At 77.1% G+C, this 57,671-nt stretch carries 53 protein-coding genes and 4 tRNA genes (1 of these 57 running past the window's edge); 37 read left to right on the forward strand and 20 right to left on the reverse strand.

The annotated features are described in order from the left end of the window. Positions 1-198 precede the first annotated feature (198 nt). The 5 genes from ACRYMN_RS09580 to glgX form a co-directional block, all read right to left on the reverse strand. Entirely contained in the window at positions 199-762 is a 564-nt protein-coding gene (locus ACRYMN_RS09580; RefSeq protein WP_432494371.1) for a toxin-antitoxin system HicB family antitoxin, read from the reverse strand. Positions 763-826: 64 nt separating this feature from the next. Beyond that, the gene (locus tag ACRYMN_RS09585) at positions 827-1,513 is read right to left on the reverse strand and encodes an NUDIX hydrolase N-terminal domain-containing protein (protein ID WP_432494373.1); all 687 of its coding nucleotides are present in this window, start codon (positions 1,511-1,513) and stop codon (positions 827-829) included. Continuing rightward, positions 1,510-3,264: a malto-oligosyltrehalose trehalohydrolase gene (gene treZ, locus ACRYMN_RS09590; protein ID WP_432494375.1), complete on the reverse strand. Its 1,755-nt coding sequence runs from the start codon at positions 3,262-3,264 to the stop codon at positions 1,510-1,512. The genes ACRYMN_RS09585 and treZ overlap by 4 nt, the downstream gene beginning before the upstream one ends. A gap of 71 nt (positions 3,265-3,335) precedes the next feature. After that, on the reverse strand, positions 3,336-5,816 hold the full coding sequence (treY, locus tag ACRYMN_RS09595) for a malto-oligosyltrehalose synthase (protein ID WP_432494377.1): 2,481 nt from the start codon (positions 5,814-5,816) through the stop codon (positions 3,336-3,338). Further along, a complete protein-coding gene (gene glgX, locus ACRYMN_RS09600; RefSeq protein WP_432494379.1) occupies positions 5,813-7,954 on the reverse strand; it encodes a glycogen debranching protein GlgX in 2,142 nt (713 codons plus the stop codon). Before glgX ends, treY begins: the two co-directional genes overlap by 4 nt. Positions 7,955-8,099: 145 nt before the next feature. Here glgX and ACRYMN_RS09605 point away from each other — a divergent pair, with 145 nt between their 5' ends. After that, positions 8,100-9,110, forward strand: a complete 1,011-nt coding sequence (locus tag ACRYMN_RS09605) for a YihY/virulence factor BrkB family protein (RefSeq protein WP_432494381.1) — start codon at positions 8,100-8,102, stop codon at positions 9,108-9,110. 127 nt (positions 9,111-9,237) lie between these two features. On the opposite strand, the gene ACRYMN_RS09610 is transcribed toward ACRYMN_RS09605, so the two are convergent. Next, positions 9,238-10,254 (reverse strand): right-handed parallel beta-helix repeat-containing protein, encoded by a 1,017-nt coding sequence (locus tag ACRYMN_RS09610; protein WP_432494383.1) that lies wholly within the window; start codon positions 10,252-10,254, stop codon positions 9,238-9,240. A gap of 237 nt (positions 10,255-10,491) precedes the next feature. Between ACRYMN_RS09610 and ACRYMN_RS09615 the strand changes: the two genes are divergently transcribed. Then, the gene (locus tag ACRYMN_RS09615; protein ID WP_432494385.1) at positions 10,492-10,665 is read left to right on the forward strand and encodes a hypothetical protein; all 174 of its coding nucleotides are present in this window, start codon (positions 10,492-10,494) and stop codon (positions 10,663-10,665) included. Positions 10,666-10,715: 50 nt separating this feature from the next. Here the strand turns inward: ACRYMN_RS09615 and ACRYMN_RS09620 are convergent, their stop codons facing one another. Further along, on the reverse strand, positions 10,716-11,822 hold the full coding sequence (locus ACRYMN_RS09620; protein WP_432494387.1) for a calcium:cation antiporter: 1,107 nt from the start codon (positions 11,820-11,822) through the stop codon (positions 10,716-10,718). Positions 11,823-11,887: 65 nt separating this feature from the next. Between ACRYMN_RS09620 and ACRYMN_RS09625 the strand changes: the two genes are divergently transcribed. Further along, on the forward strand, positions 11,888-13,483 hold the full coding sequence (locus ACRYMN_RS09625) for a methyl-accepting chemotaxis protein (RefSeq protein ID WP_432494389.1): 1,596 nt from the start codon (positions 11,888-11,890) through the stop codon (positions 13,481-13,483). Between the two features lie 201 nt (positions 13,484-13,684). Here the strand turns inward: ACRYMN_RS09625 and ACRYMN_RS09630 are convergent. The 4 genes from ACRYMN_RS09630 to ACRYMN_RS09645 form a co-directional block, all read right to left on the reverse strand. After that, positions 13,685-13,756, reverse strand: a tRNA-Val gene (locus ACRYMN_RS09630). Positions 13,757-13,789: 33 nt separating this feature from the next. Beyond that, a tRNA-Cys gene (locus ACRYMN_RS09635) sits at positions 13,790-13,860 on the reverse strand. A 30-nt stretch (positions 13,861-13,890) separates the two neighbouring features. Beyond that, positions 13,891-13,963, reverse strand: a tRNA-Gly gene (locus ACRYMN_RS09640). A gap of 204 nt (positions 13,964-14,167) precedes the next feature. Continuing rightward, complete coding sequence (locus ACRYMN_RS09645; protein WP_432494391.1) at positions 14,168-14,596, reverse strand: SsgA family sporulation/cell division regulator; 429 nt, start codon at positions 14,594-14,596, stop codon at positions 14,168-14,170. A gap of 222 nt (positions 14,597-14,818) precedes the next feature. Between ACRYMN_RS09645 and ACRYMN_RS09650 the strand changes: the two genes are divergently transcribed. The 14 genes from ACRYMN_RS09650 (at position 14,819) to ruvC (ending at position 25,952) form a co-directional block, all read left to right on the forward strand. Then, positions 14,819-15,412: a TIGR02611 family protein gene (locus tag ACRYMN_RS09650; protein ID WP_432494393.1), complete on the forward strand. Its 594-nt coding sequence runs from the start codon at positions 14,819-14,821 to the stop codon at positions 15,410-15,412. A gap of 111 nt (positions 15,413-15,523) precedes the next feature. Continuing rightward, a tRNA-Val gene (locus ACRYMN_RS09655) sits at positions 15,524-15,595 on the forward strand. 23 nt (positions 15,596-15,618) lie between these two features. Then, positions 15,619-16,242, forward strand: coding sequence for an MOSC N-terminal beta barrel domain-containing protein (locus ACRYMN_RS09660; protein ID WP_432494395.1), 624 nt, complete (start codon positions 15,619-15,621; stop codon positions 16,240-16,242). Positions 16,243-16,303: 61 nt separating this feature from the next. Continuing rightward, entirely contained in the window at positions 16,304-18,298 is a 1,995-nt protein-coding gene (thrS, locus tag ACRYMN_RS09665) for a threonine--tRNA ligase (RefSeq protein WP_432494397.1), read from the forward strand. Next, positions 18,298-18,903, forward strand: a complete 606-nt coding sequence (locus tag ACRYMN_RS09670) for an HIT family protein (RefSeq protein WP_432494399.1) — start codon at positions 18,298-18,300, stop codon at positions 18,901-18,903. The genes thrS and ACRYMN_RS09670 overlap by 1 nt, the downstream gene beginning before the upstream one ends. A 3-nt stretch (positions 18,904-18,906) precedes the next feature. Then, on the forward strand, positions 18,907-19,536 hold the full coding sequence (gene pgsA, locus ACRYMN_RS09675) for a phosphatidylinositol phosphate synthase (protein WP_432494401.1): 630 nt from the start codon (positions 18,907-18,909) through the stop codon (positions 19,534-19,536). Further along, entirely contained in the window at positions 19,533-20,504 is a 972-nt protein-coding gene (locus ACRYMN_RS09680; RefSeq protein ID WP_432494403.1) for a phosphatidylinositol mannoside acyltransferase, read from the forward strand. The genes pgsA and ACRYMN_RS09680 overlap by 4 nt, the downstream gene beginning before the upstream one ends. After that, positions 20,501-21,646, forward strand: a complete 1,146-nt coding sequence (locus ACRYMN_RS09685; RefSeq protein ID WP_432494405.1) for a glycosyltransferase family 4 protein — start codon at positions 20,501-20,503, stop codon at positions 21,644-21,646. Before ACRYMN_RS09680 ends, ACRYMN_RS09685 begins: the two co-directional genes overlap by 4 nt. Then, the gene (locus tag ACRYMN_RS09690; protein ID WP_432494407.1) at positions 21,643-22,224 is read left to right on the forward strand and encodes a hypothetical protein; all 582 of its coding nucleotides are present in this window, start codon (positions 21,643-21,645) and stop codon (positions 22,222-22,224) included. Before ACRYMN_RS09685 ends, ACRYMN_RS09690 begins: the two co-directional genes overlap by 4 nt. A 73-nt stretch (positions 22,225-22,297) precedes the next feature. Further along, the gene (gene pdxS, locus ACRYMN_RS09695; RefSeq protein WP_432494499.1) at positions 22,298-23,245 is read left to right on the forward strand and encodes a pyridoxal 5'-phosphate synthase lyase subunit PdxS; all 948 of its coding nucleotides are present in this window, start codon (positions 22,298-22,300) and stop codon (positions 23,243-23,245) included. Positions 23,246-23,249: 4 nt separating this feature from the next. Next, positions 23,250-23,810, forward strand: coding sequence for an NUDIX hydrolase (locus ACRYMN_RS09700; protein WP_432494501.1), 561 nt, complete (start codon positions 23,250-23,252; stop codon positions 23,808-23,810). A 24-nt stretch (positions 23,811-23,834) separates the two neighbouring features. Next, a complete protein-coding gene (pdxT, locus tag ACRYMN_RS09705; protein WP_432494409.1) occupies positions 23,835-24,482 on the forward strand; it encodes a pyridoxal 5'-phosphate synthase glutaminase subunit PdxT in 648 nt (215 codons plus the stop codon). A 61-nt stretch (positions 24,483-24,543) separates the two neighbouring features. Next, positions 24,544-25,305, forward strand: coding sequence for a YebC/PmpR family DNA-binding transcriptional regulator (locus tag ACRYMN_RS09710; RefSeq protein ID WP_432494411.1), 762 nt, complete (start codon positions 24,544-24,546; stop codon positions 25,303-25,305). Positions 25,306-25,355: 50 nt separating this feature from the next. After that, entirely contained in the window at positions 25,356-25,952 is a 597-nt protein-coding gene (gene ruvC / locus ACRYMN_RS09715) for a crossover junction endodeoxyribonuclease RuvC (RefSeq protein WP_432494413.1), read from the forward strand. 30 nt (positions 25,953-25,982) lie between these two features. Here ruvC and ACRYMN_RS09720 read toward each other — a convergent pair whose 3' ends face one another. Both ACRYMN_RS09720 and ACRYMN_RS09725 read right to left on the reverse strand, forming a co-directional pair. Continuing rightward, a complete protein-coding gene (locus ACRYMN_RS09720; RefSeq protein ID WP_432494415.1) occupies positions 25,983-27,026 on the reverse strand; it encodes a hypothetical protein in 1,044 nt (347 codons plus the stop codon). Between the two features lie 67 nt (positions 27,027-27,093). Continuing rightward, complete coding sequence (locus ACRYMN_RS09725; RefSeq protein ID WP_432494417.1) at positions 27,094-27,798, reverse strand: dienelactone hydrolase family protein; 705 nt, start codon at positions 27,796-27,798, stop codon at positions 27,094-27,096. Between the two features lie 139 nt (positions 27,799-27,937). Between ACRYMN_RS09725 and ruvA the strand changes: the two genes are divergently transcribed. The 7 genes from ruvA (at position 27,938) to ACRYMN_RS09760 (ending at position 36,792) form a co-directional block, all read left to right on the forward strand. Then, entirely contained in the window at positions 27,938-28,543 is a 606-nt protein-coding gene (gene ruvA / locus ACRYMN_RS09730; protein ID WP_432494419.1) for a Holliday junction branch migration protein RuvA, read from the forward strand. 31 nt (positions 28,544-28,574) lie between these two features. Next, positions 28,575-29,657, forward strand: coding sequence for a Holliday junction branch migration DNA helicase RuvB (ruvB, locus tag ACRYMN_RS09735; protein WP_432494421.1), 1,083 nt, complete (start codon positions 28,575-28,577; stop codon positions 29,655-29,657). Positions 29,658-29,876: 219 nt separating this feature from the next. Continuing rightward, positions 29,877-30,260, forward strand: coding sequence for a preprotein translocase subunit YajC (yajC, locus tag ACRYMN_RS09740; RefSeq protein WP_432494423.1), 384 nt, complete (start codon positions 29,877-29,879; stop codon positions 30,258-30,260). Positions 30,261-30,458: 198 nt separating this feature from the next. Then, positions 30,459-32,528 (forward strand): protein translocase subunit SecD, encoded by a 2,070-nt coding sequence (gene secD / locus ACRYMN_RS09745; protein WP_432494425.1) that lies wholly within the window; start codon positions 30,459-30,461, stop codon positions 32,526-32,528. Beyond that, positions 32,528-33,577, forward strand: a complete 1,050-nt coding sequence (gene secF / locus ACRYMN_RS09750) for a protein translocase subunit SecF (RefSeq protein ID WP_432494427.1) — start codon at positions 32,528-32,530, stop codon at positions 33,575-33,577. The genes secD and secF overlap by 1 nt, the downstream gene beginning before the upstream one ends. Beyond that, positions 33,574-34,182, forward strand: coding sequence for an adenine phosphoribosyltransferase (locus tag ACRYMN_RS09755; protein ID WP_432494429.1), 609 nt, complete (start codon positions 33,574-33,576; stop codon positions 34,180-34,182). Before secF ends, ACRYMN_RS09755 begins: the two co-directional genes overlap by 4 nt. A gap of 123 nt (positions 34,183-34,305) precedes the next feature. Further along, on the forward strand, positions 34,306-36,792 hold the full coding sequence (locus tag ACRYMN_RS09760) for a RelA/SpoT family protein (RefSeq protein WP_432494431.1): 2,487 nt from the start codon (positions 34,306-34,308) through the stop codon (positions 36,790-36,792). Here ACRYMN_RS09760 and ACRYMN_RS09765 read toward each other — a convergent pair. Together ACRYMN_RS09765 and ACRYMN_RS09770 are read right to left on the reverse strand one after the other, a co-directional pair. Further along, on the reverse strand, positions 36,735-37,478 hold the full coding sequence (locus tag ACRYMN_RS09765; protein ID WP_432494433.1) for a hypothetical protein: 744 nt from the start codon (positions 37,476-37,478) through the stop codon (positions 36,735-36,737). The genes ACRYMN_RS09760 and ACRYMN_RS09765 overlap by 58 nt on opposite strands. A gap of 218 nt (positions 37,479-37,696) precedes the next feature. After that, on the reverse strand, positions 37,697-39,442 hold the full coding sequence (locus ACRYMN_RS09770; RefSeq protein WP_432494435.1) for a DUF349 domain-containing protein: 1,746 nt from the start codon (positions 39,440-39,442) through the stop codon (positions 37,697-37,699). A 125-nt stretch (positions 39,443-39,567) separates the two neighbouring features. Between ACRYMN_RS09770 and ACRYMN_RS09775 the strand changes: the two genes are divergently transcribed. Continuing rightward, entirely contained in the window at positions 39,568-40,239 is a 672-nt protein-coding gene (locus tag ACRYMN_RS09775; RefSeq protein ID WP_432494437.1) for an MBL fold metallo-hydrolase, read from the forward strand. Between the two features lie 41 nt (positions 40,240-40,280). Here the strand turns inward: ACRYMN_RS09775 and ACRYMN_RS09780 are convergent, their stop codons facing one another. From ACRYMN_RS09780 to ACRYMN_RS09795, 4 genes are read right to left on the reverse strand one after another with little or no spacing between them, the layout of a single operon-like run. Then, positions 40,281-40,964 carry a pentapeptide repeat-containing protein gene (locus tag ACRYMN_RS09780; RefSeq protein WP_432494439.1) on the reverse strand — a complete coding sequence of 228 codons (684 nt, stop codon included), beginning with the start codon at positions 40,962-40,964 and terminating at the stop codon, positions 40,281-40,283. Then, entirely contained in the window at positions 40,961-41,812 is an 852-nt protein-coding gene (locus tag ACRYMN_RS09785) for a glycosyltransferase (protein WP_432494441.1), read from the reverse strand. The genes ACRYMN_RS09780 and ACRYMN_RS09785 overlap by 4 nt, the downstream gene beginning before the upstream one ends. Further along, complete coding sequence (locus ACRYMN_RS09790; RefSeq protein ID WP_432494443.1) at positions 41,809-43,296, reverse strand: PIG-L family deacetylase; 1,488 nt, start codon at positions 43,294-43,296, stop codon at positions 41,809-41,811. The genes ACRYMN_RS09785 and ACRYMN_RS09790 overlap by 4 nt, the downstream gene beginning before the upstream one ends. Beyond that, entirely contained in the window at positions 43,293-44,348 is a 1,056-nt protein-coding gene (locus ACRYMN_RS09795) for an acyl-CoA dehydrogenase family protein (protein WP_432494445.1), read from the reverse strand. Before ACRYMN_RS09795 ends, ACRYMN_RS09790 begins: the two co-directional genes overlap by 4 nt. A 262-nt stretch (positions 44,349-44,610) precedes the next feature. Here ACRYMN_RS09795 and ACRYMN_RS09800 point away from each other — a divergent pair, with 262 nt between their 5' ends. The 5 genes from ACRYMN_RS09800 (at position 44,611) to ACRYMN_RS09820 (ending at position 48,857) form a co-directional block, all read left to right on the forward strand. Beyond that, complete coding sequence (locus tag ACRYMN_RS09800) at positions 44,611-44,979, forward strand: hypothetical protein (protein ID WP_432494447.1); 369 nt, start codon at positions 44,611-44,613, stop codon at positions 44,977-44,979. 143 nt (positions 44,980-45,122) lie between these two features. Beyond that, positions 45,123-45,722 (forward strand): GTP-binding protein, encoded by a 600-nt coding sequence (locus tag ACRYMN_RS09805; RefSeq protein ID WP_432494449.1) that lies wholly within the window; start codon positions 45,123-45,125, stop codon positions 45,720-45,722. Continuing rightward, positions 45,719-46,108, forward strand: a complete 390-nt coding sequence (locus ACRYMN_RS09810; RefSeq protein WP_432494451.1) for a roadblock/LC7 domain-containing protein — start codon at positions 45,719-45,721, stop codon at positions 46,106-46,108. Before ACRYMN_RS09805 ends, ACRYMN_RS09810 begins: the two co-directional genes overlap by 4 nt. A gap of 159 nt (positions 46,109-46,267) precedes the next feature. Continuing rightward, on the forward strand, positions 46,268-48,049 hold the full coding sequence (gene aspS, locus ACRYMN_RS09815; RefSeq protein WP_432494453.1) for an aspartate--tRNA ligase: 1,782 nt from the start codon (positions 46,268-46,270) through the stop codon (positions 48,047-48,049). A 205-nt stretch (positions 48,050-48,254) separates the two neighbouring features. Continuing rightward, positions 48,255-48,857, forward strand: a complete 603-nt coding sequence (locus ACRYMN_RS09820) for a phosphatase PAP2 family protein (RefSeq protein ID WP_432494455.1) — start codon at positions 48,255-48,257, stop codon at positions 48,855-48,857. Here the strand turns inward: ACRYMN_RS09820 and ACRYMN_RS09825 are convergent. Continuing rightward, positions 48,841-49,575 (reverse strand): response regulator transcription factor, encoded by a 735-nt coding sequence (locus tag ACRYMN_RS09825; protein WP_432494457.1) that lies wholly within the window; start codon positions 49,573-49,575, stop codon positions 48,841-48,843. The two genes, ACRYMN_RS09820 and ACRYMN_RS09825, sit on opposite strands and share 17 nt — an antisense overlap. A gap of 122 nt (positions 49,576-49,697) precedes the next feature. On the opposite strand from ACRYMN_RS09825, the gene ACRYMN_RS09830 reads away from it, so the two are divergent. The 7 genes from ACRYMN_RS09830 to ACRYMN_RS09860 form a co-directional block, all read left to right on the forward strand. Continuing rightward, positions 49,698-51,128 (forward strand): replication-associated recombination protein A, encoded by a 1,431-nt coding sequence (locus ACRYMN_RS09830; protein WP_432494459.1) that lies wholly within the window; start codon positions 49,698-49,700, stop codon positions 51,126-51,128. Positions 51,129-51,179: 51 nt separating this feature from the next. Further along, entirely contained in the window at positions 51,180-51,749 is a 570-nt protein-coding gene (locus ACRYMN_RS09835; RefSeq protein ID WP_432494461.1) for a type II toxin-antitoxin system PemK/MazF family toxin, read from the forward strand. Between the two features lie 147 nt (positions 51,750-51,896). Then, a complete protein-coding gene (alaS, locus tag ACRYMN_RS09840) occupies positions 51,897-54,578 on the forward strand; it encodes an alanine--tRNA ligase (RefSeq protein ID WP_432494463.1) in 2,682 nt (893 codons plus the stop codon). A gap of 29 nt (positions 54,579-54,607) precedes the next feature. After that, positions 54,608-55,174 carry a Holliday junction resolvase RuvX gene (gene ruvX / locus ACRYMN_RS09845; RefSeq protein WP_432494465.1) on the forward strand — a complete coding sequence of 189 codons (567 nt, stop codon included), beginning with the start codon at positions 54,608-54,610 and terminating at the stop codon, positions 55,172-55,174. An 8-nt stretch (positions 55,175-55,182) separates the two neighbouring features. Next, positions 55,183-56,277 (forward strand): endolytic transglycosylase MltG, encoded by a 1,095-nt coding sequence (mltG, locus tag ACRYMN_RS09850; protein ID WP_432494467.1) that lies wholly within the window; start codon positions 55,183-55,185, stop codon positions 56,275-56,277. Continuing rightward, positions 56,274-57,137 carry a shikimate dehydrogenase gene (locus ACRYMN_RS09855; RefSeq protein WP_432494469.1) on the forward strand — a complete coding sequence of 288 codons (864 nt, stop codon included), beginning with the start codon at positions 56,274-56,276 and terminating at the stop codon, positions 57,135-57,137. Before mltG ends, ACRYMN_RS09855 begins: the two co-directional genes overlap by 4 nt. A gap of 166 nt (positions 57,138-57,303) precedes the next feature. After that, positions 57,304-57,671 carry the 5' portion of a type IV pilus twitching motility protein PilT gene (locus ACRYMN_RS09860; protein WP_432494471.1) on the forward strand. The gene runs 1,012 nt beyond the window's last position, so the window shows 368 of its 1,380 coding nt (coding positions 1-368); it begins with the start codon at positions 57,304-57,306; the stop codon falls past the right edge of the window.

The following is a 57,671-nucleotide window of genomic DNA, read 5'->3' on the forward strand; positions in this document are numbered from 1 at the left end:
CGGGGCAGCACCGCCGGGGGGGGGGGGGGGGGCGGGGGGGGGGGGGGGGCCCGGGGGCGGGGGGGGGGGGGGGGGGGGGGGGGGGGGGGGGGGGGGGGGGGGGGGGGGGGGGGGGGGGGGGGGGGGGGGGGGGGGGGGGGGGGGGGGTGCGGGGTGGAGCGGGTGCGGGGTGCGGGGTGCGGTGCGGCTGGGCCCGGGTCAGCGCACCCAGCCGGTGACGCGCCCGGTGCCGCGCTGCGGGGAGCGGGCGGGGGCGGTGGGGGCGGCGGGGCGGCCCGTGGAGCCCTCCAGCGCGGCGGCGACCGCGCGCACGAGCCAGGTGTTGACCGAGACGCCGTCGCGTGCCGCGGCGACCTCGACCTGCGCCTTGAGGTGGTCCGGCAGGCGCAGGGTGGTGCGGGTGGTCGAGCCGCCCTCGCCCTCGCCGGCCGGCGGGCCGTCGGCGGGCGCGTCGGCGGGCGCGTCCGCGGCGCGGACGGCCGCGGACGGGTCGTGCGGGTCGTGCCGGTGGTGCGGGAGGGTCGCGGTGGTGACGACGAACTCCGGGGAGCCGTCGCGCAGGCGGACGTCCACCGAGCCGGGCGCGAGCTCGGCGGAGATCTCCCCGGCCGCGTCGGAGAGCGCGCCGAGCAGGACCAGGCGCGCGGCGGCGTCCAGCGGGGCGGTCAGGCGCCCGGCGAGCTCGCGCGCCTGCTCCCCCCCGGCACCGGCCGCCGTGGCCAGCTGCCGCTGGAGGTCGTCGACGTACTTCGCGAGGTCCACGACGTCAGTGTGGCACCACTCGTGGTGTCACATCAAGGGGTGTGGTGTCACGCGCGGGCCGGGGTCAGTCCCACTCCGTGGGCAGGGAGGGGTCGCGGTGGTGCGCGAGGACGCGCTCCAGCTCCTCGCGGGTCACCCGCGAGCCGGACAGCTCCGGCAGCTCGTCGAGCCCGAACCAGCCGACCTCGAGGGTCTCCAGGTCTTGCGCGGGCACGGGCTCACCGACCACCCGGCACAGGAAGAACAGGTGGAAGACGGACACCGGCAGCGGCGGCTGCTTGCCGCGCACGTCGCGCTCCCACACCGCCACCAGCTTGGTCACCTCGACGGGGTGGCCGGTCTCCTCCAGCACCTCGCGCACCGCCGCCTCCCCGGGCCGGTCGCCCGGGTCGACCCAGCCGCCCGGCAGCGACCACAGCCCGTCGCTGCGCTCGCGCAGCATCAGCAGGCGCTCGCGCTCGTCGACGACGCCGGCGCGCACGTCGACCTTGGGGGTGGCGTACCCGGCGTCGCGGCCCAGCACGAGCCGCAGCTCCTCCACCGGCGTGGCGGACACGGTGGCCAGCAGCTGCGCGGCCAGCTCGGCGACCTGCCGGTAGCGGGCGGTGTCGTAGTCCTTGGTGGCGTCGCCGACGGAGTACGCCAGGCCGTCCTGGGCCAGGGCGGCCAGCCGCACCGCGGCCCGCCGCACCCGCTCCGCCCGCTGCTCCGTGCCCTCCGTCCCCTGCGCCCCGGTGCCGGGCCCGCTCACGCCACGCGCACCACGGCGACGCCCTCGCCGAGCAGGCGCACGCCGCCGGCCAGTAGCTCCGGCGCCGGGCCGGAGGGGAAGGCCGCCAGCACCTCCACCGGCTCGCCGCCGACCTCGACGTCGCCGCCGCCGCCGAGGGCGACGACCACCCGGTGCGCGCCGCGGTGCAGCACCAGCGCACCACCGGCCACGTCCACGCGCACCGCGCCCAGGTCGGCGTCGCGCAGGTCGGGCACCTCGCGGCGCAGCCGGGTCAGGGTGCGGTACCACCGCAGGACCCGCGCGTGCGGCTCCTGCTCGACCTCGTCCCAGCGCAGCACGGAGCGCTGCTTCGTGGCCGGGTCCTGCGGGTCGGGCACGTCCTCCGCGCTCCAGCCGTGCTCGCCGAACTCCGAGCGCCGCCCGCGGCTGACCGCCTGGCCCAGCTCGGGGTCGGGGAAGGAGGTGAAGAACTGCCACGGCGTGGAGGCGTTCCACTCCTCGCCCATGAACAGCATCGGGGTGAAGGGCCCCAGCAGGTACAGCGCGGCGCCGGAGGCCAGGCGCGCCTCGCTGAGCAGGTGCCCGATGCGCTCGCCGACGGCGCGGTTGCCGACCTGGTCGTGCGTCTGCAGGTAGCCCAGGAACGCGCTGCCGGGCACGCGCGAGCGGTCGACCCGCTTGCCCCACACCTCGCCGCGGAAGCTGGAGAACCGCTCGGCGTGGAAGAACGCCTCCTCGAAGGTGGTCTTGAGGACCTCCGGGGAGCCGAAGTCGCCGTAGTAGCCCTGCCGCTCGCCGGTCAGCAGGGCGTGCAGCGCGTGGTGCACGTCGTCGTCCCACTGGGCGGTCATGCCGAACCCGCCCTGCGCGGTGGGGGTGACCATCGCGGCGTCGTTGAGGTCGGACTCGGCCACCAGCGACAGCGGCCGGCCCACCTCGGCGGACAGCGCGGCGACCTCGTCGGCGAGCTGGGCGAGCACGTGCACGGGGGAGTCGTCGACCAGGGCGTGCACCGCGTCCAGGCGCAGCGCGTCGACGTGGAAGTCGCGCAACCAGCGCAGCGCGTCGTCGCAGATCCAGCGGCGCACCTCCACCGAGCCGGTGTCGTCGAGGTTGACCGCCGCGCCCCACGGGGTGTCGTGCTTGTCGGTGAAGTACGGGCCGAACTCGCCCAGGTAGTTCCCGCTGGGACCGAGGTGGTTGTAGACGCAGTCCAGCGCGACCGCCAGCCCCTTGCCGTGGCAGGCGTCGACGAACGCGGCGAAGCCCTCCGGGCCGCCGTACTCGTGCTGCACCGCGTACGGGGCCACGCCGTCGTAGCCCCAGTTCCACGGCCCGTCCCACGCCGAGACGGGCAGGACCTCCACGACGTCCACGCCCAGTTCCACGAGGTGGTCCAGGTGCTGCGCGGCCGCCGCGAACGTGCCCTCGGGGGTGAAGGTGCCCACGTGCAGCTCGTAGAAGACCGCCCCGCGCGCCTCGCGCCCGCCCCAGGAGCCGTCGGTCCAGGTGAAGGTGGAGGGGTCGACCACGGCGCTGGCGCCGTGCACGCCCTCGGGCTGCCAGCCCGAGCGCGGGTCGGGGCGCGCGTCGCCGCCGTCGAGGGAGAAGGCGTAGCGGGTGCCGTGCCCGGCGCCGTCCACGTCCGCCGTCCACCAGCCCTCGCGCGGGCTGTCGCTGCGGCGCATGGCGTGCCGCTGCGCGTCCTCGCCCGCGCCCACCAGAAGGTCCACCCGCTGCGCCTGCGGCGCCCACACCCCGAACTCCATGGGGCAACCCTGTCGGAGACGGCGCGCTGCGGCGACTCGGCGCCCGCGGGGGCGCCGAGCCGCCGGGCGGCTCAGCCCTCGCGCACCAGCAGCGCCACGGGCAGCTCGCCGAGGACGTCGGCGATGCGCACCGCGCCGCCGGGCACGGTGGTGCCCGTGAACGCGTCGCGCCAGGTCCCCTCGGGCAGCGAGAGGGTGTGCTCGCCCCAGCCGCCGTGGCGCTGCAGCGAGACGGGCAGGCGGGTGGTCACCGCGATCGCGCCGGGCGCACCGGCCGGGCCGCGCCCGAACGCCAGCGCGTGGCCGGTGGTGGTGGGCACGGGGGAGTACCCGGCGTGCTCGCCGACGAACAGCTCGGGGTGGTCGCGGCGCGCGCGCAGGGTGCGCGAGACCACGAGCAGCTTCTCGTCGTGCAGGTCCGCCGGGGCGGAGCCGGCGTCCAGGGCCGCCAGGCGCCGGGCGCGGTCGGCGTAGTCCACGGGACGGCGGTTGTCGGGGTCGACCAGCGACAGCTCGACCAGCTCGGTGCCCTGGTAGACGTCCGGCACGCCGGGCATCGCCAGCTGCACGAACTTCTGCCCCAGCACCGCCACGCGCGCCACCGCGGCGGTCTCCTCGACGAACCCGCGCACCGCGGCCAGGACCGCCTCGTCGCCGAGCACGCCGGTGGCGAAGCGCTCCACGGCGGACTCGTACGCCTCGTCCGGGGAGGTCCACGTGGTGTGGTCCTTCGCCTCGCGGGTGGCCTTCTGCAGGTAGCCCAGCAGCCGCTCGGCGGAGATCGGGCCCTCGCCCCAGGTGCCGAAGAGCGTCTGCCACACCAGCAGCTCGGTGCGCGCGTCCAGCTCCCCGGCGCGGTGCTCGGCGGCCAGCTCGCGCCAGCGCGCCAGCGCCGCGCCCCACTCCTCGGTCAGCTCCGAGAGCACCGACAGGCGCGCGCGCACGTCCTCGCTGCGCTTGGTGTCGTGGGTGGACAGCGTCGTCATGGCCGCCGGCCAGTCGCGCGCCAGGGCCGCGCAGAAGGAGTGGAACTCCTCCGGGGAGGTGCCGAAGCGGGTGGGGTCGCCGCCCACCTCGTTGAGCGAGGACAGCCGGAACCAGCGGTAGAACGAGGTGTCCTCGATGCCCTTGGCCATCACCGGCCCGCACGTCTGCTGGAAGCGCACGACGAACTCGGCCGTGCGCGGGTCGTCCGGGCTGCCGGCGCGGCCCAGCGCCAGGTCCACCACGACCCGCAGGGTGTCGTGGCGCTCCTCGGGCAGGTGGGCGCGGGCGTGCTCGGCGGCGCCCTCGACCACGCGCACCGCCTCCGGCGGGGCGGGCTCGCCGGGCACGACGTAGGCGCGGTACTGGTGGAAGGCCACCAGCAGCTCCACGACGCACTCGTGCAGGCCGCGGCGGGTGTGGTCGCGCAGGTCGACGTCGTCGTGGCAGATGCCCGAGAGCAGCTCCACCAGGCGGTGCACCTCGGCGTACAGGCCGTGCTCGACGACCTCGCGCTTGGCGTTGTCCACGACGGCCTGGAAGGTGCCGGTCTCGCCGGTCAGGGCCGTGTACTGCTCGGTCAGCGGCTCGGCGCCGGCCGGGTCCAGGAACAGCCCGCCCACGCGCTGCAGGGCGTCGTAGCCGGTGGTGCCCGCGCACGCCCAGTCCGCCGGCAGCACCTCCTCGCCCTCGAGGATCTTCTCCACCACGACCCACGCGCTGCCGTCGCCGGTGGCCCCCGAGGTGGCCTCGGCCAGCCACCGCAGGTACCCGCGCGGGTCGGCCAGGCCGTCGGGGTGGTCGATGCGCAGGCCCTGCAGGTCGCCGCGGCCGACCAGCTCCAGCAGCAGCGCGTGCGAGGCGTCGAAGACCTCGCGGTCCTCCACGCGGATCGCCGCCAGGGTGTCCACGTCGAAGAAGCGCCGGTAGTTCAGCTCCTCGTCGGCCACCCGCCAGTGCGCCAGGCGGTACCACTGGCGGTCCACCAGCTGCGCCAGCGGCAGGTCCTCGGTGTCCGGGCGCACGGGGAAGACGTGGTCGTAGTAGCGCAGCACGCGCTCCTCGCCCTGCGGCGTGGAGCGGGTGTCCAGGCTGAGCTCGCCGTCGGCGAGGACCTGGCCGATGCGCTGCCCGAGCACCGCCATGAGGATGGCGCGGTCCTGCACGGACCAGTCCACGTCGAACCAGCGCGCGTACGGCGAGCGCGGGCCCTCCTTGAGCACCGACCACAGCTGGGCGTTGTCGTGCGCCGGGGTGGGTACCGCCATGTGGTTGGGCACCACGTCGGCCACCGCCGCCAGGCCGGCCCCGCGCAGCGCGGCCACGAGCCGGTCGAAGCCGGCGCGACCGCCGGCCTCCTCGTTGAGCCGGGAGTGGTCCACCACGTCGTAGCCGTGGGTGGAGCCGGCAGCGGGCTGCAGGACCGGCGAGAGGTACGCGTGCGAGACGCCCAGGCGCTGCAGGTGCTCGGCCTGGGCCGCGGCGTCGTCGAAGGTGAACGCCGGCTGCACCTGGAAGCGGTAGGTGCTCAGCGGCACGACGGCGGGGCGGTAGGTCGGGTCGCTCACTTCTCTCCCAGGGGTCCACGGGCCAGCACGAGCACGGAGCGGGCGGCCACGGGCAGCTTCGTGCCCGGCGAGAACGCCGTCTCCTCGGTGAAGATGGTCACCACGCCGACCTGGTCGTCGGCGGTGTCCAGGCGCGGGCGCCAGTCGTCGCCGTACGCCTTCTCGGGCAGGGTGAACTCCACCGCCTCGTGCCACGGGTTGAACATGATCAGGAACGAGTCGCCCACGATGCGCTCGCCGCGGCGGTCCGGCTCGGGGATGGCCTCGCCGTTGAGGAAGACCATCAGGGAGCGGTTGGCCGCGTCGGCCCAGTCCGCGTCCTGCATCTCCGTGCCGTCGGCGCCGAACCACTCGATGTCGCCGATCTCGCTCTCCCCGCCGTGGCGGGCGTCGCCGGCGAAGAAGCGGCGGCGCTGGAACACCGGCTCGGTGCGCCGCAGCTGCACCACCCGGCGGGCGAAGCTCAGCAGCTCGCGCTGCGCGCCGGAGAGCTCCCAGTCCACCCAGGCCAGCTCGTTGTCCTGGCAGTAGACGTTGTTGTTGCCGCGCTGCGTGCGGCCGAGCTCGTCGCCGTGCAGGATCATCGGCACGCCCTGGCTCAGCAGCAGCGTCGTCAGCAGGTTGCGGTGCTGGCGCGCGCGCAGCGCGACGATCCCGGGGTCGTCCGTCGGCCCCTCCACGCCGCAGTTCCACGAGCGGTTGTGGCTCTCGCCGTCCGCGCCGCCCTCGCCGTTGGCCTGGTTGTGCTTCTCGTTGTAGGAGACGAGGTCGCGCATGGTGAAGCCGTCGTGGGCGGTGACGAAGTTGATGCTGGCGATCGGCTTGCGCCCGGAGTGCTCGTACAGGTCGGAGGAGCCGGTGATGCGGCTGGCGAACTCCGCCAGGGTGCCCTGCTCGCCGCGCCAGAAGTCGCGCACCGTGTCGCGGTAGCGCCCGTTCCACTCCGTCCACAGCGGCGGGAAGCCGCCGACCTGGTAGCCGCCGTCGCCGACGTCCCACGGCTCGGCGATGAGCTTGACCTGGGAGACGACCGGGTCCTGCTGCACGAGGTCGAAGAACGCGCTGAGGCGGTCGACCTCGTGGAACTGGCGGGCCAGGGTGGCGGCGAGGTCGAAGCGAAAGCCGTCCACGTGCATGTCCGTCACCCAGTACCGCAGCGAGTCCATGATCAGCTGCAGGACGTGCGGGGAGCGCATGAGCAGGCTGTTGCCCGTGCCGGTGGTGTCGAAGTAGTGCTTCTGGTCGCCGTCGACCAGCCGGTAGTACGCCTGGTTGTCGATGCCGCGGAAGCACAGCGTCGGGCCCATGTGGTTGCCCTCGGCGGTGTGGTTGTAGACGACGTCGAGGATGACCTCGATGTTCGCCTCGTGCAGCGCCAGCACCATCGACTTGAACTCCTGCACCTGCTGGCCGCGCTGGCCCGTGGAGGAGTACGCGTTGTGCGGGGCGAAGAAGCCGATCGTGTTGTAGCCCCAGTAGTTGGACAGGCCCTTCTCGACCAGGTGCGTGTCCTGCACGAACTGGTGCACCGGCATGAGCTCGACGGCCGTGACCCCCAGCGAGGTCAGGTGCTCGATCATCGCCGGGTGCGCCATGCCGGCGTAGGTGCCGCGGATCTCCTCGGGGATGTCCGGGTGCAGCTGGGTCAGGCCCTTGACGTGCGCCTCGTAGATCACCGACTCGTGGTACTCGTGCGCCGGGCGGCGGTCGTTGCCCCAGTCGAAGAACGGGTTGACGACCACCGAGAGCATCGTGTGCCCCAGGCTGTCGTCGGTGTTGACCACGGAGTTGTCGTCGAAGCGGTAGGAGAAGAGCGACTCGTCCCCGTCGACCTGGCCCTCCACGGCCTTGGCGTACGGGTCCAGCAGCAGCTTCTCGGGCTGGCAGCGCGCCCCGCTCTCGGGGTGGAACGGGCCGTGCACCCGGTAGCCGTAGCGCTGGCCGGGCATGACGGAGGGCAGGTAGGCGTGCCAGACGAAGCCGTCGACCTCGGGCAGGTCGATGCGCTGCTCGCGGCCGGACTCGTCGATCAGGCACAGCTCCACCCGGTCCGCGACCTCGGAGAAGAGGGCGAAGTTCGTGCCCGCCCCGTCGTAAGTGGCGCCCAGGGGGTACGGGCGTCCGGGCCAGATCTGCATCGCGGGTCCTTCCACTGCCTAGCTCGTGCACGAAGCGTGCGCGGTCGAGCGTCATCATGGCCGCTCCCGGCACCGCGCACACCCCGGCCCGCGCGCGCCAGCGCGCCTGGCCGGGCGCCGGGCCCGGCGCGGCTAGCCTGCCGCGGTGCCCGACGACCTCAGCCCCGCCGGTGCGCACCCCCGCCCGGTCCCGGTCCCGCCCCCGCCCCCGGTCGCCGTCGTGCGGGGCGCGGACCCGGCGGTGCGCCGGGCCGCGGCCGCCGCGCGCGAGGTCACCGCGCGCACCGTGGAGTCGTGCCTGCGCTTCCGGGTGACCGGCCTGGCCGCCGAGGGGGGCTTCTTCGCCCTGCTCTCGCTGCCCCCGCTGGTCTTCGGGCTGGTCGCCAGCCTGGGCCACCTGGGGCGCTGGCTGGGCGCGGCGCGCGTGGCCGGCGCCCGCGAGGAGCTGACCGACCTCGCCGCGGCGTTCTTCACCCCCGAGGTGGTCGCCCAGGTGGTGCTGCCCACCTTCGACGCGGTGACCGCCACCGGCCGCGCGGACCTGTCGCTGCTGGCCCTGGCGCTGAGCGTGTGGTCCGGCTCGCGGGCGCTGAACGTCCACGTCGACACCATCTCGATCATGTACGGCCTCGGCGGGCACCGCGGCGTCGTGCGCACCCGGCTGCTGTCGCTGTCGACGTACCTGCTGGGCCTGCTCGTGGCGGTGGTCGTCGTGCCGCTGCTGCTGGTGGGCCCCCGGCTGGTGGCGCAGTGGCTGCCGGCGCAGCTGCGGGTGCTCTCGGGGGCGTACTGGCCGCTGGTGCTGGTGCTGCCGGTGCTGTGCCTGGCGGGGCTGTACCACCTGTCCACGCCGGTGCGCGGGCGCTGGTGGCGCGCCCTGCCCGGCGCCGCGCTGGCGCTGCTGCTGTGGCTGCTGGCGTCCTCGCTGCTGCGCCGGCTGCTGGCCCTCTCCGTCGGCGGCACCCCCACGTCCGTGTACGGCCCGCTGGCCGCCCCGATCGCGGTGCTCGTGTGGTTCTACGTGCTCACCCTCGCGGTGCTGGTGGGCGCGGCGCTGAACGCGGCGGTGGACCGGCGCTGGCCCGACCCGACCTGCGCCGCGGCGCGCGGGGCCGCCCGCGCCCGGGCGCAGCAGCGGCGCCGCTGGGTGCCCTGAGGCGGCGGGGGGGCGCCCCCCCCCCCCCCCCCCCCCCCCCCCCCCCCCCCCCCCCCCCCCCCCCCCCCCCCCCCCCCCCCCCCCCCCCCCCCCCCCCCCCCCCCCCCCCCCCCCCCCCCCCCGCGCCTCAGCGGCAGGCGGGCCCGACGCAGGCCGGGCTGAGCCCGGCGCCGCGCACGCGGTTGCGCCCGCCGGTGGCGACCGGGGCGTCGATGCCGCGCCCGGCCACGCCGCGCACGTCGTTGCGCTCGACCACGGCCGCGGCGGTGCCGTAGGTGGTGTCCGGCAGGTAGCGGATGCCGTCCCCGCCCGCGTCGCGCACGCGGTTGCGGCTGATGCTGAAGCTGCCCTCGGTCTCGGCGCCCTCGACCACCACGGCGGCGCCGGAGGTGCGCGAGACGTCGTTGAGGTCGATGCGCACGTCGCGGTGCCCGTAGCCGGTCACGGCCACGCCGTGCACGGAGTCGCTGATGCGGTTGGCGGTGACGTCGACGTCGGAGCCGAGGTAGGGCAGCGAGACGCCGGCCTCGGCGCCGCTGATCGTGTTGCCGGAGATCGTGCCGCGCTCGTCGGCGTTGGACTCCACCAGCTGCACGCCGTCGCGGCCCCCGGCGCGCACCGCGTTGCCCACCACCCGCGGCGCGATGGCCAGCAGGCTCACCGCGGGGCGGTCGGTGTCGTTCTCGATGCGGTTGCCCTGCACGAGCGGGCGCACGGCGTACTGCAGCGCCAGGCTGCCGCGGATGCGCGAGGCGCGCACCGAGGCGTCGTCGACGAGGTAGCCGTCCACGAGCCCGTCCACGTCCAGGCGGCTGAGGACCAGGCGGTCGGTCTCGTACACCGCCACGTCGCCGACGACCCGCCCGCGCCGGACCGTGACGTCCGCCAGGCCCTCGCCCTCCGCGGACGGCTGCACGAGCACCGCTGGGCCCTCGCCGGCGCGCAGCAGGTGCCCGTCCAGGTCCAGGACCACCCCGCTGGCGGCCACGGTCAGCCCCGCCCCCGCGCACACCAGGTCGCCCCGCAGCGTGGTGTCCTGCGTGATCGTGTCCCCGCACCGCACCGGTGCGGGGGCCGCAGCGGCGGCCGGCGTCGCGACCAGCGCCGTCGACGCCGCCACGGCAGCGGTGAGCAGCTTGCGCACGGTTCCCCCCCCGTCGTCAGCGGCCGGGCGGTGTTCGGCCCGGCTCGCACGCACGACGGTAGCGCCGCCCCCGAGCTTGCGGAGCGTAATCGGGATATCACCGCGTGGCGTCCCCCATTCGGGCCAGCCCGCTCGCGGACGGTCACGCCCGCGCCGGGCGGGAACGCGAGCGGCCCCGCCCGGCGTTGCACCGGTGCCGGGCAGCAGCCACCCACCTGCCACCCACCTGGAGGACCCTTGGTCACCGGACGACCCGCCGGCAGCCCGGCGGCCACGCTCACGTTCGCCACCCTCAGCGCCCGGGGGGGCGCGGTCGGCGCGGACGACGCCGGCGCCGACCGCTCCGACGCCCTGCGCGAGGACCGCGCACCGCACGTGCGCTCCGCCGCCGGGGGAGCCGGCGGCACCTGACGCCCCCGGGCCGCGGGGCCGCGGGGCCGTGGGCCCCCTGGCCCGACCGGTCAGGGGCTGGCGGCCAGGAAGAGGAAGGCCGCCAGCAGCACCAGGTGCACCCCGCCCTGCAGGCGGGTGGCGCGCCCGGGCACGACGGTGAGCACCCCGACGAGCACGGTCAGCGCCAGCAGGACCAGCTGGGTGGGGCCCAGCCCCAGCAACAGGGGGCCCTCCAGCCAGATCGAGGCCACGGCGATCGCCGGGATGGTCAGCCCGATGCTGGCCATGGCCGAGCCCAGCGCGAGGTTCAGGCTGATCTGGGTGCGCCCGCGGCGGGCGGCGTTGCCGGCGGCGATCGTCTCCGGCAGCAGGACCAGCAGGGCGATCACCACGCCCACGAAGGACTGCGGCAGGCCCAGGCCGGCCACGCCCGCCTCGATCGCGGGGGACTCCACCTTCGCCAGCCCCACCACGGCCACCAGCGCCAGCAGCAGCAGGACCAGGCTGACCGCGGTCGCGCGCGCGCTCGGCGGAGCGGCGTGCTCCTCCTCCCGCAGCGCGCCGCCGTCGGGGGCCACGGGCAGGAAGAAGTCGCGGTGGCGCACCGTCTGGGTGACCACGAACATCGCGTACAGCGCCAGGGACGCCACGGCGGCGAACACCAGCTGCGCCGGGGAGAACTGCGGCCCGGGGCGGGCGGTGGTGAAGGTGGGCAGCACCAGGCTCAGCGCGGCCAGGGTGGCCACCGTCGCCAGCGCGGCCCCGGTGCCCTCGGCGTTGAAGACGGTGGTGCCGAAGCGCCGCGCGCCCAGCAGCAGCGACAGGCCCAGGACGCCGTTGCAGGTGATCATCACGGCCGCGAAGACGGTGTCGCGCGCCAGCGAGGACGCCTCCGGCCCCCCCGCGGCCATCAGGGTGACGATGAGGGCCACCTCGATGACCGTGACGGCCACCGCCAGCACCAGGGAGCCGTACGGCTCGCCCACCCGGTGCGCGACCACCTCGGCGTGGTGCACCGCCGCCAGCACCGCCCCGGCCAGGACCACCGCCACCAGGGCGACCACCGGACCGCCCGGGTAGCTGCCCCACGTCAGGGCCAGCACCACCAGGGCCGCCACGGGGGCGATCGAGGTCCACGTGAGCCACGGCGGTGTCCGGGAGCGCGAAGAGGTCATGCCCCCAGCCTCACAGAGGCCCGGCGAGCCTCAACCCCGGCGCCGCACCAGCCGATGAGAGCGACGTGCTCACTCGACTGCGCGACCTGAAGGTCGCCTCCAAGCTCTTCGCCGGTTTCGGCGTCGTCTGCCTCGTGCTCGCCGTGGTCGTGGGCCTGGGCATCAACCGCCTGGGCTCATCCCAGGCGAACCTGAAGGCGCTCTCCGGCAGCGGCGTGGCCTCCGTGCAGACCATCGGCGTCGTCAAGGAGGTCTTCTCCGGCGGGCGCATCGACCTGCTCAAGGCCGCGCTGGCGCCCGACGCCGCCGACACGCAGGACGCGCTGGCGGACATGGCGGACAGCGACGAGGCCTACGACCAGGCGTGGCAGGCCTACCTGGCCAGCTCCCCGGCGGCCCCGAAGGCCCAGCACGCCAAGGCCGAGGAGCTCATGGCGCAGTACCGCACCGCCCGCGAGGCGCTGGTCCCGCTGGCCGAGGCCAACGACACCGCCACCTTCTACGCCCAGCGCAAGGCCACCACCTCGCCCATCGTCGACGCCCTCAACGCCGAGCTGGACGCGATCAGCGCCGCCGAGCAGGACGCCGCCGCGGACACGGCCGCCGCCGGCTCGGCCGCCTACCACGAGGCCGTGGTGCTGCTGCTGGTCATCGGTGCTCTGGCGGTGGCGGTGGCGATCACGGTGGCCGTGGTCGTGGCCCGCTCCATCGCGCGTCCGTTGGCCAAGACGCTGAGCGTGGTGCAGGGCCTGGCCGGCGGGCGGCTGGATCAGCGGGTGGGCTACTCCGCCAAGGACGAGGTCGGGGCGCTGGCCGGTGCGGTGGACGCCACGATGGACACCTTGACCACCACGATGCGCCGCATCGCCGCTTCCTCGCGCTCGCTGGCCTCCTCCAGCGAGGAGCTCAGTGCGGTGGCCACGCAGCTGTCCAGCGGTGCGGTGCAGTCCGCCTCGCAGTCGCAGGTGGTCTCCGCCGCGACCGAGGAGATCTCCGCCTCGATCGGCACGGTGGCCGCCGCCGGGGACGAGATGAGCTCGGCGATCCGGGAGATCGCCACCTCCACCGCGGAGGCTTCCGGGGTGGCCGCGGCCGCGGTCTCCTCCGCCTCGGAGGCCTCCACGATCCTGGAGCGCCTGTCGGCCTCCTCCCGCGAGATCGGGGAGGTCGTCAAGCTGATCACCTCCATCGCCGAGCAGACGAACCTGCTGGCGCTGAACGCGACCATCGAGGCCGCCCGGGCCGGGGAGCTGGGCAAGGGCTTCGCGGTGGTGGCCGGGGAGGTCAAGGAGCTGGCGCAGCAGACCGCGCGGGCAACCGAGTCGATCATCACGCGGGTCAACGCCACGCAGGCCGATGCGGGGGCGGCGGCCAGCGCGATCGGGGGCATCACGGAGGTCATCTCGCGCATCGATGCGCTGCAGGCGACGATCGCGGCGGCGGTGGAGGAGCAGTCGGCGACCACCAGTGAGATGGTGCGCAACGTCAGCGAGGTCTCCACCGGCAGCCAGGAGATCGCGGTGAACATCTCCGGCATCGCCTCCGCGGCGGAGCACACCACGGCGGGTGCGAACCAGACCGCGGCGACGGCCGGGGAGGTCTCGGCGGCGGCGGCGGAGCTGAACCAGCTGGTGGGCTCCTTCACCCTGCCGCGCGGCTGACACCCGTCCCCGGCGCCGTCGCGGCACGCTCCGAGGAGCGGTGCGACGCGCCGGGGGAGGAGACGACGACACCCGGGTGAGCACCCGTCGTCGAGGGCCCCGCCGGTTCCGGCGGGGCCCTTCCTCGTGCTGCGGGTGCGGGAACGCGCAGCGGCCCGGCCCCCTGGGGGGACCGGGCCCGTGACCTGCGGTGTTACCGAGTGGGCGATACTGGGATCGAACCAGTGACCTCTTCCGTGTCAGGGAAGCGCGCTACCGCTGCGCCAATCGCCCTCGTGCGCACCGGGAGCTACCCGGTGGGCTGTGAGGTGGAGACGGGATTCGAACCCGTGTGGACGGCTTTGCAGGCCGCTGCCTAACCTCTCGGCCACTCCACCGCGAGGCTCGCGCCTGTGAGCCGGCCTCCGAGCGGACGACGGGACTCGAACCCGCGACCCTCACCTTGGCAAGGTGATGCGCTACCAACTGCGCTACGTCCGCACGTCCTCGGTTCCCCGGCCTGCCGGCCGGTTCCCCGTGACGTCGTAGACACTAGCCGACGGCTGCGGGTGGAGTCCAACCGCCCCCGCCGGGCCGTTCACCCGCCGTTCCCCTGCCGTCCGCGCCGCCGCGACGCGACGAGGCCCGCCCCCGGCGTCGGTGCCGGGTGCGGGCCTCGTGCGAGCGTCGTGCTGTCGCTGCTGGTCAGGCGGTCAACCGGGCGATCAGGTCGTCCAGGTCGAGGTGACGCGCCTCCCGCCCCGGCGGCACGAGGGCGTCGGCCCGGCGCAGGAAGCGCCGGACGTCCGCCTCGTCCGCCTCGAGCTCCGCGTTGCCGTCCGGGGAGGACAGGCGCAGCAGGACCCGGGGACGACCGTCGGGGGAGTCGGGGCACGGCCGCACCTGCACGTCGCCGTCGCCGGCGGGTGCGGTCAGCCCCTCCCTCAGCAGGTCGCGGGCGAAGACCCACTCCACGTCCGCGTCCCCGCCGCGGAAGACCGCGTGGATGGCGAACGGGTCGTCAGCCCCGTAGTGCAGGCTGGCGGGGACCGGCAGTCCCGGGCCGTTGGTGGTGCGTAGGCGCAGCGACACGTCGACGTCGACCTCGGTCTTGCGGTGCGGCAGTGCAGGCACGTCGACCTCCGTGTGCTCATGGCCGCTGACGGGCTCCAGCGACCGTGCTCGACAGTTTCCCACCATCCGCGGGCTTGAAACACCCGATCGGTGCAACTGCGACGCGGCGAGTCGCGATCGGGTTCCCGCGGGCGCCCCCGCGCGGGCCCGGGAGCGTTGCGGGCCCCTCGCGCGTTGCACCCGGAGCGGCCCCCGGGGGCGGGGTCGCGGGAGGAGGGACGGGTGCGCGTGACGGCGAGCAGCCAGGACGGCCGCGGCGGGACGGGCGGCCGGGCACCCGCGAGCGGCGGGAGCGCCCCGGCGCGGCCCTCGGACCCCCCGCGCCCGGCCGGCCTGCCCGACCCGCCGCCGGGACCGGGCGTGCCGGCCCCCGCCGCCGCCGTGCCCGCCCCCCGCCGCCACCGCGTCGAGCGCCTGCGGGCGGCGCTGCGCGCGCGGCGCGAGCGCCTGCGCGCCGACGCCCACGCCGACCGCGCCTACCGCACGGCCGTCGGGGTCGTCGGCACGGGCGTCGTCCTGCTCGGGCTGGCCCTGGTGCCGCTGCCCGGCCCCGGCTGGCTCGTGGTCTTCCTGGGCCTGGCCGTGCTCGGCACGGAGTTCGCCACCGCCCGCCGGCTGCACCGCTTCGCCCGCCGCCAGGTGCACCGCTGGAGCACGTGGCTGGCGCGCCGCTCCTGGCGCACCCGCGTGGCCCTGGGCAGCGGCACCGCCGCGGCCGTCGGGGCCCTGGCGTGGGGCTACCTGGCCTGGCAGGGCGTGCCCGCCTGGAGCCCGGAGGTCGTCACCGCCCAGCTGACCCGCCTGCCCGGCCTCTGAGCGCGCCGGCGACCGCACCGGTGCGCGCCGGGCGCGCGGTCGGGGGTGGTCGCGAGCCCCCTCGCGGACGCGCTATGGTTCTCCCACCGGTCGCGGTCAGCGGTCGCACCGGGGCGATTAGCTCAGCGGGAGAGCACCTCGTTCACACCGAGGGGGTCACTGGTTCGATCCCAGTATCGCCCACCCAGTCCCACCGGGAGCGCAGCGTGCAGAGCCTCGAGGTCGTCCACGACCCCGGGGCTCTCGTCGTCTCCGAGCTCGCGCTCTTCCCCGTCAAGTCCGTCGCCGGCCTGCGCCCGGCGCGCGTCGACGTCGGCCCGCAGGGCCTGGCCGGCGACCGCGGCTTCGTCCTGGCGCCCGTCGGCGGCGAGGCGCTGACCGCGAAGACCGCTCCGCGCCTGCGCGAGCTGGAGCTGTCCGGCAGCGCCGGCGCCCCGCTGGTGCGCGCACCCGGCGCCGAGCCCGGGGACCTGGCGGCGGTCGCCCGCCACCTGGGCCTGGACGCGCCGCTGGAGCTGCGCGCGGCCCCCGGGGGAGCCCGGCAGGTGGCCGCCGTGCACGTGGTGACCACCCTCGAGCGCGACGAGCCCGGCGCCGGGGACGCCTCGCGCGCCAACCTCGTGCTGGCCCCGGCCGCCGGGGCCCACCCGCCCGCGGCCCTGCCCGAGGGCGCGGTGCTGGAGGTCGGTGGGGTGCTGCTGCGGCTGGGCCGCCCCCCGCGGCACTGCGCCGGCTCCTTCGCCGAGGTGCTGCGCGCCGGGGCGGTGCGCACCGGCGACGCGGCGCGCCTGCGGGCGCGCCCGGGCGGTGCGCCCGGCTCGCCCGGCTAGAGTCGCGGGCGCGGGACCCCCCCCCGCGCCCCGCCCGACCCACCCCTCCCGGAGGCACGCAGTGTCCGCCCAGCTCACCGTCACCCGTTCCGGCGCCGGGGCGCCCGCGACGACGGTGCAGGTGGCGCCGGGGACCACGGCCGCCGAGCTGTTCGCCGAGGAGCGCGACGTCGTCGTCGCCCGCGTCAACGGCGAGCTGCGCGACCTGGCGCACCCGCTGGCCGACGGCGACGAGGTCGAGGGCGTGCTGATCTCCTCCGAGGACGGCCTGGCCGTGCTGCGCCACTCCGCCGCCCACGTGGTGGCCCAGGCCGTGCAGCAGCACTTCCCCGACGCCAGGCTGGGCATCGGCCCGCCGATCCGCGACGGCTTCTACTACGACTTCGACGTCGAGCGCCCCTTCACCCCCGAGGACCTCAAGACCCTCGAGAAGAGCGTGCAGCGCATCGTCAAGGAGGGCCAGCGCTTCGTGCGCCGCGTCGTCACCGACGACGAGGCCCGCGAGGAGCTGGCCGGCGAGCCGTACAAGCTGGAGCTGATCGGGCTGAAGTCCAGCGCCGGCGACGCCTCCGACGCCGCCGAGGGCGCCGGCGTGGAGGTGGGCGCCGGCGAGCTGACGATCTACGACAACGTGCGCCGCGACGGCACCGTGGCGTGGAAGGACCTGTGCCGCGGGCCGCACCTGCCCAGCACCCGCCTGGTCGGCAACGGCTTCAGCCTGCTGCGCTCGGCGGCGGCGTACTGGCGCGGCAGCGAGAAGAACCCGCAGCTGCAGCGCGTCTACGGCACCGCGTGGGCCTCGAAGGAGGACCTCAAGGCCTACCAGGAGCGCCTGGCCGAGGCCGAGCGGCGCGACCACCGCCGCCTTGGCGCCGAGCTGGACCTCTTCTCCTTCCCCGACGAGATCGGCTCCGGCCTGGTCGTCTTCCACCCCAAGGGCGGGGTGGTCAAGCGGGTCATGGAGGACTACGTGCGCCGGCGCCACGTGGAGGAGGGCTTCGACTACGTCGGCACCCCGCACATCGCCAAGGGCGGGCTGTTCGAGACCTCCGGGCACCTGCCCTACTACGAGGACACGATGTTCCCGGCGATGGAGCTGGAGAACAGCAAGTACTACCTCAAGGCCATGAACTGCCCCATGCACAACCTGATCTTCCGCTCGCGGGGGCGGTCCTACCGCGAGCTGCCGCTGCGGTTCTTCGAGTTCGGGTCGGTCTACCGCTACGAGAAGAGCGGCGTGGTGCACGGGCTGACCCGCGTGCGCGGGCTGACCCAGGACGACTCGCACAGCTACGTCACCCCCGAGCAGGCCCCCGGCGAGATCAAACACCTGCTCGACTTCGTCCTCGGGCTGCTGCGCGACTTCGGCCTGGACGACTACTACTTGGAGCTGTCGACCCGCGGGGACTCGGAGAAGTTCATCGGATCCGACGAGGAGTGGGAGAAGGCCACCGCGGTCCTGGAGACCGCCGCCCGCGAGACGGGTCTGGAGCTGGTCGCCGACCCCGGCGGCGCCGCGTTCTACGGCCCGAAGATCTCCGTGCAGGCCAAGGACGCCATCGGCCGCACGTGGCAGATGTCGACCATCCAGTACGACTTCAACCAGCCCGCGCGCTTCGGCCTGGAGTACACCGCCGCCGACGGCTCCAAGCAGCAGCCCGTGATGATCCACTCGGCGAAGTTCGGCTCCCTGGAGCGCTTCTTCGGCGTGCTCACCGAGCACTACGCCGGCGCGTTCCCGCCCTGGCTGGCCCCCGTGCAGGTCGTCGGCGTCCCCGTCGCCGACGCCCACGTGGACCACCTGCGCGAGGTGGCCGCGCAGCTGCGCTCGCGCGGCGTGCGGGTGGAGGTCGACGCCTCCGACGACCGCATGCCCAAGAAGATCCGCACCTGGACCAAGCAGAAGGTGCCCTTCCTGCTCATCGCCGGCGCCGAGGACGTCGAGGCCGGGGCGGTCTCCTTCCGCTACCGCGACGGCAGCCAGGAGAACGGCGTGCCCGTCGCCGACGCGGTGGCGAAGGTCGTCGACGCGGTCGAGCGGCGCGTGCAGGTCTGATGGCCGGCGTGGACGAGCCCGTCGCCGCCGAGCCGTCGGCCGCCTTCCCGGGCGACCCCGACGGCTTCGAGCGGCTGTGGACCCCGCACCGCATGGCGTACGTCAAGGGCGAGCACAAGCCCGTCGACCCGCACGACGCCGGGCAGTGCCCCTTCTGCCGGGCGCCGGGGCGCACCGACGAGGACGGTCTGGTGGTGCACCGCGGCGAGCGCGTGTTCGTCGTGATGAACCTCTTCCCGTACAACCCCGGCCACCTGCTGGTGTGCCCCTACCGCCACGTCTCCTCCTACGTCGACCTCGACGCCGCGGAGCTCGTGGAGTTCACCGCCCTGACCCGGGCCGCGGTGCTCACCCTGCGCGCCGCCTCCGGCCCCGCCGGGTTCAACATCGGCATGAACCAGGGCGACGTCGCCGGCGCCGGCATCGCCGCCCACCTGCACCAGCACGTGGTGCCCCGCTGGGCCGGCGACTCCAACTTCCTGCCGGTGGTCGCGCGCACCAAGGCGTTGCCGGAGCTGCTGGAGGACACCCGCCGCCGCCTGGCCGCGGCGTGGACGAGCACCGACCCGTCCGACCCGGCCGGCCCGGCCGGCGCGGGGGGCTGAGCCGTGCTCGGCCGCAACGCGCGCGCCCTGTCCGCGAGGGTCTTCACGCCCCCGGCGCGCCTGCTGCTGCGCCTGGGCGTCGGCCCGGACGCGGTGACCGTCGCCGGCACCGCCGGCGTCGTCGTCAGCGCCCTGACGCTCTTCCCGACGGGCCACCTGCTGTGGGGCTCGCTGGCGGTGGCCTTCTTCGTGCTCTCCGACACCGTCGACGGGATCATGGCCCGCACCCTGGGCCGCTCCGGGCGCTGGGGCGCCTACCTGGACTCCACCATGGACCGCTTCGGCGACGGCGCGGTCTTCGGCGGGCTCGTGGTGTGGGCCGCCCGCGGCGGCGACTCCCCGCTCACCGCCGCGCTGGCCCTGCTGTGCCTGGTGCTGGGCAGCGTCGTGCCCTACGCCAAGGCCCGCGCCGAGGGCCTGGGCTTCACCGCGGACGTGGGCCTGGCCGAGCGCTCCGACCGCCTGGTGGCCGCCCTGGTCGGCGCCTTCCTCGTCGGGCTCGGGGCGCCGGTGGCCGTCCTGACGGTCGTGCTGGCGCTGCTGGCCGTCGCCAGCCTGGTCACCGTCGTGCAGCGCATGGCCACCGTGCGCCGCCAGGCGCTGGCCGGCGCCACCAGCGCTCCGGGCGCGTGAGCGGCCCGCGCGAGCGGCTGACCACCGGCGCCCTGCGGCTGGGCCGCCACCTCGCCCCGGCCGTGCCCGAGCCGCTGGCCCTGGCCCTGGCCGAGCGCGCCGCCGACCGCGTCCACGCCCGCGGCGGCCCGCGCGTGGAGCAGCTGCGCGCCAACCTGCGCCTGGCCCGCCCCGGTGCGCCGCCGCAGGAGCTCGACGCCCTGGTCCGCGAGGGCCTGCGCTCCTACGCCCGCTACTGGTGCGACCTGCTGCGGCTGCCCGGCTGGTCGCGCCAGCGCACCGTGGGCAGCGTGCGGGAGGTGGGCGCGCAGCCGCTGCGCGAGGTGCTGCGCTCCGGGCGCGGGGCGGTGGGCTTCCTGGGGCACCTGGGCAACTGGGACCACGCCGCGGCGTGGTCCGCCGTGGAGCTGGCCCCCGTGGTCACCGTGGCCGAGCGGCTGCGCCCCGAGGCGCTCTTCGACGACTTCGTCGCCCTGCGCCGCCGCCTGGGCACCGAGGTGCTGCCCCTGGGCGACCCCGCGACCTTCCCGGCCCTGGTGCGCCGCGCCCGCGACGGCGCCTTCGTGCCGCTGCTGGCCGACCGCGACCTGTCCGGCAGCGGCGTGCCGGTGGACCTCCTGGGCCGGCGGGTGCGCGTGGCCGCCGGGCCCGCGCTGCTGTCCCTGCTCTCCGGGGCGCCGCTGTTCCCGCTGGCGTGCTGGTACGACGGCCCGGCCCGGCGCCCGCGCACGCTCGTGGTGGAGGTCGGCGCGCAGGTGCACCCCCCGCCCGCCGACCCGGCGCTGGGCGCGCGCGAGCAGCGCGCCGCCGCGGTGGCCGCCATGACGCAGCAGTGCGCCGACGCCCTGTCCGCCGCGGTGCGCGCCCACCCGCAGGACTGGCACGTGCTCCAGCCGCTCGCGGAGGCGAGCGCGGGCGAGGGCGCGGGCACGGGCGCGGACCCCGCCGCCGGGGGGGCCGGGGCGTGAGGGTCGGCCTGGTGTGCCCGTACTCCTTCGACGTGCCCGGCGGCGTGCAGTTCCACGTGCGCGACCTCGCCGAGCACCTGCTGGGCCTGGGCCACTCCGTGCGGGTGCTGGCCCCCGCCGACGACCCGGCCACCCTGCCGCCGTTCGCCGACGCCGCCGGCGGGGTGGTCGCCGTGCCCTACAACGGCTCCGTGGCGCGGCTGTCCTTCGGCCCGCTGACGGCCGCGCGGGTGCGCCGCTGGCTGGCCGAGGGCGGCTTCGACGTCCTGCACGTGCACGAGCCGCTCTCGCCGAGCACCTCGCTGCTGGCGCTGTGGGCCGCCCAGCGCCCCGTGGTGGCCACCTTCCACAGCGCCAACCTGCGCTCGCGGGCGATGCAGGCCGCCTCCCCGCTGCTGCGCCCGAGCCTGGAGAAGATCGCCGCGAGCATCGCCGTCAGCGAGGACGCGCGGCGCACCGTCGTCGAGCACGTCGGCGGCGACGCCGTGGTGGTGCCCAACGGCGTCTTCACCGAGCGCTTCGCCCGCGCCGCGCGCCGCGCCGAGTGGTCCGGCACCCCCGAGCGCCCCGTCGTGGCGTTCGTCGGCCGCCTCGACGAGCCCCGCAAGGGCCTGGGGGTGCTGTGCGAGGCGGTGCCCCTGGTGCGCGCGGCGCTGCCGGGCGCGCGCTTCCTCGTCGCCGGCCGCGGCGACGTCGAGGCGGCCCGCGCCGCGCTGCCGGACCCCGGTGCGGTGGAGTTCCTCGGCGCCGTCGACGACGACGACAAGCGCTCGCTGCTGGCCTCGGCCGACGTCTACCTCGCCCCGCACACCGGCGGGGAGAGCTTCGGCATCGTGCTGGTGGAGGCCATGGCCGCCGGCGCCGCGGTCGTCGCCAGCGACCTGGGCGCCTTCCGCCGCGTCCTGGACGACGGCGCCCACGGGCGGCTGTTCCCCACCGGCGACGCGGCCGCGGCGGCCGGCGCCGTCGTGGCGCTGCTGCGCGACCCGGCCGCGCGCGAGCGCCTGGCGCGCGCCGGGCGCCGCGCGGCGCAGCGCTACGACTGGTCCGTGGTGGCCGCCGACGTCCTCGCCGTCTACGAGACCGTGCGCGCGGGGGAGGAGGCGCACCGCCCGGGCGAGCAGCGGCGCCCGCCGCGGTGACGGCGCTGGCGTGGGCGCTGACGGCGCTGCTGGCCCTGTGCCTGCTGGCCTGGTACCTCTCCGGCACGGCCCAGCGCCTGGACCGCCTGCACCGGCGGGTGGAGACCAGCCGCGCGGCGCTCGAGGCGGAGCTGACCCGCCGCGCCTCCGCGGCGCTGGAGCTGGCCACCTCCGGACGCCTGGACCCGGCGGCCTCGCTCGTGCTGGCCGACGCGGCCACCGCCGCCCTGGACGCCCCGCGCACCCCGGCGGCGCTGCGCGACGCCACCGACGCCGACGACTCCGCGCGCTGGCGCGCCGAGAGCGACCTGACCCGCGCCCTGGCCGCCGCGCTGCCCGGGCCGGCGGGCGGCGCGGACGGCGACCCGGGCGTGGCGCGGGTGCGCGACACCGCCCGCCGCGTCGGGCTGGCGCGCCGCTTCCACAACGACGCCGTCGTGCAGGCGCGCCGGCTGCGGGTCCGGCGCCGCGTGCGCTGGGCGCGCCTGGCCGGGCACGCCCGGCTGCCCGAGACGGCCGACTTCGAGGACGGCACCGACGACGGGACGCCGGGCGGGGGCGTCCGTCCCGCCTCGTAGGATGGACCCGGCATCCCCGGGGGTCCCCGGGCACACCCGACCCGAAGAGGCGCGAGGCGCGACGACCGTGAGCATCGAGCAGACCACCCCCAGCGCAGGGCACAGCACGCCGCAGGCGGAGGGCGTCGCCGGCACCGGTCCGGCCGTCGGCACCGACCGCGTCAAGCGCGGCATGGCCGAGATGCTCAAGGGCGGCGTGATCATGGACGTGGTCACCGCCGAGCAGGCGCGCATCGCCGCCGACGCCGGCGCCGTGGCCGTCATGGCGCTCGAGCGCGTGCCCGCCGACATCCGCGCCGAGGGCGGCGTCTCGCGCATGAGCGACCCCGACATGATCGAGTCGATCATCGAGGCCGTCTCGATCCCCGTCATGGCCAAGGCGCGCATCGGCCACTTCGTCGAGGCGCGGGTGCTGCAGTCGCTGGGCGTGGACTACGTCGACGAGTCCGAGGTCCTCACCCCGGCCGACTACGCCCACCACATCGACAAGCACGCCTTCACCGTGCCGTTCGTGTGCGGGGCCACGAACCTCGGCGAGGCGCTGCGCCGCATCACCGAGGGCGCGGCCATGATCCGCTCCAAGGGCGAGGCCGGCACGGGCGACGTCTCCAACGCCGTGACGCACATGCGCACCATCCGCGCCGAGATCAACCGGCTGCGCTCCATGGCCCCCGACGAGCTCTACGTCGCCGCCAAGGAGATGGCCGCGCCCTACGAGCTGGTGCGCGAGGTCGCCGAGCGCGGCGCGCTGCCCGTGGTGCTCTTCACCGCCGGCGGCATCGCCACCCCCGCCGACGCGGCGATGATGATGCAGCTGGGCGCCGACGGCGTCTTCGTCGGCTCGGGCATCTTCAAGTCCGGCGACCCGGCCCGCCGCGCCGAGGCGATCGTGAAGGCCACCACGTTCCACGACGACCCCGACATGGTCGCCAAGGTCTCCCGCGGCCTGGGCGAGGCCATGGTGGGCCTGAACGTCGAGGCCATCCCGGAGCCGCACCGCCTGGCCCAGCGCGGCTGGTGACCCGCTGAGCACCCCGGGCGCGGCGGGGGCCGCGGACCCGCTCGGCCCGGAGTGGGCCACGGCGCCCGACGGCACCCGCACCCGCAGCGCCGCCCGCGTCGTCGTCCTCGACGGCGCGGGCCGGGTGCTGCTCGTGCGCGGCACCGACCCCACCGCGCCCGGTGCCTCGTGGTGGTTCACCGTCGGCGGCGGGCGCGCGCCGGGGGAGCCGGCCCGCGAGGCCGCCGCGCGCGAGCTGCGCGAGGAGACCGGCCTGCTCGTCGCGCCGGGCGAGCTCGCCGGGCCGGTGTGGGAGCGCACCGCCGACTTCCCCTACCTGGGGCAGCCGTGCCGCCAGCACGAGGAGTTCTTCGTGCTGCGCCTGGGCGCCGGCGCCGAGCTGTCGCGGGCGGGCTGGACGGCCCTGGAGGTCGCCACGATCACGGACGTGCGCTGGTGGTCGGTGCAGGAGCTGCGCACCACCGTGGACACCGTCTACCCCGCGGGCCTGGCCGAGCTGCTGGCCGAGCTGCTGGCGGACCCGCCGGCCGGGCCGCCCGCCGGCGGGCCCCGCGCGATCGGCTGACGCGCCGGCGCCTACCCTCCCCGGGTGAGCAGCGAGACCCCCACCGTCGGCGTGCTGGCCCTGCAGGGCGACGTGCGCGAGCACCTGGCCGCCCTGACCTCCGGCGGGGCGCGCGCGGTGCCGGTGCGCCGCGAGCGCGAGCTGGACGACGTCGACGGCCTGGTGCTGCCCGGCGGGGAGTCCACCACCATCGACCGCCTGCTGCGCACCTTCGAGCTGCGCGAGCCGCTGCGCGAGCGCATCGCGCAGGGCCTGCCGGTCTACGGCTCGTGCGCGGGCATGATCCTGCTGGCCGACCGCGTCCTCGACGGCGCCCCCGACCAGCGCACGCTGGGCGGCCTGGACATCACGGTGCGCCGCAACGCCTTCGGCCGGCAGGTGGTCAGCTGGGAGGAGGACCTGCCCGTCGAGGGCGTCACCGGCGACGGCGCCCGCGTGCGGGCGGTCTTCATCCGCGCCCCGTGGGTGGAGGAGGCCGGCGAGGACGTGCGCGTGCTCGCCCGGGTGGGCTCGGGCCCGGCCGCGGGTAGGATCGTCGCCGTGCGTTCCGGCGACCTGCTGGCGACGTCGTTCCACCCGGAGATCACCGGGGACGACCGGGTGCACCGCTACTTCGTGGAGCTCGTGCGCCAGCGGCTCCGCGGGCGGGAGCACGAGGAGCGGCGGGTCTGAGGTCCCCCGGCGGCCCACGGGACGGTTGACGAGGCAGCGAGCGAACGGCGGAGGGAACACCATGTCCGGCCACTCCAAGTGGGCGACGACCAAGCACAAGAAGGCCGTCGTCGACGCCAAGCGCGCCAAGAGCTTCGCTCGGCTGATCAAGAACATCGAGGTGGCCGCCCGCACCGGCGGCGGCGACCCGGCCGGCAACCCCACGCTCTACGACGCCATCCAGAAGGCGAAGAAGACCTCGGTGCCGGCCGACAACATCGAGCGCGCCGTCAAGCGCGGCTCGGGCGCGGAGGCCGGCGGGGCCGACTGGCAGACCATCACGTACGAGGGCTACGGCCCCAACGGCGTGGCGATGCTCGTCGAGTGCCTCACCGACAACAAGAACCGCGCGGCCATGGAGGTCCGCACGGCCATGACGCGCAACGGCGGCTCCATGGCCGACCCGGGCAGCGTGGCGTACATGTTCAGCCGCAAGGGCGTCGTCGTCATCGGCAAGGAGGGCACCTCGCTGACCGAGGACGACGTGCTCACCGCCGTCCTCGAGGCCGGCGCGGAGGAGGTCACCGACCAGGGCGACACCTTCGAGGTCGTCTGCGAGGCCACCGACCTCGTCGCCGTGCGCGAGGCGCTGCAGGCCGCGGGCATCGACTACGACTCCGCCGAGGCCAGCTTCGTGCCCAGCGTGCAGGTGCCGCTGGACGCCGAGGGCGCCGCGAAGGTGTTCCGGCTGATCGACGCCCTCGACGACTGCGACGACGTGCAGAACGTCTTCGCCAACTACGACGTCTCCGACGACGTGATGGCGGCCCTCGAGGACGCCTGAGCCCGGCCCGTCCGCACGGCCCCGGTCCCGCCGCGTGCGAGGCTGGGGCCGTGCGCGTCCTGGCAGTCGACCCCGGCCTGACCCGCTGCGGCCTGGGGGTGGTCGAGAGCACCGGCGCGCCCGCCGCGGCCGGCCGGCGGGTGCGCATGGTCGCCGTCGGCGTGGTGCGCACCCCGGCCGCCGACCCGGTGCCGCAGCGGCTGCTGGCGGTGGCCGAGGGGCTGGAGGCCTGGCTCGACGAGCACGCCCCCGACGTGGTGGCCGTCGAGCGCGTCTTCGCCCAGGCCAACGTGCGCTCGGTGATGGGCACCGCCCAGGCGGCGGGCCTGGTGCTCGTGGCGGCCGCCCGGCGCGGGCTGCCGGTGGCGATGCACACCCCCAGCGAGGTCAAGGCCGCCGTGACCGGCTCCGGGCGCGCCGACAAGGAGCAGGTCACCGCCATGGTCACCCGCATCCTCGGCCTGGACGCGCCGCCGAAGCCGGCCGACGCCGCCGACGCGCTGGCGCTGGCGCTGTGCCACCTGTGGCGCGGGGCGGGCACCACGCGGCTGGAGGCCGCCGCCCACGCGGCCCTGGTCACCGGCCGGCGCAACGGCTACGCCGAGGCCGTGGCCGCCGCGCGCCGCCCGGTGGGCCGCCCGCGCTGAGGCGAGCGGCCCGCCGGGGCCGCTCGCGCCTCAGCCGCGCCGGCGCGGCAGCGTCGCGACGAGCGTGAGCAGCACGGCCGCGACGTCCTCGGCCAGCGCGCCCCGCAGGTCCGGCGCGCGCCGGCCCGCCCACGCGCGCCAGGACGCCCCGGCGTAGGAGCCGGCCAGCGCCCCGGCCGCCCCGGCCAGCGCCGGCAGCGCCCGGCGGGCGTGCTGGCGCCGCGCCAGCGCCGCCCCGCCCAGCAGCCCGGAGGCCACCCGCCCCGACAGCGCGCCGGTGCCCAGCCGGCTGGGCGTCGAGGGCAGCTTGTCGGCCACCACCTCCCCGGCCAGCGCCAGCGCGCTGAGCGCCGCGGCGGGCCTGCCGCCGCGCAGCGCCCCGGGACCGCTGGAGAGCAGGACCGGCCCCGCCAGGCCCAGCGTGCTGCGCCCGCCGGCGGCCACGCCCAGCAGCGCGCTGCGCAGCACCAGGCCCGCCGGCGCGCGCGAGGGGCGCTCGGGGCGGGTGCGACGGGTGGGACGGCCCGGCGCGCGACCGCCCAGGGAGGGCAGGTCCAGCACCGCCGGGTGCGCCGGCGCGACGGGCCGGTCCAGGGCCCGCAGCGCCGCGTGGGTGGTCAGCCCGTAGGCCAGGTGCGGCACGGCGTCGGAGACCCAGTCCGCGCTCGTCCAGCGGCGCAGGTCGGTCACGCCCAGCGCGTGGGCGGGCAGGTCGGTGGCGGCCATCGCCAGCGCCGCGGTGACCACCCCGCCCAGCCCGGCCGGCAGGCGCAGCCCGGCGGAGCGGCCCAGCCCCAGCACCTTCCCCACCCCGACGCCGACGGCGTAGCCGGACAGCGCGCCCAGCGCGGTGGTCCGGTGCGCCAGCTCGGCCCCGCGCCCGCCGATCGGGCGGCCCAGGCGCTCGGCCAGCGCGGTGACGGTCTGCTCGGGCACCGTGCTGGGGGCCCGGCCCCGCCAGGCCATGTCCCCGTACGTGACGGCGTTGAGCACGGTGGTGCCGGCGGCGCCGGCGACGGCACCGGCGAGGGCGGCGGGGATCGGGCGGCGGCTCAGGCGCGTCTGTCGGCTCACCGCGCCACTGTGCGACCGCGCCGGGCCGTCGGCCACCCGGCGGTGGCCCGGCCCGGCGCAGCGCGGCTCAGCGCAGGTGCTCGCGCAGGAAGGCGGTGGTGCGGCTCCAGGCCAGCTCGGCGGACTCGGGCCGGTAGTTGGGCCGCTCGTCGTTGTAGAAGGCGTGCGGGGCCGGGTAGACCTGGAAGCCCGCCTCGACGCCGGACTGCTCGCGGATGCGCTGCTCCGTGGCGCGCACGCCCTCCAGCGGCACGGAGGTGTCCTCCTCGCCGAAGTGGCCCAGCACCGCCGCGCGCAGGCCGGAGTAGTCGGTGTCCGGGCCCGGCACGCCGTACCACGGCACGGCCGCGCCGATGCGCTCGCCCTGCTGGGCGGCCAGCGTGAGCACGAAGGCCCCGCCCATGCAGAAGCCGACCGCGCCGACGGTCGAGGAGGTCGTCTCCGGGCGCTGCAGCAGGTACGTCACCGCCCCGGCGAGGTCCTGCACGGCGCGCTCGACGGGCATCTCGGACATGAAGCGCGCCGCCTCCTCGCCGTCGTGGGTGGTGCGCCCGCCGTACAGGTCCGGGGCCAGGGCGACGAAGCCCTCGGCGGCGAAGCGGTCGACGATGGCGACGACGTGGTCGGTCAGGCCCCACCACTCCTGGATGACGACGACGCCCGGGCCGCTGCCGGACTCCGGCACGCGCAGGTAGCCGTGGCCGTGACCGCTCTCGGTCGCGGAGTCGAAGGTGACGTTCTGGCGCGGGTTCTGGTGCTCCTCGTGGCTCACGCCCCCGATCGTGCCGTGCCCGCCCGGTGCGCGCGTCCCCGGGGGGCGGCGCGGCGCGCCGCGCTGTCGGGCCGGCTCGTTAACCTCGGCTCGTACACGTGTTCGCGCGGGGGAGGCCCCGCGCCGGGGTGGAGGTCGTGTGATCGCGTCGGTGCGCGGGCGGGTGCTCGCGGTGCGGCTGGACTCCGCGGTGCTGGAGGTCGGCGGGGTGGGCCTGCTCGTTCAGGCGGCGCCCGCAACGCTGGCGGGCCTGCGGGTCGGCGAGGAGGGCGAGCTGGCCACCAGCCTGGTGGTGCGCGAGGACTCCCTGACGCTCTTCGGCTTCGCCGACGCCGACGAGCGCGAGGTCTTCGAGGTGCTGCAGACCGTCTCCGGCGTCGGCCCGCGCCTGGCCCTGGCGGTGCTGGCGGTGCATCGCCCCGACGGGCTGCGCGCGGCCGTGGCCGCCGAGGACCACGCCGCGCTCGTGCGGGTGCCGGGCATCGGCAAGAAGGGCGCCCAGCGCCTGTGCCTGGAGCTGGGCGACCGCCTGGGCCCGCCCGGCGGCGCGCCCGCGCCGGGGGCCCCCGCGCCCGTCGACGCCGGCGACGCGCGGCGCCAGCAGGTCGTCGACGCCCTGGCCGGGCTGGGCTACCCGCTCAAGCAGGCCGGCGAGGCCGTGGACGTCGTCGCCCCCGGCGAGGACGGCGTGAGCGACGTGCCCGCCGCGCTGCGGGCGGCGCTGCGCCACCTGTCGGGGCGCTGAGGTGGGCACCAGGACACCGAGGGAGGACGAGGTGGGCGAGCGGATCGTCACGGCGGGTGCCGACGACGGCGAGCGGGCCGCGGAGTCGGCGCTGCGCCCGCACGGGCTGGACGAGTTCGTGGGGCAGAAGGTGGTGCGCGAGCAGCTCTCCCTCGTGCTGGACGCCGCCAAGGCGCGCGGCGGCGTCAGCGACCACGTGCTCTTCTCGGGCCCGCCGGGCCTGGGCAAGACGACCCTGGCGATGATCGTGGCCTCGGAGATGGGTGCGCCGCTGCGCCAGTCCAGCGGCCCGGCCATCCAGCACGCCGGCGACCTCGCGGCCGTGTTGAGCTCCCTGGACGAGGGCGAGGTGCTCTTCCTCGACGAGATCCACCGCATGGCCCGGCCGGCGGAGGAGATGCTCTACATGGCGATGGAGGACTTCCGCGTCGACGTCGTCGTGGGCAAGGGGCCCGGCGCCACCGCCATCCCGCTGGAGCTGCCGCGCTTCACGCTCGTGGGCGCCACCACCCGCGCCGGCCTGCTGCCGGCGCCGCTGCGCGACCGCTTCGGCTTCACCGGCTACCTGGACTTCTACAGCCCCGAGGAGCTCGTGCAGGTGCTGCGCCGCTCCGCGGCGCTGCTGGACGTGCAGCTGACCGCCGAGGGCGCCGCCGAGATCGGCCGCCGCTCGCGCGGCACCCCGCGCATCGCCAACCGGCTGCTGCGCCGGGTGCGCGACTGGGCGCAGGTGCGCGGCTCGGGCCTGGTCGACCGCCGCGCCGCCCGGGCGGCGCTGGAGGTGTACGAGGTCGACGAGCGCGGCCTGGACCGCCTGGACCGCGCGGTGCTCGACGCCCTGTGCCGGCGCTTCGGCGGCGGCCCGGTGGGCCTGTCGACGCTGGCGGTCGTGGTGGGCGAGGAGGCCGAGACCGTCGAGACGGTCGCCGAGCCCTTCCTGGTGCGCGAGGGGCTGCTGGGGCGCACCCCGCGTGGGCGGGTGGCCCTGCCGGAGACGTGGGCGCACCTGGGCCTGACCCCGCCGCGCGGGGCGGCCTGGCAGCTGCCGCTGGAGGAGGGCGCGGACGCGGACGGGGTCGGCGGGCAGGGGTCGGCGGGCACCGGCGCGGGCTGAGGCGCGCCGCCGCGCGCCACCGCGCGGTGGTGCGTGCACCGCGCGTCGGCGTCCGGGGCCGTCCGGGTGAGCCGTCTACACTGCGCGGGCGGGTCGAGCGACCGGCACCCGCCGGGCGAGGACCCCCCGGCGGGCGCCCGGGGAGCGGCCCGCCGCGCCGGCACCGGGTCGGCGCGGGCACCGGTGAGCAGTCGGACCCCCGGTGCGGAGAGGGATGTCGTGGGTGGTGGCGGCGGTAGCCAGCTGATCTTCCTGGTGCTGATGATCGCCTTGCTGGTCTTCATGTTCAGCCGCACGCGCAAGCAGCAGCGCGCGCAGCTGGAGATGCAGGCCGGCGTCGGCCCGGGTGCGGAGGTCATGACGACCTCGGGCACCTACGGCACGGTCGTGGAGGTCGAGGGCGACGTGGTCACCCTGGAGATCGCCCCCGGTGTGCGCACCCGCTGGGCGCGCAGGGCCGTCGCGCGCGTGGTGACGCCCTTCGCGGCGCCGCTGGAGCCGGCGCCCGGCGCCACGGCCGCCGGCGCGACCGGCGGCCTGGACCTGAGCAAGCCCTCGGCCGAGGGTGACGACCCGGCGAACGGCGGTGCGCAGCGCCCCTGACGCCTCCCCGCTGCTGCCCGCACCCTCCGTGGTGACGGCGAGGGCAGCACCCGTCCACGAAGAGTGACAAGCTTGCGTTGGCCGGACGACGACCGTCGTCGGGTGAGCGCCGTCCCGAGGTACCCAGTGTCCAACGACAGGCCCCCGCGCGTGCGCCGAGGCGCACCCCTCCGCCGACCCCGCCCCGGCCGCACCCTGGTGCTGCTGGTCCTGCTGACCGCGCTGGTCTTCGGCGCCGTCGGCGCCGGCTCGATCTGGGGCTCCGCGCGCTGGGCCCCCGGCCTGGCCCTCGACCTCGAGGGCGGCACCCAGGTGGTGCTGACCCCGCGCGCCGTCGACGGCGGCGAGGTCGACGCCGAGCAGGTGCAGCGCGCCGCCAACATCATCCGCCAGCGCGTCGACGCCACGGGGCTGTCGGAGTCGCAGGTGCAGGTGCAGGGCGGGCAGAACATCTCCGTGTCCATCCCCGGGCAGGCATCGCGCGAGCAGCTGGACCTCATCGCGCAGTCGGCGCAGCTGCGCATGCGCGTGGTGCTCTACGCCGAGCCGGTGGCGCCCCCCGGCGCCCCCGCTCCCACCGCCGAGCCGGAGCCCACCGACGGCGCCACGCCGCCGGCGGACGGCGCGAGCCCGGCGCCCACGGACGGTGCGAGCCCGTCGCCGAGCGAGGGGGCCACCGCGCCGCCCGAGCAGGGCGCCACCCCGCCGCCGGCCGACGCCCCCGCGCCCGAGCCGACGCAGAGCGCCGACGGCGCCGCGGCGCCGGCCGCGCTGCAGCAGGCCGCTCCCGCGCCCACCGACCCCGCCGCCAGCGCGCCCGCGGACCCCGCCGCCACCGCGCCGCCGGCGGAGCCGGCCGCCCCGCCCGCCCCGCCGGCGACCCCGCCGACGCTGCTGGACCTGGCCACCCCCGCTCCCGAGCCGGGCCCGGGCCAGCCGCGCGAGGCGCCCACCCCGGCGCCGGCCGACGCCAGCGACGACGCGTGGCTGAGCAGCCCCGGGCTGGCCGAGGTCTTCCAGGCCCTGGACTGCACCGACCCCGCCCAGCGCACCGGCGGCGTCGTCGACGACCCCGCGCTGCCGCTGGTGACGTGCAACCAGGACGGCACCGAGAAGTACGTGCTCGGCCCGGCCGAGCTGGAGGGCACCCAGCTCACCGACGCCACCGCCGCGCAGGCGCGCAACTCGCAGGGCTACGCCACCGGCGGCTGGACCGTGCAGCTGTCCTTCGACGGCAGCGGCGACGAGGCCTTCGAGGCGCTGACCGCGCGCATCTCGCAGCTGCAGGACCCGAAGAACCGCTTCGCGGCCGTGCTCGACGGCCTGGTCGTCACCGCCCCGGTCGTCAGCCAGACCATCGCCACCGACCCGGAGATCACCGGCAACTTCACGCAGGAGAGCGCCGACGCGCTGGCCCAGCAGCTGAAGTTCGGCGCCCTGCCGCTGTCGTTCGAGCCGCAGACGGAGGACCAGATCTCCGCCACGCTCGGCGAGGACCAGCTGCGCAACGGCCTCATCGCCGGCCTGGTCGGCCTCGTGCTCGTGGTCGCCTACTCCTTCGTGCAGTACCGCGGCCTGGCGCTGGTCACGGTCGGCAGCCTGCTGCTGGCCGCCGCCCTGAACTACGGCGTGCTGCTGCTGCTGAGCTGGCTGCAGGGCTTCCGCCTGAGCCTGGCCGGCGTCGCCGGGCTCATCGTGGCCATCGGCACCACCGCCGACTCCTTCATCATCTACTTCGAGCGCGTGCGCGACGAGATCCGCGACGGGCGCGTGCTCACCTCCGCCGTGGAGGCCGGCTGGCGCCGCGCGCGGCGCACCATCCTCATCTCCGACGCCGTCACGCTGCTCTCGGCCGTGGTCCTCTTCGTCCTCGCGGCGGGCAACGTGCGCGGCTTCGCGTACACGCTGGGCATCAGCACCCTCATCGACGTGGTGGTCGTGGTCCTCTTCACCCACCCGGTCGTCGCGCTGTTGGCGCGCACGAGGTTCTTCGGCGGCGGCCACAAGCTCTCCGGCTTCGACCCCGAGCACCTCGGCTCCGCCGTGGCGCGCCACGCGCTGCACGGCGGGGCGCGCCGGCCCACCGTCGCCGAGCGCCGCGCCGCCGAGCGCGCCGCGGCGGCTGCGGCTGAGGACCGGGACGGCGGCACGCCGGACGGTGACGTGCAGGCCGGTGACGCGCAGGACGGTGCCGGGGTCGGCGCCGGGGACCGTGAGCAGTCGCGCGCCGGCGGGGCCGGTCGCGCGGACGACAGGAGCGACGCCTGATGGGCATGGCAGCACTGGGCAACCGGCTCTACACCGGGGAGTCCTCCTTCGACTTCGTCGGCAAGCGCAAGCTGTGGTTCACCATCGCGCTGGTGTGCGTGGCGGTCTCCGCGCTGCTGCTGGTGCGCCCGGGCCTGACCTTCGGCATCGAGTTCGAGGGCGGCTCGCAGTTCCGCGTCACCGGCTCCACCGACCAGGAGGGCGCGCGCGCGGCCGTCGAGTCCGTCGTGCCCGGGGCCGTCCCCGAGGTGACCCGCGTGGGCACCAACGGGGTGCGGGTGCAGATCGAGACGGTCACCACCGCCGAGCTCGACGAGACCCGCCAGGCGCTCGCCACCGCGCTGGACGTGCCGCTGGAGAACGTCACGTCCTCCACGGTCGGCCCGAGCTGGGGCGCGGACGTGACGAACAAGGCCCTGACCGCCCTGGTGATCTTCTTCGTGCTCGTCTCGGTCGTCATGGCGCTGTACTTCCGCACGTGGACCATGGCGCTGGCGGCGATGGCGGCCCTCGTGCACGACCTGGCCATCACCGCCGGGGTGTACGCCCTCATCGGCTTCGAGGTGACGCCGGCGACGGTCATCGGGTTCCTCACGATCCTGGGGTACTCGCTGTACGACACCGTCGTCGTCTTCGACAAGGTGCGCGAGAACACCACGGAGGCGTTCACCCGCCGCGACCGCACGTTCGCGCAGGCGGCCAACCTGGCGGTGAACCAGACCGTGGTGCGCTCGGTGAACACCACCGTCGTGGCGCTGCTGCCGGTGGCGGCGATCCTCTTCATCGGCGACCTGCTGCTGGGCGCCGGCACGCTGCGCGACATCAGCCTGGCGCTGTTCGTCGGCACCCTGGTGGGCGCCTACTCCTCGATCTTCGTGGCCACCCCGCTGCTCGTGGCGCTGCGCTCGCGCGAGCCGGGCGTGCGCGCCCTGGAGGCCGAGGTGCGCGAGCGCGCCAGCGCCGGCGAGCCCGTGCCCGCCGGTGCGGGCTCCGGCGGGGCCGCGGGCGGCGCCACGGCCGCGGGCGGCGCCACCGCCGCCGGGGCGTGAGCGCTCCGCAGGAGCGGCCCGCCGCGCCGGGCGGGCCGGCGGCGCCCGGTGCCGGTGCCGACACCCGGGCCGGCACCGGTGCCGACGCCGGTGCCGTCGTGGGCGCCCACCTGCGCGCGGTGCCGGACTTCCCGGTGCCCGGGGTGCTCTTCCAGGACATCACCCCGCTGCTGGACGACCCGGCCGCCTTCGCCGTGGTCGTCGACGCGCTGGCCGCCCTGGCCCGCGCCGCCGGGGCGCAGGCGGTCGCCGGCCTGGAGGCGCGCGGCTTCGTGCTGGCCGCCCCGGTGGCCCAGCGCTGCGCCCTGCCGTTCTGGCCGGTGCGCAAGGCCGGCAAGCTGCCGCCACCGGTGCTGCGCCGCAGCTACGCGCTGGAGTACGGCACCGCGGCCGTGGAGCTGCGCGGGGACCTCGTGCGCCCCGGGCAGCGCGTGCTCGTCGTCGACGACGTCCTGGCCACCGGCGGCACCGCGCGCGCCGCGTGCGAGCTGCTCGAGGAGGCGGGGGCGCACGTGGCCGCCGTGGCGGTGCTGCTGGAGCTGAGCGCCCTGGGCGGTCGCGCCCTGCTGGGCGAGCGGCCCGTCACGGCGTTGCGCACCGGCTGAGCGCCCGCCGCGGCACCCGCCGCGGCACCCCGCCGGCACCCGGAGGGCACCCCGCAGGGAGGTTCGGTCCGCAACCACCGGCCCGGGCTCCTAGACTGGTGCCCCGCGGACAGGAGGAGCGCCATGGCGGACGGCACGGGCACCCAGGGGCGAACGACGGCGGCGCACCCCGCCGACGGTGGTCCCGAGCCCGCCGCGCCGGAGCGGGTCGCGGGCCCCGGCACCCCCGGCGCGCCGGCCCAGGTGACCTCGGTGGTCCCCGCCCCGGCCCCCGGCACGCACCCGGCCCCGCCCGTGGCGCGCACCGCCGGGCCCGAGCGGCGCCGCACCACCGAGCGCAACCGCCAGGTCGAGGGCCCGCACACCGGGCCGGTGACGGCCAGCCGGATGCTCTCGCGGCTGGCGCGCTTCGGCCAGCACCGCCAGTCCAGCGTCTCCCCGGTGCTCGAGCCGCTGCTGCGCACGGTGCGCACCACCCACCCCAAGGCCGACCTCAGCGTCGTCGAGCGCGCCTTCGAGCGCGCCGAGCACGCCCACGACGGCCAGCGCCGCAAGAGCGGCGACCCGTACATCACGCACCCCGTCGCGGTGGCCACGATCCTCGCCGAGCTGGGCATGACGCCCTCCACGCTGGCCGCGGCGCTGCTGCACGACACCGTCGAGGACACCGACTACTCCCTGACCGACCTGCGCCGGGAGTTCGGCGACGAGATCGCGCAGCTCGTCGACGGGGTCACCAAGCTGGACAAGGTCACCTACGGCGAGGCCGCCCAGTCCGAGACCGTCCGCAAGATGATCGTGGCGATGGCCAAGGACATCCGCGTCCTGGTCATCAAGCTCGCCGACCGACTGCACAACGCCCGCACCTGGCGGTACGTACCGGCGGCCTCCGCGGAGAAGAAGGCGCGCGAGACGCTGGAGATCTACGCCCCGCTGGCGCACCGCCTGGGCATGAACACCATCAAGTGGGAGCTGGAGGACCTGGCCTTCGCCACGGTGTACCCCAAGCGCTTCGACGAGATCGTGCGCCTGGTGGCCGACCGCGCCCCCGCGCGCGAGGAGTACCTCGCCGGGGTGCGCGGCCAGATCGAGGAGGACCTCAAGAGCGCGCGGGTGCGGGCCACGGTCACCGGCCGGCCCAAGCACTACTACTCGATCTACCAGAAGATGATCGTGCGCGGGCGCGACTTCGCGGAGATCTACGACCTGGTGGGCGTGCGGGTCCTGGTGGACTCGGTGCGCGACTGCTACGCCGTCCTCGGCGCCCTGCACGCGCGGTGGAACCCGGTGCCCGGCCGGTTCAAGGACTACATCGCGATGCCCAAGTTCAACATGTACCAGTCGCTGCACACGACGGTCATCGGGCCCGAGGGCAAGCCCGTGGAGATCCAGATCCGGACCTTCACCATGCACCGGCGCGCCGAGTACGGCGTGGCCGCGCACTGGAAGTACAAGGACGACCCCAACGCCACCGGCGGCGCGCGCGGCGACAACGAGATGGACTGGCTGAAGTCCGTCCTGGAGTGGCAGCGCGAGTCGCCCAGCAGCGAGTTCCTCGACGACCTGCGCTTCGAGATCAACGCCGGGCAGGTGTTCGTCTTCACCCCCAAGGGCGACGTGCGCGAGCTGCCGGCCGGCTCCACGCCGGTGGACTTCGCCTACGCGGTGCACACCGAGGTGGGCCACCGCACGATGGGCGCGCGCGTCAACGGCCGCCTGGTGCCGCTGGACTCCACCCTCGACAACGGCGACCTCGTGGAGGTCTTCACCTCCAAGGCCGACGGCGCCGGGCCCAGCCGCGACTGGCTGCAGTTCGTCAAGTCCCCCCGCGCCCGCAACAAGATCAAGCAGTTCTTCTCCAAGGAGCGGCGCGAGGAGGCGATCGACCTCGGCAAGGACGAGATCGCCCGCGCCATGCGCAAGCAGCACCTGCCGCTGCAGCGGCTGATGTCGCACGAGTCGCTGCTGGCGGTGGCGCGCGAGCTGAACCTGGCGGACGTCTCCGCGCTGTACGCGGCGGTGGGCGAGAAGCACGTCTCGGCCCAGCACGTCGTGGAGAAGATCGTCGTGGCCGTCGGCGGCGAGGCCGCCGCCGAGGAGGACCTCGCCGAGGCCACCACCCCGGGCGCGCCCGGCAGCAGCCGCGCCGGTGCCGACGCCGGCATCGTCGTCAACGGCAACGACGACGTGTGGGTCAAGCTGGCCAAGTGCTGCACCCCGGTGCCCACCGACGCCATCGTCGGGTTCGTCACCCGCGGCCAGGGGGTCTCCGTACACCGGCAGGACTGCGAGAACGTCACGCGCCTGCGGCGCGAGCCCGAGCGCATCGTCGACGTGGAGTGGGGCTCGTCCTCCTCGCCCTCGGGCGGTTCGCGGCTGTTCCTGGTGCAGATCCAGGTGGAGGCGCTCGACCGCGCCCGGCTGCTCTCGGACGTCACGCGCGTCCTGTCGGACAACCACGTCAACATCCTCTCCGCCACGGTCAGCACCAGCCGCGACCGCGTGGCCGTCTCGAAGTTCTCCTTCGAGATGGCCGAGCCGAACCACCTCGGTCACGTGCTCGCCGCCGTGCGCCGGGTGGACGGCGTCTTCGACGCGTACCGCGTCTGAGGCGCCGGGCCCGCCCCGACCGCGGGCCCCGGCCCGGCGCCGGCCAGCGCCCGGCGGGCGGCGCGCACGTGCGCCAGCCCGCGGGCGCGGCGCGCGGCCTGCTCCACCTCGGCGGTGCTCAGCCCGGCCGCGCCCAGCAGCTCGCGCAGCCGGGCGGCGCGGCGCGGCTCGCTGCGGGCCACGTCCAGCAGGGTGCGCGCCGGGCTGCTCACGCGCAGCGCCCCCACGCGCACCACGTCGGCCGCATCCAGGCGCGCGCGCGAGGTGGTCAGCCGCACCCCGCCGCGCGGCTGGTGGCGCGCGGCGCTGCGCCGGGCGAGCAGCACCTCGCGCGGCGGGGGCAGGGGGGCACCCACGTGCACCCACGCCGCCGCGGCGCCGACCACGACGCCCTCGGCCGGCAGCAGCAGCGCCAGGGCGGCGGCGCGCACCCCGGCGTCCACCGGCACCCCCGCGGCCACCACGACGTCGCCGACCACCCGCTGCAGCAGCCCCTCGCGCACCTGCCGCGCCGCGGCGGCCCGCGCCGCCGGGGCCGGGCCCGGCCGCCACGGCGCCGACGGGTCCGGGCAGCGCCCGCGGTGCAGCAGCTCGTGCAGCCACCCGCTCGCGCCCCCGCCCGCAGCGTCGGCGGGCGCGGGCGCGTCGGGCGGGAGGGCAGCGGCAGGCTCGGGACGGTGCGGCACCGGGCCAGTCGAGCGCACCGGCCCGCTGCGGTGGGCCCGGCCGGCGCACCGCTGTGGACGGCCGCTGCCGCGGCGCGCCCTGTGGGCACCGCGGGAGCACGGGGCACCGCGGGAGCGCGGGGCACGGCGGGAGCCCGGGGCACCGCGCTGCCCGCGCGCCGGCCGGCCCGGTGCTGCCCGTCAGCCCCCGGTGGCCCCCGGGGCCATGGCGGCCCCGTTCAGCGCCTGGTGTCGCGCAGCGCCGCCTGGGCGGCGTCCAGCCACGCCCGGCGCGCGCGCAGCGCCTCCTCGGCGCGCGCCAGCGCCCGCGCGTCACCGCGCGAGCGGGCCCGCTCCACGTCCGCCTCGAGGTCGCGGATCGCGGACTCCAGCTGGCTGGCCAGCCCGCCGGCGCGGGCCTGGGCCTCCGGGTTCGAGCGCGCCCAGCGGGCCTGCTCTGCGTCGCGCACGGCGGTCTCCACCGCGCGCAGGCGCCCCTCGACGCGGCCCAGGTCCGCGCGGGGCACCTTGCCGGCGGCCTCCCAGCGGTCCTGGATGCCGCGCAGCGCGGCCTTGGCGGCGTTGACGTCCTTGACCGGCAGCAGCGCCTCCGCCTCGACGAGCAGGGCCTCCTTGACCTCCAGGTTGCCGCGGAACTCCTCGTCCACCTGCTCGTTCGCCGCGGTGCGCGCGGCGAAGAAGACGTCCTGCGCGGCGCGGAAGCGCTCCCACAGGGCGTCGTCGTCCTTGCGGCCGAGGCGGCCGGCGGTCTTCCAGCGGTCCATGAGGTCGCGGTAGGCGGAGGTGGTGCCGCGCCAGTCGGTGGAGGTCGACAGCGCCTCCGCCTCGGCCACGAGGGCCTCCTTCTCGCCGCGGATGCCGGCGCGCTGCTCGCCCAGGGCGGCGAAGTGGTGCCGGCGCATCTTGTCGAAGGCGCTGCGGGCGTGGCTGAAGCGCTTCCACAGCTCGTCCTCGCTGCGCTTGTCCAGCCGGCCCTCGCGCTGGGCGGCCTTCCACTCCTCGAACAGCGTGCGCAGGCGCTCGCCGGAGGAGCGCCACTGCACCTTGGCCGGGTCCTGGCCGGCGATCGCCTCGGCCTCCTCCACCAGCGCCACCCGCGCGGCGCGCAGCCGCTCGCGGTTGGCCGCGCGCGCCCGGTCGGCGGCCGCGCGCGCCTCGTCGGCCACGGTGGCCAGCGCTTCCACGCGCGCGGTCAGGCCGTCCAGGTCGCCCACGGCCCGCGTCTCGGCCAGCGCGGTGCGCAGACCGCTGACGCCGCTGACGATGTCCTTGCCCGCCAGCTCGGTGCTGCGCAGCCGCTGCTCGAACAGGTCGACCTGCGCCACGAGCTCCTCGTACTTGCGCACGAAGTACGCCAGCGCCTCCTCGGGCGTGGCGTCGGGGTACTGGCCCACCTCGTGCTCGCCGTCGGCGCGGCGCACCCACACGGTGCCGTCCTCGGCCACGCGCCCGAAGGCCGCGGCGGCCTCGCGGTCGACGTGGGTGGGGTGCGCGACCTCCACGACCGGCGGCTCCGCGGCCGGGTCGTCCGCCAGCGCCCGCGGAGCGGCCGGCGCCACGGGGCGCGGCACCGGCCGGCCGGCCAGCGCGGCGGGGGAGGGGCGGGCGCCCTCGGCGTCCGCGGCGTCGCGGGCCCCGGCGACCGCGGCGGGCGCGTCCTGCGCGGGCTCGGCGGCGGGCTCGGCGGTGGGCGCGTCCTGCGCGGCGGGCTCCTCGACGGGTGCGTCCCCGGTGGGTGCGTCCTCGACGGGTGCGTCGGCCGCGGGGTCCTCGGCGGCGGGCGCCTCGGCGGCCTGCTGCGCGGGGCCGTCCTGCCCGGCGTCGGCCGCCTGCGCGTCGGCGCTCCCCTCCTGCGCCGCGTCCGGCGCGCCCTGCGGCTGCTCCTGCGGGGTCGTGCTCGCGGTGTCGGTCGGGGTGTCCTGAACGTCCGCGGTGGACGCCGGCTCCTGGGGCTGCTCGCTCACCCGCCGCAGTGTAGGTGCCACGCCCCCCGGACGGGCCAGGCGGTCACCTCGCGTCGAGGCGGCGTCGCTGTGCGTCGCGCGGGGCCGGCCCGCCCCGCGCCGTCGCGGCGCCCTAGGCTCGGGCCGTGCTCGTGCAGACCGTCGTGGCCGCCGTCGCGGGCACCAACTGCTACGTGCTGGCCCCCGCGGCGGGGGAGCAGTGCGTCGTCGTCGACCCCGGCGTCGACGTCGCCGACCGGCTCGCGGAGCTGCTGCGCCGGCACCGGCTGCGCCCGGCCGCGGTGCTGCTGACCCACGGCCACTTCGACCACACCTGGTCGGTGACGCCCGTGTGCGGCGCGCACGGCGTCGCCGCCACCATCCACGCCGACGACGCGCACCGCCTGCGCGACCCCCTGGCCGGGATGGGGCCGCAGCTGCGCGCGGCGCTGCAGGCCTCCGGTGCCGGCGCCTGGCGCGAGCCCGACGACGTGGTGACCGTCGGCGACGGCGCCCGCCTGGCCGTCGCCGGCCTGGACGTCACCGTGGCCCACGCCCCCGGGCACACGGAGGGCTCGGCGCTCTTCAGCGTGGCGCGCCCGGGTGCGAGCGACCTGCTGCTGGCCGGTGACGTCCTCTTCGCCGGCTCGATCGGCCGCACCGACCTGCCCGGCGGGGACCCGGTGGCGATGGCGCGCACCCTGGCCACCCGCGTGCTGCCGCTGGACGACGCCACCGACGTGCTGCCCGGCCACGGCCCGGCCACCACCGTCGGCCGCGAGCGCGCCACCAACCCCTGGCTGCAGCAGCTCCCCTGAGGTCGGCCGCCGCGGGGGCGCGGCCGGCGCCGGCGCGCCCGTCAGGAGCCGGGCACCACGACCAGGCCCAGGTGCGCGGCCAGCACCGGCGCCAGGCGCAGCAGCTGCACCTCGTCGACCACGAGCCCGCGCAGCCCGTCCACCCCGCCGACGCCCTCCAGCTCGCTGCCGCTGACGTCCACGTGCGCCAGCTGCGCCGAGCCGGCCTCGAGGGAGCCCAGGCGGCAGTCCTCGAAGCGCACCCGGCTCCAGCGCGCGCCGGTGGCGTCCACGTCGCGCAGGTCGCAGCCGCTGAAGGTGACGTCCGTCAGGCGCGAGCCGCGCAGGTCCGCGAAGTCCACCCGGCCCGCGCGCACCAGCACCCGGGTCAGCTCCGCGTCCGGCGCGGACAGCGCCCCCACCCGCAGCCGCTCCACCTCGCACTCGCGCCAGGTGGAGCCGCGCAGCGACAGGGCCGTGGCGGCCAGGTCCGCGACGCGGCAGTCCGCGAACCGCGCGTCGGTCAGCACCAGGTCGTCGGCGCGCCAGCCGCTGAGCACGCAGCCCAGGAAGCTCGCGCCGGTGGCGTGCGCCGCGCCCGGCGCGGGCGCGTGCAGCAGCAGCCCGTCGTGCACCGCGCCGGCCCGCGGCGCGGCGGCGGGCTCCAGCTCCTGCGGCGCGAGCAGGTCCGGTCGCGGCGGCGCCGGGTGGACCCGGGCGCCGCGCCGGGGGCCGGGGCGGCTCACGGGCCCGGCGCGGCGCACGGCACCGCACCCGCGCACCCCGCGCCCGCCCCACCCGCCGCCACGCCCGCCGCCGCGCCCGCCGCCGCGCGCAGGTCCCGCGCCACCCCGTGCGGGGCCCGGCCCACCTCCCGGGCGCTGGTCAGCACCGGGCACGAGCTGGAGGTGACCACGCGCGCGCCCGGCAGCGCGCGCACCGCCGCCGCCAGCAGGCGGTCCTCGTGCGCGCCCGTCGGCGCGAAGCCGCCGGCCGCCAGGTAGGCCGAGGCGCGCACGCCCAGGTTCGCGCCGTGCACGTGCCGGTGCCGGCCCCCCGGCCCCAGACCGGCCGCGTACGCGGCGCGCCACGCGGCGTGCCGGTCCGGCGGGCCCGCCAGGCGCACCGTGCCCAGCAGCAGGTCCGCGCCGGCGCCGGCGTGGTGCACGTGGTGCGCCAGCCAGCCCGGCGGCACCTGCGAGTCGGCGTCCGTGCACGCCACCCAGGTGCGCCGCGCGCCGCCCGGCGAGCCCGCCAGCCCCGCCGCCACCCCCGCAGCGCGCGCCGCGCCCACCAGCCCGGCCGCCGAGGTCACCACGAGCGCTCCGCGCGCGGCGGCCACCCGCGCGGTCGCGTCGGTGCAGCGGTCCGCCACGACGACCACCCGCACCGGCACCGGGCAGCGCAGCGCCGCGCGGTGCAGCGCGGCCAGGCACGCCGGCAGCGCGGCGGCCTCGTCGCGCGCGGGCACCACCACCAGGACCCGCTCCACGGCCCGCGCCGGCCCCACCCGCCCCGCCGCCGCCGCCACGGGTCCCGCCGGCCCGGCGCGCCGGGGTGCGGGCAGCGCCGCCGGCCCCTCCGCCGGCCTCACGGGGTCAGCCCGCCGGCGCGGGCCACCGAGACCGCCGGCGCCAGCACGAGCACGTCCAGCAGGAAGTCCTCCTCCTCGTGCGCGGCGAGCACCTGCAGGCCCGGCTCGGCGCGCAGCACCCGGTGCACCTCGTCGCCGGTGGTGGGGTAGCCGCGCACCAGGTGCCGCCAGTGGCAGGCCACCAGCACCCCGTCGTGCGCCAGCGACCCCGCCGCCCGGGCCGCCAGCTCCGCCAGGTCCCGCGGCCCGCAGTAGTAGGCCACCTCGGACAGGACCACCAGGTCGAAGACGCCCGGTGGCCACTGCCGCGGCGCCGCGGCGACCTCGACGCGCACCCGCGGCCCGGCGCCGGCCAGGCGCCGCCGGGCCCGCCGCACCGCCGCGGCGGCCACGTCCAGCGCCAGCAGCTCCTCGCAGCGCGCCGCCAGCTCGGCGGTGAGGACCCCGCCGCTGCAGCCGACCTCCAGCGCGCTGCGGAAGCGCTCGCGCGGCAGCGACGCCAGCGTCAGGGCCCGCTTGCGCCGCTCGTACCAGCGCTCCTCGAAGCCCCACGGGTCCTCGCCGTGCTCGGCGTAGAAGGCGTCGAAGAAGCCGCCGCCCAGGCTCTGGCCGTCCCGCTCGCCGTCCCGCCCGTCGTCCCGCGCGTCGTCCCGCGCGTCGTCCCGCGCGTCGTCCCGCGCGCCGTCCCGCGCGCCGTCCCGCTCGCCGCCGGGCTCGAAGAAGACCTCGAAGGGGCGGGTGAAGTGGCGCAGCACCCCCGGCGCGAGCAGCGCCTCGTCACCGGGGTGCGGCGAGAGCGGCGCGGTCTGCGAGACGTGCTCGGCCAGCGCGGAGCGCTTGCGCCGCACCACCTCGGCGTCCAGGGGCAGGCGCACCGCCGCGCCCCACGGCAGGCGCCGGTCGCCCGGGCGGGCCCAGTGCCACGCCCACACCGGGAACTGCAGCCAGCGCGCGCCCGCGCCGCTCGCGGCCGCCCCCGCGGCGGCCGCGGCCGCCGCGTGGTCGGGGTGCCCGTCGCCGGTCCACGTCGAGACCACCCACGAGCCCGGCCGCACCAGCGCCGCCACCGCCGAGCGCAGCTGCTCGCCGCGCTCGCCCAGGCGCCCGTCGCCCAGCTGCAGGCGGTGCACCCGCGCGCCGGGCGCCAGCACCGCCACCGCGCGCTCCAGCTCGGCGGCGCGCACGGCGGCCAGCCGCTGCGGCGTGGCGGTGGGCGAACGCGGGTGCGAGGCCTCCCCGTCGCTGGCCACGACCACGTCCACCGCCGCGCCGGCGCCCGCGGCGCGCGCCACCAGCCCGCCGGCGCCCAGCGTCTCGTCGTCGGGGTGGGCGACCACCACCAGCAGGTGCGTGCAGCCGTCCAGCTCCAGCACCGGCAGGTCGCGCAGGCCCGGCCAGCGCTGCCACTCGTCCTCGTCGGTGCCGGGCCCGTCGTGGGTGAAGACCGCGCCGTCCTGCGCGCGCGCGTCCGCCTCCGCCGTCACCGCGGCCACCCCGCGCCGTCCGCGGCCCCGCTCGCCGCGCCCTCCGGGTCGTCGTCCAGGGCGGCGCCCAGGGCCGCGACGTCGCGCTCCGCGTGGTGCTGGCGCACGTACAGCTGCAGGTCCGCCACCCGCGCGGCGTGCGCGGCGTCCAGCGCCAGCGGCGCCGGGCCCAGCGCGTGGCCGACGTGCTCGAGCACGCGCTCGGCCGCGGCGGCCACCAGCGAGCGGGTGCGCAGCGCCAGCACGGCGCCGGCGTCCCCGTCGGCGCGGCCGGCGTCGACCTCGGCCGCGGCGGCGTCCAGCGCCAGCCGCGCCGCGGTCAGCTCCAGGTCCACCGCCCCGGCGTGCCAGCGGGCCAGCTGGTCCGGCGCGCGCCCGCCGGCGCGCCCGCGCGCCCGCAGGGCCCGGGCCACGCCCACCGCCCCGCCGTACCAGCACGCGGCCACCCCGATGCCGCCGTGGGCGAAGCCGGGGCGGTGCAGGTACCAGCCGGTGCCCCCCACCGGCTCGGCCGGCACCGCGGTGAACCGCACCGGCCCGCTGGCCACCTCCCGCAGGCCCCGCGCGTGCCAGGTCCCGGGCACCACGCGCACGCCCGGCGCGCGCAGGTCCACGGCGAACAGCCGCCGCCCGCCGGGCGCGTGCGCGGTGACCAGGGCGTGGCTGAGGTGCCCGGCCAGCGAGCACCACGGCTTCGTCCCGCTCAGCGACCACCCCGGGCCGCCCGGGCCGCCCGGGCCGGTCTCGACGGCCTCCAGGTGCGCGTCGGCGGCCTCGGCGGCGAAGACCCCCCACGTCGAGCCCACCGGCACGGCCGAGCCGGCCTCGGCCAGGACCGCCACGGCGTCGAGGTGGGCCTCGACGACGCGGGCGCGCACGAGGTCGTCGGCGGCCAGCCGCGCCAGCAGGTGCCAGCGCTCGGCGGTGCGCCCGGAGGCCGGAAGCGGTGCGGTCGCGGTCAGCCGCGCCGCCTCGCGCAGCGCCGCGGCGACCGCCGGGGGAGGGGCCGCGGGCGCGGCGGGGGGCGACGGTGGAGCGGCGGGCAGCGGCACGCTGCGGACCTCCGGGTGCGGTGGGGCTGGGACGGGGACGGCCGCGCTGGTCGCACGGTGCGCGCACCGTAAGCACGTCCGCCGCGCCGCGGCGCGCCGGGACGGCGGCGGAGGTGTGACGGGTCCGCGGCGGCGGCGGGCGAATCACCCGATCGCGCCCACCCGGGTGGTTCAGCGTTCGACCGGTCCCGCCGAAGGAAGGGGTGAGAGTCGACGGGCGACGGAGAAGCCGCCACCCGCGCTCGCGAAACGGAGGAACCCCGTGGCCAACGTCGACGCCACCCTCAAGGCCGCCCTCGAGATCGACGGGGCGACCGCCGTCGCCCTCGTCGACTGGGAGAGCGGCATGTCCCTCGGCCAGGCGGGTGGCGGCGCCCTCGACCTGGACGTCGCCGCCGCCGGCAACACCGACGTGGTGCGCGCCAAGATGCGCACGATGCAGCGCCTGGGTCTGGAGGAGAAGATCGAGGACATCCTCATCACCCTGGGCACCCAGGTGCACCTGATCCGCCTGCTGCAGTCGTCCACCGGCCACGGCCTGTTCCTGTACCTGGTCCTGAAGAAGGACACCTCCAACCTGGCCATGGCCCGCCGCCAGCTCTCCCAGCTGGAGCGCTCGCTGGAGGTCTGAGCCGGGCAGCCCGACCGGCCGGCCCGGACCCCGAGGGGTCCGGGCCGCCGGCCGGCGCCGCACGCGCACGCCCCGCACGTCCCGCACCCGCACGCTCGCCGCCCACCCCCGCTCGCCCCCGCCCGCCCGCCGAGGAGCCGCCGGTGCCCACCCGCAAGATCGTCGTCAGCGGCCCGTTCGGCGCCGGCAAGAGCACCTTCGTCGCCGCCCTGGCCGCCGGCACCGGCGCCGTGCACGCCACCACCGAGACCGGCGTGAGCGACGGCACGGCCGTGCTGAAGACCTCCACGACCGTCGCGCTGGACCACGTGGCGCTCGAGCTGGCCCCGCCGGCCGGCGCCGCCTGGCACCCCACCACCGTCACCCTGTTCGGCACCCCGGGCCAGGACCGCTTCGGCTTCATGCGCGAGCTGCTGCTGCAGGGCGCCGACGCCTACGCCGTGCTGGTCGACGCCTCCCGCGCGCGCAGCGTGCAGGAGGCCGCCGGGATCGTCGCCGACTTCGCCCGCCTGGCCCCCACCGCCCCGCGGCTGGTGGCCGTCAACCGCTGGGCCGACCCGGCCGGCACGCGCGCGCCCCTGGCCGCGCTGCTGGGCGTGCCGCCCCAGGCGCTCGTCGCGTGCGACCCGCGCGCCGCCGCCGACTGCCGCGCCGTGCTGCACCTGCTGCTCGACGGCGTGGCCCTGACCGAGGCGCGCCGGGCACCGGCCGCGCAGGCCGCCACCCGAGGGGACCAGCTGTGATCGTCAAGTACCACGCCACCCGCGTCACCGCCGCGCTGCGCCGGGACGTGGAGGGCGTGCGCCGGGTGCTCATCGCCCGCACCGACGGGCTCGCCTTCCACGACGACGGCCCCGAGGCGGACCACGCCAGCGCCGCCGCCGTCGTGGCCGCCGTGCTGGGCCTGGCCCAGCGCGCCGCCGCCGCCCACGTGCTGGGCGGGCTGCGCTCGACCACGGTGCGCGGCGCCGACGGCACCCTCGTGGTCTACCCGGTCGACCAGTCCCACGTGCTGGCCGTGCTGACCGGCCCGAGCACCAACCTGGTGCTGCTGGAGCGGCTGGCGCTGCGCCTGGCCGACGAGCTCGCCGGCGCCGAGGCCGGCGTGCCCGCCGCCCGCGCCCGCTGAGCCGCACCACCGGCCGCACCACCGGCTGCACCACCGGCCGCACCACCGGCCGCACCACCGCGCCGCGCCGCCCGCGCCCTCGCGCGCGGCGCCCGGTGCGGCGGCGTCCGTAGGATCGTCCCCGCGCACACCGCGCACGGACGACCGAAGGGACCCCCAGTGCTCCGCACGCACGAGGCCGGCAGCCTGCGCGCCGGTCACGCCGGACAGACCGTCACGCTCACCGGCTGGGTGGCGCGGCGCCGGGACCACGGCGGGGTGGCGTTCCTGGACCTGCGCGACGCCTCGGGCGTCGTGCAGGTCGTCGCCCGCGACGAGATCCTCGACGCCGGCGGCGCGCACGAGCTGCGCAACGAGTACTGCGTGCGCATCACCGGCGAGGTGCGCCTGCGCCCGCAGGGCAACGAGAACCCCGCCCTGCCCACCGGCGAGGTGGAGGTCGACACCACCGCGCTGGAGGTGCTCAGCGAGGCGGCCCCGCTGCCCTTCCAGATCGACGACCACCTCAGCGTCGGCGAGGAGGTGCGCCTGAAGCACCGCTACCTCGACCTGCGCCGCAGCGGCCCCGCGCGCGCGCTGAAGCTGCGCAGCGACGTCAACCGCGCCGCCCGCGCCGTGCTCGACGCCCACGGCTTCACCGAGGTGGAGACCCCCACGCTGACGCGCTCGACGCCCGAGGGCGCCCGCGACTTCCTCGTCCCCGCCCGCCTGGCCCCCGGCTCCTGGTACGCGCTGCCGCAGAGCCCGCAGCTGTTCAAGCAGCTGCTCATGGTCGGCGGCGTGGAGCGCTACTACCAGATCGCCCGGTGCTACCGCGACGAGGACTTCCGCGCCGACCGCCAGCCGGAGTTCACCCAGCTCGACGTGGAGATGAGCTTCGTCGAGCAGGACGACGTCATCGCCCTGGCCGAGGAGGTCCTCGTCGCGCTGTGGCGCCTGGTCGGGCACGAGATCAGCACGCCGATCCCGCGGACGACGTACGCCGAGGCGATGGCCCGCTACGGCAGCGACAAGCCCGACCTGCGCTTCGGCGTCGAGCTCGTGGAGTGCGCGGAGTTCTTCGCGAACACCTCCTTCCGCGTCTTCCAGGCCCCCTACGTCGGCGCCGTCGTCATGCCCGGCGGGGCCTCGCAGCCGCGCAAGACGCTCGACGCCTGGCAGGAGTGGGCCAAGCAGCGCGGCGCGAAGGGCCTGGCGTACGTGCTCGTCGGCGAGGACGGCGAGCTGTCCGGCCCGGTCGCGAAGAACCTCTCCGAGGCCGAGCGGGCCGGCATCGCCGCCCACGTCGGCGCCGCCCCCGGCGACTGCGTGTTCTTCGCCGCCGGCGCGGTGAACCCCTCGCGCGCGCTGCTGGGCGCCGCGCGCGGGGAGATCGCCCGCCGCTGCGGCCTGGTCGACGAGAGCGCCTGGGCGTTCACCTGGGTCGTGGACGCGCCGATGTTCAAGCCCACCGCCGAGGACGACGACGTCGCCCTGGGCAGCGGCGGCTGGAACGCGGTGCACCACGCCTTCACCGCGCCCAAGCCCGAGCACCTGGCCACCTTCGACACCGACCCCGGCTCGGCGCTGACGAACGCCTACGACATCGTCTGCAACGGCAACGAGATCGGCGGCGGCTCCATCCGCATCCACCGCCGCGACGTGCAGGAACGCGTCTTCGCGGTCATGGGCATCGACGAGGCGGCGGCGCGCGAGAAGTTCGGGTTCCTCCTCGACGCGTTCTCCTACGGCGCCCCGCCGCACGGCGGCATCGCGCTCGGCTGGGACCGCGTGGTCGCGCTGCTGGCCGGGGCGGACTCCATCCGCGAGGTCATCGCCTTCCCCAAGTCCGGCGGCGGTTTCGACCCGCTGACCTCGGCCCCGGCGCCCATCACCGCCCAGCAGCGCAAGGAGGCGGGGGTGGACGCGCAGCCGGAGGGCCGCGAGAAGCCCGGTGCCTGAGCGGGCCACCCCCTGCGGGCCCCGGCCCGGGCCCCGGCCCGTGCCCCTCGCGACGGCGGGGGGGGGGGGGGCGGGGCGCCCCGCGGGGGGGGGGGGGGGGGGGGGGGGGGGGGGGGGGGGGGGGGGGGCGGGGGGCGGGGCGGGCGGGGGCGGCGTCCCCCCCCCCCAGCCCGCCCCGCCCCCCCCCCCCGCCGCGGCGCTCGGGGTGGCCGCGGCCACCGGCCTGAGCGCCGGGGTGGACGTCCCGCTCTCGCGCGCGGCGGTCGACGCCGCCCTGCGCTCACCGGCGCTGACCGGCCCCGCGCAGGTCCTCGAGCAGGTCACCCAGCCGGTGTGGCTCTACCTCGCGGCGCTGCTCGGGGTCCTCGCCCGCGCCCGCGCCGGGCACGGGCGCGAGGCGCGCGCGGCCCTGCTGGCCGGGCTGGTCGCCGCGCTCACCTCCCCGCTGCTGAAGGTGCTGCTGGACCGACGGCGCCCGGCGGTGGACGCGGGGCTGACCACCGCCGTCGGCGGGGCGTTCCCCTCCGGGCACGCGTTCGCCTCCGCCACCGTCGTCCTGGCGGCGCTGCTGCTGCTCCTGCCGCCGGCGCGCTCGGCGCGCGCGCGGGCCGGGCGCGCGCTGGCCGCCGCCGCCGCGCTGGTGCTCATCGGCGTGGACCGGGTGTGGCTGGGCGCGCACTGGCCCACCGACGTCCTCGGCGGCTGGCTGCTGGGCGCGGCGGTGGTCCTGGCGGCCACCGCCGCGGTGCGCCGCGCCGACCCGTCCGCGCGGCGGCGGGGCCCGGCGCCGCTCAGGCGGCCGGCTTGAGCACGTACCCCGCCCCGCGCACGGTGTGGATCATCGGCGCGCGCCCGGCGTCGACCTTGCGGCGCAGGTACGACACGTACAGCTCGACGATGTTCGCCTGGCCGCCGAAGTCGTAGTTCCACACCCGGTCCAGGATCTGCGCCTTCGACAGCACCCGGCGCGGGTTGCGCATGAGGTAGCGCAGCAGCTCGAACTCGGTGGCCGTCAGCTTCACCTCCACCCCGCCGCGGAACACCTCGTGGCTGTCCTCGTCGAGGACGAGGTCGCCGACGCTGAGGACCGGCTCCTGCCGGGCCGCGGCCATGCCCGAGCGGCGCACCAGCCCGCGCAGGCGCGCGACGACCTCCTCCAGGCTGAACGGCTTGGTGACGTAGTCGTCCCCGCCCGCCGTCAGGCCCGCCACCCGGTCCTCCACGGCGTCCTTGGCCGTCAGGAACAGCACCGGCACGTCCGTGGCGTCCGCGCGCAGGCGCCGCAGCACCTCCAGGCCGTCGATGTCCGGCAGCATCACGTCCAGCACGACGGCGTCGGGCCGGAAGGAGCGCGCGGCGCGCACCGCCTCGCCGCCGTCCGCCGCGGTGCGCACGTCCCAGCCCTCGTAGCGCAGCGCCATGCCCAGCAGCTCGGACAGGTTCGCCTCGTCGTCGACGACGAGCACGCGCAGGGCGCCGCCGTCGGGTCGCTGCAGGTCGGTGCGGGCGGTGGAGGTCACGGTCATGACGGCATCGTCGGTGCCGCGCCTGCGACGGTGCGGGACGAACGCTGGGAAAACCCTGTGCACGGCACCCGGTCGGCCCAGCGCCGCCACCGCCCGCAGCCGCGCGGGTTAGCGTGCGGGCCGTGGCCGACCTCTTCTCCGCCGACCCCGACGACGAGCCCGGCGCCGGCGCCCCCGCCGGCGCCCGTGCGCGCGCGCTGGCCGCCGGTGCCCCGCTGGCGGTGCGCATGCGCCCGCGCAGCGTGGACGAGGTCGTCGGCCAGCAGCACCTGCTGGGGCCCGGCTCGCCGCTGCGCCGCCTGGCCGCCGAGGGCGACCTGGGCCGCGCCGGCCCGGCCTCGGTGGTGCTGTGGGGCCCGCCGGGCACCGGCAAGACCACGCTGGCGCACGTCATCGCCCGCTCCGGCCGGCGCCGCTTCGCGGAGCTGTCGGCGGTGACCGCGGGCGTGAAGGACGTGCGCCGCGTCATGGAGGAGGCCCGCGACACCCGCGACCTGCACGGCCGGCAGACCGTGCTCTTCCTGGACGAGATCCACCGCTTCACCAAGGCCCAGCAGGACGCGCTGCTGCCGGGGGTGGAGAACCGCTGGGTGGTCCTCGTGGCGGCCACGACGGAGAACCCCAGCTTCTCCGTCGTCACCCCGCTGCTCTCGCGCTCGCTGCTGCTGACCCTGCGGCCGCTGGACGACGACGACGTGCGCTCGCTGCTGCGCGCGGCGGTGGCCGACCCGCGCGGGCTGGCCGGCGAGGTGGCGCTGTCCGAGCAGGCCCTGGAGCACCTGGTGCGGCTGGCCGGCGGCGACGCCCGGCGCGCGCTGATCGCGCTGGAGGCGGCCGCCGGCGCCGCGCTGGAGAGCGACGCGGCGGGTGCCGGCGAGGCGGGGGAGGCGGGCCCGGGGGAGGGCCCGGGCGCGGTGCCGGTGGTCTCCCTGGAGCACGCCGAGCGCGCCCTGGACCGCGCCGCGGTGCGCTACGACCGCGCCGGCGACCAGCACTACGACGTGGTCAGCGCCTTCATCAAGTCCATGCGCGGCTCGGACGTCGACGCCGCGCTGCACTACCTGGCGCGGATGGTGGAGGCGGGGGAGGACCCGCGCTTCATCGCCCGGCGCATCGTCATCGCCGCCTCCGAGGACGTCGGGATGGCCGACCCCTCGGCGCTGCAGACCGCGGTGGCCGCGATGCACGCGGTGGCGCAGATCGGCATGCCGGAGGCGCGCATCGTGCTGGCGCAGGCGGTGGTGCACAACGCCACCGCCCCGAAGTCCAACGCCGTCTACAACGGGGTGAACGCCGCGATCGCTGACGTGCGCGCCGGGGCGGCCGGGCCGGTGCCCGCGCACCTGCGCGACGCCCACTACGCCGGCGCGAAGCGCCTGGGCCACGGCGGCGGGTACGTGTACCCGCACGACACCCCCTCCGGCGTCACCGCCCAGCAGTACGCCCCCGACGAGCTGGTCGGGCGCGAGTACTACACCCCCACCGACCGCGGCTTCGAGGCGCAGGTGCGCGAGCGCCTGGCCCGCCTGCGCCGCGTGCTGCGCGGGCGCTGAGCGCGCGCGGGGTGCCCCGCGGACGCGCGCGGGCGGCGCTACGGTGCCCCGGTGCCCGCCCTGACCCGTCTGCTGACCTCGGCCCTGCGCACCGCGGGCGGGCTGGCGCTGCGCGAGCTGCAGCGCTCCGCCGCCGCCCCGCGGCGCGCGCCCGCCGGCGCCGACGAGGGCGCCGAGCGGCCCCGCCCGCGCGCCCGGGGCCGCCTGGCGGGCGCGCGCGAGGCCCCCCGCAGCGCCGCGGTGCGCATCGACTACGCCCCCCGCGCCGACGGCCGGCCCGACCCCGGTGAGGTGGTGTGGGCGTGGGTGCCGTTCGAGGAGGGCGACGGGCGCGGCAAGGACCGCCCGGTGCTCGTCGTCGGCCGCGACGGGGGCGACCTGCTGGCGTTGATGATGACGAGCAGGGACCACGACCGCGACGCCGCCGACGAGGCGCGCCACGGGCGCACCTGGGTCGACGTCGGCGCCGGGGCGTGGGACCGGCGCGGGCGGCCCAGCGAGGTGCGCGTGGACCGGTTGCTGCGCTTGGCGCCCGCCGACGTGCGCCGCGAGGGCGCAGCGCTGGACCGCGAGCGCTTCGAGGCGGTGGCCGCCGAGACCCGCCGGGTCCTGGGCGCCTGAGCGGCCCCGGGCCCCCGGCGGTCCCGCCGCCCCGTCCACCGCCGCCCCGCCGAGGGGTGCGCGCGGGCGGGTAGGGTCGGGTGCCGTCCCCCGCACCGCCGCGCGCGGGGCCCAGCACGCCGCAGTCCAGCACAGGAGGCACGTCCGATGCAGACGGCAGAGATCCGTCGCCGGTGGCTCGACTTCTTCGAGCGCAAGGGCCACACGGTCGTCCCCAGCGCCTCGCTGGTCTCGAGCGACCCCAGCCTCATGTTCACCGTGGCCGGCATGGTGCCGTTCATCCCGTACCTGACCGCGCAGGTGCCCGCGCCGTACCGGCGGGCCACCAGCGTGCAGAAGTGCCTGCGCACCCTGGACATCGACGAGGTCGGCAAGACGACCCGGCACGGCACGTTCTTCCAGATGAACGGCAACTTCTCCTTCGGGGACTACTTCAAGCGCGAGGCGATCGCCTTCGCATGGGAGCTGCTGACCACCCCCGAGGCCGACGGCGGCCTGGGCTTCGACCCGCAGCGGCTGTGGACGACGGTCTACCTCGACGACGACGAGGCCTTCGACCTGTGGCGGGAGGTCGGCGTGCCCGCCGAGCGCATCCAGCGCCGCGGCAAGGCCGACAACTACTGGAACACCGGCCAGCCCGGTCCCGGCGGGCCCTGCTCGGAGATCTACTTCGACCGCGGCCCCGAGTACGGCGCCGAGGGCGGCCCGGAGGCCGACGAGGACCGCTACATCGAGATCTGGAACCTCGTCTTCATGCAGTACCAGCTCTCCGCGGTGCGCTCGAAGACCGACTTCGACGTCGCCGGCGAGCTGCCCGCGAAGAACATCGACACCGGCATGGGCCTGGAGCGCGTGGCGTTCCTCAAGCAGGGCGTCGACAACCTGTACGAGATCGACGAGGTCCGCCCCGTCCTGGACCGGGCCGCGCAGCTGTCCGGCAAGCGCTACGGTGCCGTGCACGAGGACGACGTGCGCCTGCGCGTGGTCGCCGACCACGTGCGCAGCGCCCTGATGCTCATCGGCGACGGCGTCACCCCCGGCAACGAGGGCGCCGGCTACGTGCTGCGCCGCCTGATCCGCCGCGCGGTGCGGGCGGTGCGGCTGCTGGGCGTGGAGGAGCCGGCGCTGCCGCACCTGCTGCCGGCCTCGATGGAGGTCATGAGCGCCTCCTACCCGGAGCTGCGCCGCGACTTCGAGCGCATCTCGCGCGTGGCCCACGCCGAGGAGGAGGCGTTCCGGCGCACCCTGGTCTCCGGCACGGCGATCTTCGAGAGCGCGGTGGCGGCGACGCGGGCGGCCGGGGGCGCCGCCCTGTCCGGTGAGCGCGCCTTCGCGCTGCACGACACCTACGGCTTCCCGATCGACCTGACGCTGGAGATGGCCGCCGAGGCGGGCGTGAGCGTCGACGAGGCGGGTTTCCGCGCCCTGATGGCCGAGCAGGTCGGGCGCGCCAAGGCGGACGCGAAGGCGAAGAAGACCGGCGGGGTGGACCTGTCCGCCTACCGCAGCACGCTGCAGGGCCTGCCGGCGCCCGTGGTCTTCACCGGCTACGAGGACGCCACCGCCGAGGCGCGCGTGGCCGTGGTGCTGCAGGGCGGGGTCAGCACCCCCTCCGCGCCGGCGGGCACCGACGTCGAAGTCGTCCTGGACCGCACCCCCTTCTACGCCGAGGGCGGCGGCCAGCTCGCCGACCACGGCACCCTGAGCACCACCTCCGGCGCCGTCGTGGACGTCGTCGACGTGCAGCAGCCCGTCAAGGGCCTGTACGTGCACCGCGGCACGGTGCGCACCGGTGAGCTGCTGGCCGGCGACGGCGCCCACGCCGTCGTCGACGCGGTGCGCCGGCGCGCGGTCAGCCGCGCGCACACCGCCACCCACCTGGTGCACCAGGTGGTGCGCGAGCACCTGGGCGACTCCGCCACCCAGGCCGGCTCGGAGAACGCCCCCGGCCGGCTGCGCTTCGACTACGCGGCCACCGGCCAGGTCGGCGCCGGCGTCGTGCGCGAGATCGAGGGCGTGGTCAACCAGCGCATCGCCGACGACCTGGGCGTCGAGGCGCGCGTCATGGACCGCCGGGCGGCCCTGGACATGGGCGCGATGGCCCTGTTCGGCGAGAAGTACGGCGACCGCGTGCGCGTGGTCACCATCGGCGGCGACTGGTCCAAGGAGCTGTGCGGTGGCACGCACACCCTGACCTCCCAGCAGGTCGGGCTGGTCTCGATCGTCTCGGAGGGCTCCATCGGCTCCGGCGCCCGGCGCATCGAGGCCCTCGTGGGCACCGACGCGTACGACTTCCTCACCCGCGAGCACCTGCTGGTCAACCAGCTCACCGACGTGGTCAAGTCGCGCCCCGAGGAGCTGCCCGAGCGGGTGGGCTCGCTCGTGGCGCGCCTGCGCGAGGCCGAGAAGGAGATCGCGCGGCTGCGCGCCGGGCAGGTGCTGGCCCTGGCGCCGCAGCTGGCCGCCGGCGCCGTGGACGTCTTCGGGGTGGCCGTGGTCGCCCACGACGCCGGTCCCGCCTCCGCCGACGACCTGCGCACCCTGGCGCTGGACGTGCGCTCGCGCCTGGGCGGTGAGCGCCCCGCCGTGGTCGCCGTCGCCGGCGTCGCCAAGGAGCGCCCCGTGGTGGTCGTGGCGACCAACGAGGAGGCCCGCCGCTGGGGCGTGCGCGCCGGTGAGCTGGTGCGCGACGCCGCCAGGACGCTCGGCGGCGGCGGCGGCGGCAAGGACGACGTCGCCCAGGGCGGCGGTCAGGACGCCGCGAAGGTCGGCCAGGCGCTGGCGGAGCTGCGCGACGGCGTCGGCCGGCGCGTGACCGGCTCGGCCTGAGCGGGGGCGGGACGGACGTGCGCGCGGGGGTGCGACTCGCCGTCGACGTCGGCAGCGTCCGCGTCGGGCTCGCGGCGTGCGACCCTGCGGGGGTGATCGCCTCCCCGGTGCGGACGCTCGCCCGCGACCCGGACACCGACGCCGACGTGGCGGAGGTGGCGCGGGAGGTGCGCGAGCGCGGCGCCGTGGAGGTCGTCGTGGGCCTGCCGCTGTCGATGGACGGCACCGAGGGCCCGGCGGCCTCGCGCGCGCTCGAGCACGCGCGCAGGATCGCCCTGGCCGTCGCACCCGTGCCCGTGCGCCTCGTGGACGAGCGCCTGAGCACGGTCGACGCCCACCGCGCCCTGCACGCCGCGGGGCGGCGGGAGAAGCAGTTCCGCGACGTCGTCGACCAGGCGGCCGCGGTGGTGCTGCTGCAGGCGGCCCTGGACGCCGAGCGCACCGGCGGCCGGGCACCGGGGCGGGTGCTGCCGGCCGGCGCCCCGCCCGGGCGCAAGGGCCCGCGCAAGCCCAGGCACGGCAGGACCGCGCCCCCCGCCGGGGCGGCCGCGGCGCACCGCTACGACGACGAGCGTCCCGACGCCACGGAGGGCTGACACGCGTGATGGACCTGATGGACCTGCCCGGCAGCCGCGAGAAGCGACCCCGCCGCAGGCGGCGGCGTGGCCTGGCCGTGATCGCCCTGCTCGTCGCCCTCGGCCTCGTCGGCGGTGGTGCGTGGACCGCGTGGGACGCGCTCGGCCCGGTGGTCGCCGGCCTGACCGAGAGCGACGACTACGAGGGCACCGGCACCGGCGAGGTCGCCGTGAAGGTGGAGAACGGCGACACCGGCACCGCCATCGCCCGCACCCTGCGCGAGGCCGGCGTCGTGAAGACCACCGACGCCTTCCTCTCCGCCGCCTCCGCGCAGCCGGGCATGGCGAGCATCCAGCCGGGCACCTACCGCCTGCGCGAGGGCATGTCCGCGGCCTCCGCGGTCGCGCTGCTGCTCGACCCCGCCTCCAAGATCACCTCCCGGCTGACCGTGCCGGAGGGGCTGCGCGCCACCCAGGTCGTCGCGCTCGTGGCCGAGCAGACCCCCATCCCCGCCGAGCAGCTCGAGGCCGCCCTGCGCGACCCGGCCGCGATCGGCCTGCCCGCCTCCGCCGGCGGGGACCCGGAGGGCTACCTCTTCCCCGCCACCTACGAGGTCGACCCCGACGAGACGGCCGCGGAGCTGCTCGGCGAGATGGTCGCGCGCACCCAGCAGGCCCTGGCCGAGCTGGGCGTGCCGCCCGAGCGCGAGCGCGAGGTCGTCGTGAGCGCGAGCATCGCGCAGAAGGAGGCGCGCACCCCCGAGGACATGGCCAAGGTGACGCGGGTGCTCGCCAACCGCATCGCCGACGGGATGCTGCTGCAGCTGGACTCCACCGTCAGCTACGGCACCGGCGGGACCACGGTGACCACCACCGCCGCCGAGCGCGCCACCGACACCCCGTGGAACACCTACCTGCACCCGGGCCTGCCCGCCGGGCCGATCTCCAACCCCGGCGAGGACGCGCTGCGCGCGGCGGTCAACCCCGAGCCGGGGCCGTGGATGTACTTCGTCACCGTGGACCTGGCGACGGGGGAGACCCGCTTCGCCACCACCGGCGCCGAGCACGCCGCGAACGTGGAGCTGTTCCGCCGGTACCTGAGGGAGAACCCGGAGACCCCGTGAGAGCCGCTGTCTGCGGATCGCCCATCACGCACTCCCTCTCCCCGGTCCTGCACCGGGCCGCCTACGCGGCCCTGGGCCTGCACGACTGGGAGTACGGGCTGCTGGAGGTCGACGAGCGGGGCCTGCCCGCCCTCGTGGCGTCCCTGGACACCGGGTGGGCCGGGCTGAGCCTGACGATGCCGCTCAAGCGCGCCGTGCTGCCCCTGGTGGACGAGGTGGAGGACGTCGCGCTCGCGGTCGAGGCCGTCAACACCGTCGTGGTCACCGCGCGCACCCCGGCGCGCCCGGGCCGCGCCGGGGTGCACCTGCGCGCGGAGAACACCGACGTGCACGGCGTCGTGGCCGCCCTGGCCGAGGCGGGCGCGCGCCGCGTCGAGCGCGGCGCCGTGGTGGGCGGGGGCGCCACCGCCCGCTCGGCGCTGGTGGCGCTGCTGCGCGCCGGCTGCCCGCGCCCGGTGGCCGTGGTGCGCAGCCCCGCGCGCGCCGAGGAGCTGCACGGGGTCGCCGCCCGCCTGGGCGGGCGGGTGGACGTGCGCGGCTGGGACGAGCTGCCCAGCGCCCTGCAGGCCGACGTCGTCGTCTCCACCGTCCCCATCGGCGCCTCGGCGGACGTGGCCGCGGTACTGGCACCCGCCGCCGCGCCGGGCGGCGCGCGCCCGGCGCCGCTGCTGCTCGACGTCGTCTACGCGCCCTGGCCCACACCGCTGGCGAGGGCCTGGCACGGCCCGGTGATCGGCGGCTTCGAGATGCTGCTGCACCAGGCGGCCGCGCAGGTCACGCACATGACCGGCCGGAGCGCCCCCCTGGCGGCCATGCGCGCGGCCGGGCTGGCCGAGCTGCGGGCGCGCGCGAGCACCTGAGCCGCACCCCCCCACCGCGTCCCCCTCCCTCACCCGAACGGCTGACCGCGCCGCCCGGGGCGTCGCCCGGCCTCAAGGCGCCCCGTCCGCGCGCCGACAGGGTCAGGACGGGCGCCGACCAGCGGTGCCGTCGCGCGCCGTGGCGGGCGCCGTCGAGGGGAGCGAGATGAACGACGCGGGTGCCGGCCCCCGGCCGGACGGGGCGTACGTGCCCGTCAACCTGCAGCCGGACGGTTCCGTGGCCCCGCGCCGCGACGTCAGCGCGCTGCTGGCCAAGCTCACCGGCGAGGTCCCCGCCGCGGCCGCTCCCGCGGTCGCCGGCCTCGCCCCCGAGGTGCCCGCCCCCCGCGCCACGCACGCCCTCGCGCCCTCCCCGGCCGACGAGCTGGTGCGCCCCGCGGTGCCGCAGCTGGCCCCCGAGCCGGCCCCCGCCGCGCAGGTGGAGGCGCTGGTCACCACCGGCGGCGAGAGCGAGGAGGCGCCGCTGAAAGTCAACGACGTGCTGATCGCCGCCCTGGAGGCCGGCGCCTCCGA

This window comes from Kineococcus gypseus (assembly GCF_050871305.1).
GTDB lineage: Bacteria > Actinomycetota > Actinomycetes > Actinomycetales > Kineococcaceae > Kineococcus > Kineococcus gypseus.

What these genes read in the sequence shown, in the direction of transcription:
- alaS (WP_432494463.1), top strand. Translation starts at nt 51,897, where the DNA reads ATGCAGACGGCAGAGATCCGTCGCCGGTGGCTCGACTTCTTCGAGCGC.
- glgX (WP_432494379.1), bottom strand. Translation starts at nt 7,954, where the DNA reads ATGCAGATCTGGCCCGGACGCCCGTACCCCCTGGGCGCCACTTACGAC.
- treZ (WP_432494375.1), bottom strand. Translation starts at nt 3,264, where the DNA reads ATGGAGTTCGGGGTGTGGGCGCCGCAGGCGCAGCGGGTGGACCTTCTG.
- ACRYMN_RS09760 (WP_432494431.1), top strand. Translation starts at nt 34,306, where the DNA reads ATGGCGGACGGCACGGGCACCCAGGGGCGAACGACGGCGGCGCACCCC.
- secF (WP_432494427.1), top strand. Translation starts at nt 32,528, where the DNA reads ATGGGCATGGCAGCACTGGGCAACCGGCTCTACACCGGGGAGTCCTCC.
- ACRYMN_RS09710 (WP_432494411.1), top strand. Translation starts at nt 24,544, where the DNA reads ATGTCCGGCCACTCCAAGTGGGCGACGACCAAGCACAAGAAGGCCGTC.
- ACRYMN_RS09670 (WP_432494399.1), top strand. Translation starts at nt 18,298, where the DNA reads ATGGCCGGCGTGGACGAGCCCGTCGCCGCCGAGCCGTCGGCCGCCTTC.
- mltG (WP_432494467.1), top strand. Translation starts at nt 55,183, where the DNA reads ATGGACCTGATGGACCTGCCCGGCAGCCGCGAGAAGCGACCCCGCCGC.
- ACRYMN_RS09620 (WP_432494387.1), bottom strand. Translation starts at nt 11,822, where the DNA reads ATGACCTCTTCGCGCTCCCGGACACCGCCGTGGCTCACGTGGACCTCG.
- ACRYMN_RS09825 (WP_432494457.1), bottom strand. Translation starts at nt 49,575, where the DNA reads ATGACCGTGACCTCCACCGCCCGCACCGACCTGCAGCGACCCGACGGC.